The 57,671-nt window shown below is 47.8% G+C and carries 61 protein-coding genes (2 of these 61 running past the window's edge); 43 read left to right on the top strand and 18 right to left on the bottom strand.

Going from position 1 to position 57,671, the window contains the following annotated elements:
• Positions 1–803: the 5' portion of a succinyl-diaminopimelate desuccinylase gene (dapE, locus tag VOA_RS02710; RefSeq protein ID WP_000132402.1), read on the bottom strand. 331 nt of this gene lie to the left of the window's left edge; the window shows 803 of its 1,134 coding nt (coding positions 1–803); its start codon is at positions 801–803; its stop codon lies off the left edge, out of view.
• Between the two features lie 28 nt (positions 804–831).
• A complete protein-coding gene (locus VOA_RS02715) occupies positions 832–1,179 on the bottom strand; it encodes an ArsC family reductase (protein ID WP_000156588.1) in 348 nt (115 codons plus the stop codon).
• Between the two features lie 251 nt (positions 1,180–1,430).
• On the opposite strand from VOA_RS02715, the gene VOA_RS02720 reads away from it, so the two are divergent.
• Positions 1,431–1,718: a winged helix-turn-helix domain-containing protein gene (locus VOA_RS02720; RefSeq protein WP_000423627.1), complete on the top strand. Its 288-nt coding sequence runs from the start codon at positions 1,431–1,433 to the stop codon at positions 1,716–1,718.
• A gap of 61 nt (positions 1,719–1,779) precedes the next feature.
• Here VOA_RS02720 and VOA_RS02725 read toward each other — a convergent pair whose 3' ends face one another.
• Positions 1,780–2,139, bottom strand: a complete 360-nt coding sequence (locus VOA_RS02725) for a DUF2956 domain-containing protein (RefSeq protein ID WP_000798562.1) — start codon at positions 2,137–2,139, stop codon at positions 1,780–1,782.
• Between the two features lie 149 nt (positions 2,140–2,288).
• Between VOA_RS02725 and VOA_RS02730 the strand changes: the two genes are divergently transcribed.
• Positions 2,289–2,753, top strand: coding sequence for a DUF2919 domain-containing protein (locus tag VOA_RS02730; protein ID WP_001270749.1), 465 nt, complete (start codon positions 2,289–2,291; stop codon positions 2,751–2,753).
• 65 nt (positions 2,754–2,818) lie between these two features.
• On the top strand, positions 2,819–3,727 hold the full coding sequence (locus tag VOA_RS02735; protein WP_000477158.1) for a Dyp-type peroxidase: 909 nt from the start codon (positions 2,819–2,821) through the stop codon (positions 3,725–3,727).
• Between the two features lie 138 nt (positions 3,728–3,865).
• Here VOA_RS02735 and VOA_RS02740 read toward each other — a convergent pair whose 3' ends face one another.
• From VOA_RS02740 to VOA_RS02770, 7 genes are all read right to left on the bottom strand, one after another.
• Positions 3,866–4,909, bottom strand: a complete 1,044-nt coding sequence (locus VOA_RS02740) for a lactonase family protein (protein ID WP_001194924.1) — start codon at positions 4,907–4,909, stop codon at positions 3,866–3,868.
• Between the two features lie 66 nt (positions 4,910–4,975).
• Entirely contained in the window at positions 4,976–7,429 is a 2,454-nt protein-coding gene (locus VOA_RS02745) for a beta-N-acetylhexosaminidase (RefSeq protein ID WP_000831209.1), read from the bottom strand.
• A gap of 36 nt (positions 7,430–7,465) precedes the next feature.
• Complete coding sequence (locus VOA_RS02750) at positions 7,466–8,095, bottom strand: bifunctional 4-hydroxy-2-oxoglutarate aldolase/2-dehydro-3-deoxy-phosphogluconate aldolase (protein WP_000206048.1); 630 nt, start codon at positions 8,093–8,095, stop codon at positions 7,466–7,468.
• 21 nt (positions 8,096–8,116) lie between these two features.
• Entirely contained in the window at positions 8,117–9,058 is a 942-nt protein-coding gene (locus tag VOA_RS02755; protein WP_000188673.1) for a sugar kinase, read from the bottom strand.
• Positions 9,059–9,120: 62 nt separating this feature from the next.
• Positions 9,121–10,638, bottom strand: a complete 1,518-nt coding sequence (locus VOA_RS02760) for a sodium:solute symporter family protein (protein ID WP_000099383.1) — start codon at positions 10,636–10,638, stop codon at positions 9,121–9,123.
• A 215-nt stretch (positions 10,639–10,853) separates the two neighbouring features.
• On the bottom strand, positions 10,854–11,246 hold the full coding sequence (locus VOA_RS02765) for a RidA family protein (RefSeq protein WP_000023756.1): 393 nt from the start codon (positions 11,244–11,246) through the stop codon (positions 10,854–10,856).
• A 47-nt stretch (positions 11,247–11,293) separates the two neighbouring features.
• The gene (locus VOA_RS02770) at positions 11,294–12,727 is read right to left on the bottom strand and encodes an N-acyl-D-amino-acid deacylase family protein (protein WP_000895855.1); all 1,434 of its coding nucleotides are present in this window, start codon (positions 12,725–12,727) and stop codon (positions 11,294–11,296) included.
• Between the two features lie 182 nt (positions 12,728–12,909).
• On the opposite strand from VOA_RS02770, the gene VOA_RS02775 reads away from it, so the two are divergent.
• The 27 genes from VOA_RS02775 (at position 12,910) to flhB (ending at position 40,323) form a co-directional block, all read left to right on the top strand.
• Positions 12,910–14,178 (top strand): amino acid deaminase, encoded by a 1,269-nt coding sequence (locus VOA_RS02775; RefSeq protein WP_000171585.1) that lies wholly within the window; start codon positions 12,910–12,912, stop codon positions 14,176–14,178.
• Between the two features lie 115 nt (positions 14,179–14,293).
• Positions 14,294–15,157, top strand: a complete 864-nt coding sequence (locus VOA_RS02780) for a MurR/RpiR family transcriptional regulator (RefSeq protein WP_000050929.1) — start codon at positions 14,294–14,296, stop codon at positions 15,155–15,157.
• Positions 15,158–15,274: 117 nt separating this feature from the next.
• Positions 15,275–16,411, top strand: a complete 1,137-nt coding sequence (locus VOA_RS02785) for a flagellin (protein WP_001251953.1) — start codon at positions 15,275–15,277, stop codon at positions 16,409–16,411.
• Between the two features lie 242 nt (positions 16,412–16,653).
• Positions 16,654–17,787: a flagellin gene (locus VOA_RS02790; RefSeq protein WP_000290376.1), complete on the top strand. Its 1,134-nt coding sequence runs from the start codon at positions 16,654–16,656 to the stop codon at positions 17,785–17,787.
• A gap of 235 nt (positions 17,788–18,022) precedes the next feature.
• A complete protein-coding gene (locus tag VOA_RS02795) occupies positions 18,023–19,153 on the top strand; it encodes a flagellin (RefSeq protein WP_000996998.1) in 1,131 nt (376 codons plus the stop codon).
• Positions 19,154–19,223: 70 nt separating this feature from the next.
• Positions 19,224–19,685: a flagellar protein FlaG gene (gene flaG / locus VOA_RS02800; protein ID WP_000405326.1), complete on the top strand. Its 462-nt coding sequence runs from the start codon at positions 19,224–19,226 to the stop codon at positions 19,683–19,685.
• A gap of 21 nt (positions 19,686–19,706) precedes the next feature.
• On the top strand, positions 19,707–21,707 hold the full coding sequence (fliD, locus tag VOA_RS02805) for a flagellar filament capping protein FliD (RefSeq protein WP_000052028.1): 2,001 nt from the start codon (positions 19,707–19,709) through the stop codon (positions 21,705–21,707).
• A gap of 1 nt (position 21,708) precedes the next feature.
• Complete coding sequence (locus tag VOA_RS02810) at positions 21,709–22,014, top strand: flagellar protein FliT (RefSeq protein ID WP_000387034.1); 306 nt, start codon at positions 21,709–21,711, stop codon at positions 22,012–22,014.
• Between the two features lie 10 nt (positions 22,015–22,024).
• On the top strand, positions 22,025–22,435 hold the full coding sequence (gene fliS, locus VOA_RS02815; RefSeq protein ID WP_001214988.1) for a flagellar export chaperone FliS: 411 nt from the start codon (positions 22,025–22,027) through the stop codon (positions 22,433–22,435).
• A 232-nt stretch (positions 22,436–22,667) separates the two neighbouring features.
• Positions 22,668–24,131 carry a sigma-54 dependent transcriptional regulator gene (locus VOA_RS02820; protein ID WP_001190979.1) on the top strand — a complete coding sequence of 488 codons (1,464 nt, stop codon included), beginning with the start codon at positions 22,668–22,670 and terminating at the stop codon, positions 24,129–24,131.
• Between the two features lie 115 nt (positions 24,132–24,246).
• Positions 24,247–25,296 (top strand): sensor histidine kinase, encoded by a 1,050-nt coding sequence (locus tag VOA_RS02825; RefSeq protein WP_001277174.1) that lies wholly within the window; start codon positions 24,247–24,249, stop codon positions 25,294–25,296.
• 2 nt (positions 25,297–25,298) lie between these two features.
• On the top strand, positions 25,299–26,735 hold the full coding sequence (locus tag VOA_RS02830; RefSeq protein ID WP_000079332.1) for a sigma-54-dependent transcriptional regulator: 1,437 nt from the start codon (positions 25,299–25,301) through the stop codon (positions 26,733–26,735).
• A 75-nt stretch (positions 26,736–26,810) separates the two neighbouring features.
• Positions 26,811–27,122, top strand: coding sequence for a flagellar hook-basal body complex protein FliE (gene fliE, locus VOA_RS02835; RefSeq protein ID WP_032468380.1), 312 nt, complete (start codon positions 26,811–26,813; stop codon positions 27,120–27,122).
• A 15-nt stretch (positions 27,123–27,137) separates the two neighbouring features.
• Positions 27,138–28,880 (top strand): flagellar basal-body MS-ring/collar protein FliF, encoded by a 1,743-nt coding sequence (gene fliF, locus VOA_RS02840; protein WP_000752734.1) that lies wholly within the window; start codon positions 27,138–27,140, stop codon positions 28,878–28,880.
• Positions 28,873–29,919 carry a flagellar motor switch protein FliG gene (gene fliG / locus VOA_RS02845; RefSeq protein ID WP_001029881.1) on the top strand — a complete coding sequence of 349 codons (1,047 nt, stop codon included), beginning with the start codon at positions 28,873–28,875 and terminating at the stop codon, positions 29,917–29,919. The genes fliF and fliG overlap by 8 nt, the downstream gene beginning before the upstream one ends.
• Positions 29,920–30,000: 81 nt before the next feature.
• Positions 30,001–30,801: a flagellar assembly protein FliH gene (gene fliH, locus VOA_RS02850; RefSeq protein ID WP_000012392.1), complete on the top strand. Its 801-nt coding sequence runs from the start codon at positions 30,001–30,003 to the stop codon at positions 30,799–30,801.
• 3 nt (positions 30,802–30,804) lie between these two features.
• Positions 30,805–32,124 carry a flagellar protein export ATPase FliI gene (gene fliI / locus VOA_RS02855; protein ID WP_000880267.1) on the top strand — a complete coding sequence of 440 codons (1,320 nt, stop codon included), beginning with the start codon at positions 30,805–30,807 and terminating at the stop codon, positions 32,122–32,124.
• 14 nt (positions 32,125–32,138) lie between these two features.
• Positions 32,139–32,582: a flagellar export protein FliJ gene (gene fliJ, locus VOA_RS02860; protein ID WP_000367973.1), complete on the top strand. Its 444-nt coding sequence runs from the start codon at positions 32,139–32,141 to the stop codon at positions 32,580–32,582.
• A 193-nt stretch (positions 32,583–32,775) separates the two neighbouring features.
• Positions 32,776–34,761, top strand: a complete 1,986-nt coding sequence (locus tag VOA_RS02865; RefSeq protein ID WP_001102168.1) for a flagellar hook-length control protein FliK — start codon at positions 32,776–32,778, stop codon at positions 34,759–34,761.
• Between the two features lie 34 nt (positions 34,762–34,795).
• Entirely contained in the window at positions 34,796–35,299 is a 504-nt protein-coding gene (fliL, locus tag VOA_RS02870; RefSeq protein ID WP_000796919.1) for a flagellar basal body-associated protein FliL, read from the top strand.
• A gap of 7 nt (positions 35,300–35,306) precedes the next feature.
• Entirely contained in the window at positions 35,307–36,356 is a 1,050-nt protein-coding gene (fliM, locus tag VOA_RS02875; RefSeq protein WP_000130770.1) for a flagellar motor switch protein FliM, read from the top strand.
• A 73-nt stretch (positions 36,357–36,429) separates the two neighbouring features.
• Complete coding sequence (gene fliN, locus VOA_RS02880; protein ID WP_001129787.1) at positions 36,430–36,840, top strand: flagellar motor switch protein FliN; 411 nt, start codon at positions 36,430–36,432, stop codon at positions 36,838–36,840.
• Positions 36,841–36,843: 3 nt separating this feature from the next.
• The gene (gene fliO / locus VOA_RS02885; protein WP_001228187.1) at positions 36,844–37,233 is read left to right on the top strand and encodes a flagellar biosynthetic protein FliO; all 390 of its coding nucleotides are present in this window, start codon (positions 36,844–36,846) and stop codon (positions 37,231–37,233) included.
• Complete coding sequence (gene fliP, locus VOA_RS02890) at positions 37,211–38,110, top strand: flagellar type III secretion system pore protein FliP (RefSeq protein ID WP_000831832.1); 900 nt, start codon at positions 37,211–37,213, stop codon at positions 38,108–38,110. The genes fliO and fliP overlap by 23 nt, the downstream gene beginning before the upstream one ends.
• A gap of 12 nt (positions 38,111–38,122) precedes the next feature.
• The gene (gene fliQ / locus VOA_RS02895; RefSeq protein ID WP_000187049.1) at positions 38,123–38,392 is read left to right on the top strand and encodes a flagellar biosynthesis protein FliQ; all 270 of its coding nucleotides are present in this window, start codon (positions 38,123–38,125) and stop codon (positions 38,390–38,392) included.
• 8 nt (positions 38,393–38,400) lie between these two features.
• Positions 38,401–39,183, top strand: a complete 783-nt coding sequence (gene fliR, locus VOA_RS02900) for a flagellar biosynthetic protein FliR (RefSeq protein ID WP_000456296.1) — start codon at positions 38,401–38,403, stop codon at positions 39,181–39,183.
• Between the two features lie 9 nt (positions 39,184–39,192).
• A complete protein-coding gene (gene flhB / locus VOA_RS02905; protein ID WP_000840981.1) occupies positions 39,193–40,323 on the top strand; it encodes a flagellar biosynthesis protein FlhB in 1,131 nt (376 codons plus the stop codon).
• A 7-nt stretch (positions 40,324–40,330) separates the two neighbouring features.
• Here flhB and smrB read toward each other — a convergent pair whose 3' ends face one another.
• On the bottom strand, positions 40,331–40,891 hold the full coding sequence (smrB, locus tag VOA_RS02910) for an endonuclease SmrB (protein ID WP_000041518.1): 561 nt from the start codon (positions 40,889–40,891) through the stop codon (positions 40,331–40,333).
• A gap of 66 nt (positions 40,892–40,957) precedes the next feature.
• Here smrB and prmB point away from each other — a divergent pair, with 66 nt between their 5' ends.
• Positions 40,958–41,890 carry a 50S ribosomal protein L3 N(5)-glutamine methyltransferase gene (gene prmB, locus VOA_RS02915; RefSeq protein ID WP_000357779.1) on the top strand — a complete coding sequence of 311 codons (933 nt, stop codon included), beginning with the start codon at positions 40,958–40,960 and terminating at the stop codon, positions 41,888–41,890.
• 229 nt (positions 41,891–42,119) lie between these two features.
• Positions 42,120–43,205: a chorismate synthase gene (aroC, locus tag VOA_RS02920; protein ID WP_000918428.1), complete on the top strand. Its 1,086-nt coding sequence runs from the start codon at positions 42,120–42,122 to the stop codon at positions 43,203–43,205.
• Between the two features lie 94 nt (positions 43,206–43,299).
• Here the strand turns inward: aroC and VOA_RS02925 are convergent, their stop codons facing one another.
• Positions 43,300–43,923 (bottom strand): trimeric intracellular cation channel family protein, encoded by a 624-nt coding sequence (locus VOA_RS02925; RefSeq protein WP_000927102.1) that lies wholly within the window; start codon positions 43,921–43,923, stop codon positions 43,300–43,302.
• A 366-nt stretch (positions 43,924–44,289) separates the two neighbouring features.
• Between VOA_RS02925 and VOA_RS02930 the strand changes: the two genes are divergently transcribed.
• From VOA_RS02930 to VOA_RS02940, 3 genes are all read left to right on the top strand, one after another.
• A complete protein-coding gene (locus VOA_RS02930; RefSeq protein WP_001016507.1) occupies positions 44,290–44,820 on the top strand; it encodes an elongation factor P hydroxylase in 531 nt (176 codons plus the stop codon).
• A 39-nt stretch (positions 44,821–44,859) separates the two neighbouring features.
• Positions 44,860–45,123 carry a YfcL family protein gene (locus tag VOA_RS02935; protein ID WP_000582712.1) on the top strand — a complete coding sequence of 88 codons (264 nt, stop codon included), beginning with the start codon at positions 44,860–44,862 and terminating at the stop codon, positions 45,121–45,123.
• Positions 45,124–45,317: 194 nt separating this feature from the next.
• Positions 45,318–45,845: an NADPH-dependent FMN reductase gene (locus VOA_RS02940; RefSeq protein ID WP_000690956.1), complete on the top strand. Its 528-nt coding sequence runs from the start codon at positions 45,318–45,320 to the stop codon at positions 45,843–45,845.
• A gap of 81 nt (positions 45,846–45,926) precedes the next feature.
• Here the strand turns inward: VOA_RS02940 and mnmC are convergent, their stop codons facing one another.
• On the bottom strand, positions 45,927–47,942 hold the full coding sequence (gene mnmC, locus VOA_RS02945; protein WP_000095136.1) for a bifunctional tRNA (5-methylaminomethyl-2-thiouridine)(34)-methyltransferase MnmD/FAD-dependent 5-carboxymethylaminomethyl-2-thiouridine(34) oxidoreductase MnmC: 2,016 nt from the start codon (positions 47,940–47,942) through the stop codon (positions 45,927–45,929).
• Positions 47,943–48,068: 126 nt separating this feature from the next.
• On the opposite strand from mnmC, the gene fabB reads away from it, so the two are divergent.
• From fabB to VOA_RS02960, 3 genes are all read left to right on the top strand, one after another.
• Positions 48,069–49,280: a beta-ketoacyl-ACP synthase I gene (fabB, locus tag VOA_RS02950; protein WP_000832706.1), complete on the top strand. Its 1,212-nt coding sequence runs from the start codon at positions 48,069–48,071 to the stop codon at positions 49,278–49,280.
• Positions 49,281–49,483: 203 nt separating this feature from the next.
• Complete coding sequence (locus VOA_RS02955) at positions 49,484–50,629, top strand: 4-phosphoerythronate dehydrogenase (protein ID WP_000697480.1); 1,146 nt, start codon at positions 49,484–49,486, stop codon at positions 50,627–50,629.
• A complete protein-coding gene (locus VOA_RS02960; RefSeq protein WP_000082621.1) occupies positions 50,613–51,626 on the top strand; it encodes an aspartate-semialdehyde dehydrogenase in 1,014 nt (337 codons plus the stop codon). The genes VOA_RS02955 and VOA_RS02960 overlap by 17 nt, the downstream gene beginning before the upstream one ends.
• 70 nt (positions 51,627–51,696) lie before the next feature.
• Here VOA_RS02960 and fcrX read toward each other — a convergent pair whose 3' ends face one another.
• Positions 51,697–52,149, bottom strand: coding sequence for a ferric iron uptake transcriptional regulator FcrX (gene fcrX, locus VOA_RS02965; protein WP_001282828.1), 453 nt, complete (start codon positions 52,147–52,149; stop codon positions 51,697–51,699).
• A 364-nt stretch (positions 52,150–52,513) separates the two neighbouring features.
• Here fcrX and VOA_RS02970 point away from each other — a divergent pair, with 364 nt between their 5' ends.
• The gene (locus VOA_RS02970; protein WP_001044397.1) at positions 52,514–53,014 is read left to right on the top strand and encodes a DUF4442 domain-containing protein; all 501 of its coding nucleotides are present in this window, start codon (positions 52,514–52,516) and stop codon (positions 53,012–53,014) included.
• 1 nt (position 53,015) lies between these two features.
• Here VOA_RS02970 and VOA_RS02975 read toward each other — a convergent pair whose 3' ends face one another.
• Positions 53,016–53,894, bottom strand: a complete 879-nt coding sequence (locus VOA_RS02975) for a LysR family transcriptional regulator (protein ID WP_000354566.1) — start codon at positions 53,892–53,894, stop codon at positions 53,016–53,018.
• A gap of 114 nt (positions 53,895–54,008) precedes the next feature.
• On the opposite strand from VOA_RS02975, the gene VOA_RS02980 reads away from it, so the two are divergent.
• Both VOA_RS02980 and VOA_RS02985 read left to right on the top strand, forming a co-directional pair.
• Entirely contained in the window at positions 54,009–54,431 is a 423-nt protein-coding gene (locus VOA_RS02980) for a CidA/LrgA family protein (protein ID WP_001191087.1), read from the top strand.
• A gap of 5 nt (positions 54,432–54,436) precedes the next feature.
• Positions 54,437–55,126, top strand: a complete 690-nt coding sequence (locus VOA_RS02985; protein WP_000107907.1) for an LrgB family protein — start codon at positions 54,437–54,439, stop codon at positions 55,124–55,126.
• Between the two features lie 74 nt (positions 55,127–55,200).
• On the opposite strand, the gene fldA is transcribed toward VOA_RS02985, so the two are convergent.
• The 3 genes from fldA to VOA_RS03000 all read right to left on the bottom strand — a co-directional run bounded on the left by fldA (position 55,201) and on the right by VOA_RS03000 (position 56,864).
• Positions 55,201–55,728, bottom strand: coding sequence for a flavodoxin FldA (fldA, locus tag VOA_RS02990; protein ID WP_000179036.1), 528 nt, complete (start codon positions 55,726–55,728; stop codon positions 55,201–55,203).
• Between the two features lie 45 nt (positions 55,729–55,773).
• Positions 55,774–55,995, bottom strand: a complete 222-nt coding sequence (locus VOA_RS02995; protein ID WP_000965049.1) for a DUF2788 domain-containing protein — start codon at positions 55,993–55,995, stop codon at positions 55,774–55,776.
• 80 nt (positions 55,996–56,075) lie between these two features.
• Complete coding sequence (locus VOA_RS03000) at positions 56,076–56,864, bottom strand: alpha/beta fold hydrolase (RefSeq protein WP_001275045.1); 789 nt, start codon at positions 56,862–56,864, stop codon at positions 56,076–56,078.
• A gap of 92 nt (positions 56,865–56,956) precedes the next feature.
• Here VOA_RS03000 and seqA point away from each other — a divergent pair, with 92 nt between their 5' ends.
• The gene (gene seqA, locus VOA_RS03005; RefSeq protein WP_000848404.1) at positions 56,957–57,493 is read left to right on the top strand and encodes a replication initiation negative regulator SeqA; all 537 of its coding nucleotides are present in this window, start codon (positions 56,957–56,959) and stop codon (positions 57,491–57,493) included.
• Between the two features lie 108 nt (positions 57,494–57,601).
• A protein-coding gene (gene pgm, locus VOA_RS03010) for a phosphoglucomutase (alpha-D-glucose-1,6-bisphosphate-dependent) (protein ID WP_001240744.1) crosses the window boundary here: on the top strand, positions 57,602–57,671 show its beginning. 1,577 nt of this gene lie beyond the right edge of the window; only the first 70 of its 1,647 coding nucleotides appear in the window; the start codon lies at positions 57,602–57,604; its stop codon lies off the right edge, out of view.

Genomic DNA, 57,671 nt, shown 5'->3' with positions numbered 1-57,671 from the left:
TCCTCATCAGTCAGTTCGGTGCTAAAGCGGAAGTTGAATTGGACATCAAATTCCCCTGGGATCACGTTAGAGGCGCCAGTACCCGCTTGCAAATTCGGGATCTGAAAGCTGGTGGGGGGGAAATACGCGTTGCCTTCATCCCATTGAGTTGCCGCAAGCTCGGCTAGGGCTGGTAGCGCTTTGTGTACAGGGTTATTGGCCAGATGCGGATAAGCGACATGGCCTTGTGTGCCTTTCACCTTCAAATCACCCGTGATGGAGCCACGACGGCCATTTTTCACCACATCACCGACCGCTAAGGTACTGGATGGTTCACCAACGATGCACATATCGATCATCTCATTACGAGCCATCAGAGTGTCCACTACGCGTACGGTGCCGTTGATGAAAGGACCTTCTTCATCGGAGGTGATCAAAAAGCCGATTGAACCTTGGTGATCGGGATGTTCGGCAATAAAACGTTCCACAGCCACAATCATACAAGCCAGTGAGCCTTTCATATCCGCGGCGCCACGTCCATGCAGGAAATCATCAATCACTGTGGGTTCAAACGGCGGGGTGTGCCACTGCGCTAGAGGGCCAGCAGGCACGACATCGGTGTGTCCTGCAAAGACAAACAGAGGAGATTGTGTGCCGCGGCGAGCCCAAAAATTGGTGGTGTCTTCAAACACCATGCCTTCAATTTCAAATCCAAGCGCTTTTAAGCGTGCAATCATTACATCTTGGCAGCCTGCATCTGCAGGGGTCACTGATTGGCGGCTAATGAGATCTTTTGCCAGAGCCAGTACAGGGCTATCTGTCATCCTTGAAATCCTTGTATTCAGAAAAAGCTTAAGAAAAAAGAGCGCGGTACTGCGCATCGCTAAAGCCAAGATACAGCTCATCTTGACGTTGTAAAATCGGGCGCTTAATCATCGCCGGTTGTTCCACTAAGAACGCCACGGCATTGTCGGCATTCAACGTGGTTTTTTGCTCATCACTGAGCTGACGGAAAGTCGTTCCGCGTTTGTTGAGCACTTGTTCCCAGCCTAATCGGTCACAAAACCCAGTGACGAGCTCCGGTGTGATACCATCTTTGCGGTAGTCGTGAAACTGGTATGAAATACCCTCTTGCTCCAACCACTTACGCGCTTTTTTTATCGTGTCACAGTTGGGAATACCATACAGAGTGATAGTCATGCTTATCCTTACTTTCGTCCTAATTCAAATGCTGAATGGGTTGCTTGGTGAGGTATGCTCAATGCAACCTTTGATTATTGTGCGTTCAATCCTAACAGGAAGGGACTGCTGAGACAAAAGTGTGATGTAGATATTTCACGCAAAGAAAAAATAGCTGGCTAGGGGAAATCGATTGGCAAGTTCTTGATCAAACGCAACACATGGCACAGTAAAACAGAAATAATGGGCACAGCACACTTTAGGAGGTATCAATGGAATTGAGTCCTGTTTTTGCAAGGCGCTTGTATTTAGCTTTGTTAGTGGAAAGCCTTGAGCGGCCGAATGTCCCTAAACTGATTGAAAAGACAGGCTGGCCTCGTCGCACCATTCAAGATGTGATCAAAGCTATGCCAGGTATCGGGATTGAGTTGAGTTTCGTACAAGATGGTCGTCGACATAACGATGGTTATTACCAACTCTCTGATTGGGGGCCGTTTGACAGTCAATGGGTCACTGAACGCAAGAAAGACATTGCGGCAAGTCTAGGATTTTGTGCTTAAAGCCAGCATCGCTGGCTTTTTTCTTGGCATCACTAAGCACTGCTTAGTGCGATTGACTCTCTTATAACTGGTTTTGCCATAGCCAGTATGCAATAAACCCTACCCAACTGATCACCAGTAACCCCCATGCGATTTTGGTTTGGTTAGCTTGTGGTGCGTCAATGAACTCTGATGTGTAGTCTTCTTCCACACAAATTTCCGTTGTCGAAGATAGCTTGGCTTTTAAGGCTTTTTTACGCAGCTTATCCGCTTGTCTGTGCTTCTCTTTTTGCTGCTTCTTGTACAGGGCAATGCCTTTTTCGATCCCTTGTGCGATAAGTTTTGTCTGCTCTTTAGTTTGTGCTGGGCGCTGAGTCGCTTTGGCAATTCTAAGGGCTTCTTGTTGGGTTTGTTCGGAAGGAATAGGCGTACTATTTTTCATGCTCTGCTCATTGTGATAACGCTAGTGTAGTGGGTTAAGACTAACATGCGAGCCTTAGGGAGAAAAATCGGCGTGAGTAGAATTAGCGGTGGCGATTTGGCTCAATTGCGCTAGAGTGGGAAGCCCGTGTTTTATCAATAGAGAAAATCGTGCGTTACTCGCTAGAACAGTATGATAGTCAAGGATTTTTAAAAGCGCCGATATGGCTATGGCTAGGATGGCTGTTTCTTATTCGGGCTTGGGTGATGTTCGTGATGGCGGGAGTGAGCCGTGAACATGGTTCGCGTTTGCTCTCTTTAATCTATCCTGATCATTCGTTGCTTTATGTAGGGTTGGGGATGGGCGTTCCTATTCTCAGCTTAATGTGGTTGATTACATTGCGTAACCCACAACGTGGATGGGTCAATCGAATCGTGGCTCAAGGTCGTGCAATGACTTTGTTGACCGTCATCGGTCAGGCTATTCAAACGGCTTTCCATGTCTATTTACAGCAAGGCGCATTTCACTGGGCTAACGCTTTAACGTTAGTCTTGCTGCTGTGGTTTGGCATTTACCTTGTGCAGAGTCGCCACGTCAAAGACAGTTTACAAACCCCAGTGTTGGAGAAGGCATGATCGCCATCAACACTGTGCTATTACTTTTTATTACACTGAGCAAAACCTAAAAGTGAGGACTCATTATGTTTAAGTCACAGACCGCAATCTTGCCGGAAGCTGGCCCGTTTGCCCTGTACACACTGATTAAAGTTCGCCAGAACCACGCCAATGTTTTGCATGCGCTCAAGGCTTTACCTGCATTAATTGAAGAAATAAATCAAAACCAACCGGGGGCAGAGCTCACGCTATCACTGGCATTTAGCAAAGGTTTTTGGGATCAGCTTGATGTGGCTTTACCGCCAGAGTTGATTGATTTCCCAGAGTTGGGGGAAGGGGATATTCATGCACCAACTACCGATGTTGATGTGTTGATTCACTGCCACTCTACGCGTCACGACTTGCTGTTTTATGCCCTGCGTAAAGGGATCAGTGATATCGCTGAAGATATTGAAGTGGTAGACGAAACCTACGGTTTCCGTTACTTAGATGCACGAGACATGACCGAGTTCATTGATGGCACAGAAAACCCGAAAGCGGAGAAACGTGCGGAAGTGGCTTTAGTCGCTGATGGTGAATTTGCAGGTGGCAGCTACGTGATGGTGCAACGCTTTGTGCATAATTTGCCGGCGTGGAATCGCCTCAACTTAGCGGCACAAGAAAAAGTGATTGGTCGTACTAAGCCAGATTCTGTCGAGCTGGAAAATGTTCCGGCGGCTTCGCATGTAGGTCGAGTGGATATTAAAGAAGAAGGCAAAGGATTAAAGATTGTTCGTCACAGCCTGCCGTATGGCAGCGTGAGCGGTGATCACGGCCTACTGTTTATTGCTTACTGTCATACGCTGCATAATTTTAAAACCATGCTGGAAAGCATGTATGGTGTGACCGATGGAAAAACAGACCAATTGCTGCGCTTTACCAAAGCCGTGACAGGGGCTTATTTCTTTGCGCCATCCCAAGCGATGCTACAAGGCTTGAGCTTAAAAGCTCAGTAAGCGTTGTGCTCTTTTGTATTGCCCGAGGCGGGTTGAGTATGCCTCGGGCAATATGTTTAAACTCATAAGGTTTTAGGAGCGGCCTTAGTGATTTTGAGGTCGATAGAGTAGGGAAAGCCGCGTACGCCTTAATCTTTCTTATCGAGGGTTTTGTTCTAACACACATACTGGGGCATCAACATGACATTGATAGCCGCTTGCTTGTAAGCGACCATCGCTTGGATTGCGTCTAAAACTGGCTAAATTATTTGAATGTTGGTTAGCCACTATCAGCCACTGCTCACAAGACGAGAGAGAAAAGTCTCTAGGAAACCTTCCGCCGCACTCCTGCATACTGTGCCATTGAATATCAGAGCCCTGTATCGCAAAGCAACTGATGGCATTTTGATGCCGGCATGAGACATACACAAAGCGCTCATCGGCAGAGAGCTTGATCGCGCCAGCGGCCGCACCTTTTGCCTGTTGAGGGAGTAAATCGGCTTGGTGCTGCACTTGCCAACCCTCAGCCGTTTTGGTGATCACCACTAGCGTTTCACTCAGTTCACATACCACATAGGCCGTATCTTCCGCACGATTAAAGACTAAGTGTCTTGGCCCTGACCCCGTGGAAAGGGGTAAGACTTGTTGCAGGCGAAACCCTTGCTCATCGTGATGATAGAAACGTATGGCATCGCAGCCTAAATCAACCGTGACCAATCGAGGTTCTGTGCTCTGAAAAAACACTTGATGAGCATGCGGTGTGATCGGCCGTTCGGGCGTTGAGTCTTGCTCCTTCGTTGCTAAGTTGGCTGCTAAGTCTGCGACTACGTGAGTGGGTTTTCCTTGTTGGTCGAGTGCGTAAACACAAACATTGCCTGAGCCATAATTCGCCACGGCAAGGTATTTGGCATCCGGAGAGGCTGCCACATGACATGGATAGTCCCCTGCGATAGGCAAGGTATGAGTCTGTTGGTTGATGATACACACTAACTCTGCACCCTCTTGTTGAGCGACTTCCGAGAAGCTATAGACGGCTTGTGATGATTGCGTCAGGTAGGATGGATTACGCAGAGGTGCGAAATCTTCAAGCCTAGTGAGTTCACCTGTGTGTGGGTTGAGGTGAATCTGCGCAATACCTCGACTGTGGCTAGGTTCATCGGTGTAAGTGCCTACGTAAAATGTTAAGTGTCCACTGGTTTGCATAGCGATGATTTTATCCTTAAACCTTATCAAATGAACGCCGCCAGTTGGATCTGGCGGCTCTGCGTATCAAGACTTCTTCGCTAAAGTGTGGAGTAAGCTTTGAGTCGGCTTGACGATAGCGATGATGGTTTCATCAAAGATGATGGCATGCGCATCAAGAATCGCTTGGTATTCAGTAGCTTCTGCCGTCGGCACGGATTTTCCTTGTTTTGCCCGTTCGAGCAAAATGTTGGCGAGCTGGGCGACTTTTAGGGTCGCATCCGCCACTTTTACCGTCTCAATAGAAGCGATGTTATTGGCGAAAATCGGCTTCGCTTGTTGAGCCGCTAACGCGGCCTTTTGATAGTGCATGGTCAATTTATCTAATGCATCAGTATCACCTTGGGCGAATTGAGTCACCAAGTCATTCATCGCGTAAACCGCCAAACTCTCTACTGGTAAGGCATCGGCAAATCGGTTTAAGCGCTCATACTGGTTGTAGAGATCGCCTTTGTTGGGGGTTGAAATCCATTTTTCCCAATGGCGAGCATAATACTGAGCGGGCTCAATGTATTTTGCTAACGTCTGCAATGCGGCAACATCGGCACCATTGGCTAAGCGCTTTAACATGATGCTCTGATTGGCATGATGGCGAAGCCCTAACGAGATTTCAGACCAAGTATCCATTACTGTCATGCGTTGATACATGCTGCGCTCATCGGTCAGCGTTTGGCTAGACCATAAGCGTTCAGCAATCGCATAACTACGCGGCCACAACCGCTGCTCTATGGTCAGTGAGTCTAGGTTTTCCCCCCAAATGGTGATTTCACCACCTAAAATCAGATCTTTTTCATCGCCTTGCAGCTCGGCTGGGTAGCCTCCCTCCGGCTTGGGAATGACGCTGCCTTTGATTGCTGTCCCAGCCACCTGCTCACCGGTGGTGGGCCATCGAACATTTCCAATCAGCTGATAGCTGCTCTCTTTCAACTTACCCTCAGCAAATTCATAGTTGAATTCGGTGTAAGACATGAAGTTGTCCATATGGCCGCGAAATTTAATGCCAGGTTGGTAGTCGAGAATGTGGACTTCTTGGCGTGATTTGCCGTTGTAGTCAGTAAATGCACGGAAAGTGCCGTCTTTGGCTTCGATAATGGTTAAATTACCATGACGGGGGCCACCCTTATTTCTCGGTTTTACCCAGTTGTAAGTTTCGAACTTTTCGCCACTGTGCAGGGTATCATCCACCGTAATGCCCGTTGGCATGGGGTCGTTGCGATAGTGATAGCTGGTCGGTTGCGGCTGATCGAGATAGTAACCGGTAGACAGAACGCCTCGGTACCCCTGCTTCGCTGCACTGCCAATACTGTCGTGTCCTCGCCAGCTTTGAATAACAATTGATTTAGGCAGATCCTTATGCCAGATCTCATCCCAGCCGGACATCTTCTTACCTCGTTCGGCAAGCATCTGCTCAACCTTGGTATTGAGGTAAGATTGCAGGCCACGTTCACCATCGAGGTGATTGTCTTTAATGAATTGCTGGATCTTCGGATTATCTTTCCATTGTTGGTAGTTCGGCTCATCTCCCCCAATGTGGAAATACTCGTCAGGGAAGAGTGCTACGACTTCATCGAAAACACGGGCAAGCATGGTGTACAGCTCTGGATTGGTTGGATCCATCAGTGGCTCGAAGACCCCCCAAGCCCGTTGCTGAGGGTAAGACTGCTCACCGAGGCCAGACATCAGTTCCGGATAGGCATGAGCTACGGCAGAAGCATGACCAGGTAATGAGATTTCAGGAATCACACGAATACCGAGATTGCGAGCATAGTTGACCACATAGCGAATCTGCTCTTTGGTGTAGTAGTCGCCGTCCGAATTTTTTTCCCAAAGCTTAGGGTAGCTATCCAGTTGGATGCGGATCCCTTGGTCATCCCAAATATGCCAGTGAAAAACGTTCATCTTTGCGGATGCCATCGCGTCCAGTTGGCGCAAAATGACATCGAGTTCGATGAAGTGGCGCGCAGTGTCGTAAGAGACTCCACGCCACTTAAAGCGCGGCGCATCTTGAATTGACACCACTGGAACCGAATATCCCTTGGCATTGGTTTGTACTAGTTGCAGAAAGGTTTCCAGAGCGTGGAATGCACCATATGGACGGGGAGATGAGATATGGATTTGCCCATCGCTTATGGTCAGTTGGTATGACTCATCGCTTTCCAGATTCTGCACTTCCTCTTTAGGACCTTGGCGAATATCAATCACTAATGTCGCCGTCTGTTCAGACTTCGCTTGCCAGTGCAGCATGGGAAGACCAGTTTGGCGGTACAAGCGATCCATCGTACGTTTGGCATTAAACTGCACCCGATCCGAATCGAATCCTTTGATGTAAATGCTGAAGTTTTTATCAATATTGACTGTGCCAACGCCCAATTCCACGCTTTGTGGATAAGGCATGAGGTTTAAAGGTGTGGAGGGAGCCATTGCCATCAGGTTTGTACTTAGTAATCCGGAAATGAATAAAGCAAGCGTTGATCTTTTCATGGGATTTTTCCTTTGATTTTTATACTCAGCTTGCTGTTATGCGACTAACTCAACAGCTTCACGAACTAAACGACCAATTTCATCCCACTGTTCATTCTCAATCAGTTGAGGGGCGACCATCCAAGTTCCGCCACAGCACACCACGCGCTCTAGTGCGAGATAATCATTGATGTTGTTTTTGCCAATGCCACCTGTAGGCATCAGCTGAACATCAACGTACGGTGCGAGCAGGGATTTCACCATTGCGATACCGCCCGATGCTTCCGCAGGGAAGAATTTTAACAAGGTCAGACCGAGCTCAAGCGCTTGTTCTACCTGACTTGGGTTGTTGATCCCCGGTACAATCGGCATCCCTATGTTATGGCAGTAGCGAACGGTATTTGGGTTTAAGCCCGGAGCAACGATAAACTCAGCACCCACGGCTTTGGCTTGCTCCACTTGTTCGGCATTCAGCACGGTTCCAGCCCCAATACACATTTCAGGATAGGCTTCACGCATTGCTTGGATTGATGCTGCCGCCGCTGGTGTCCGAAATGTTACTTCAGCGACAGGTAAACCATTTTCTATCAGTACCTTAGCTAAAGGAATGGCGTGTCCAACGTGGTTGATTTGAATAACAGGAATAATTTTGAACCGCTTAAGTTTGTTGATAATTTCTGTTGTCATTGTTTTATACCCAGTAAAAAATTAGCAAAGAGTGAGGTGGGCCATTTCCGCTTTAGGAATGATCGCCCCTGAAAATTGGATCACAATCGAAGCCAGTTGGTGACCCAACTCCGCTGAAGCTTCGGCACTTTGACCGCTGAGACGTGCCGCTAAATAGCCTGCGGCAAAGGAGTCCCCAGCCGCGCAAGTATCAACGACATTCGTCACCGGCTGCGTGGCGACAAATGCTTGATGTGGCTCACCATTTTGCCGCCAAATGACTTTACAGGGATGGCTGCCACGCTTGATAACGATCTCTTTACAGCCAAATCGCGCACAACGTTGCTCGACACTTTCCTCGTCGCCCCAGATGTGTTGATCATCCTGTTCTGTGATCAGAGCAATATCGACAAGTGGCAGTAGTTGGCTGTACCAAGTGCGAGCGTGCTCCGCACCCCACAATTGGGGGCGGAAATTATTGTCAAAAATGATAGTGCCACCGCTCTGTGAAAAATCACGCAGGGTGTTAATAAGCTGCTGTTTACTAGTGTCATTGAGGATCGCTAAGCTGATACCACTGAGATACACACAATCGATCTCACCACGCTGGATGGCTTGCTCTAATTTGCTTGGCGCTGTAGCGGTGAAATAACTTTTTGCTGCGGCGTTGTCTCGCCAATACATAAAACGGCGCTCGCCTTGCGGATCGGTTTCAACCAGATAGAGTCCTGGCAGCTTATCGCTATATTGCTGCACAAGAGTGGTGTGGATCCCTTCTTCTTGCCAAGCGGTAAGTAGCTGTTCAGAAAGAGGATCTGTACCCAATCCAGTGGCGTAACTCACCGTGATTGGGCGGTTCGCTGTTAGGCGCGCAAGGTAGAGTGCGGTGTTGAGTGTATCGCCGCCAAAGCCTTTTTTGAGAGGAAGGCCACTAAGTTCGATCATGCATTCACCAAAGAATGCGATATGAAATGGAGGTGTCATAGAGAGGCTAACCTTGTCAAAGATGGTGGCTCATCGAGCCACCGTGTTTGGGAACTGAATCATCAAGAATTTTGTGTCACTTTACGGTTTTGCAAAGACAGATCTTCTTCTAGCTGGCCGTTATCGGATAACTCCATTTCCATCAGCGCTCGCTCATCATCAAGGATGGCTCTAGCCATCTCAGGGGTGACTTGGTTAGCAGGGGTTACAAGGCTGACGATAACCCCTAAGGTCAAAGCAAACAGGCAAGAAGGAATGACAGGGTTACCCCAAAAAGCCGTCAAATCAGCGTTGAACATCACAGTGAATGAGGCGGCGGAGGCTCCCACGAGCGTGGCGAGTGCACCTTGCCAATTGTAGCGTTTCCAGAAGCGACCGAGCATTCCGCACACAAACATGCCGGACATGACAGTTGAAATCATCTTAGTGATGTAGCCGATGATGTCATTGGAGGTGAGAGCGAAGAGCAAAGCACAACCGATCACGACGACCAACGCAAGACGAGAGTAATTCAACATGGATTCTTTGTTTGGTACTCGGCCTGTGAACATGACATAGACATCACGCAGTAAAATCGATACCCCAGCAATTGCGTCTGAACTCGCGCTAGACATAGTGGCGGAAAGGCCGGCAATCAAAACAATAAGTCCCACGCCGGCAGGCAGTACGGTGGCGGCAATGTAGGGGAACGAGTAGTTAGGGTTTTCTAATGTAGGATCAATGGCATGCGCCGCCATACCTATGATTGCAGGGATGATGGAGAAGAACAGATACAAGATGCCAGACCCGACAAATGAGCGACGAATCGTCGAGACATCTTTCCCAGAGTATATCCGTTGACGGAAAGAGGGCGTTGCCAGAACACCCACACCAATCACCACAGAAAGTGAGATAGCCGGCAGCAGTCCGAGTTTTTCGATCGCGAGGAAGCTGGTGGCGGCCGGATCCATCGCATTGTAAAGATTGTCTAGGCCACCGATGTGCTGCACTGAAAGCACCGCCATCAAAATAAAGCCCACAAAGAGGATGATGGCTTGGATAGTGTCTGTCCATACCACGGCGGTATAGCCACCGATGACAACATAAATCGTGAACGCTGCAGCAATGATAATTTTCGCGGTACTCAGTTCAATATCAGCAATCCATGCGAGGTACATCCCCCCACCAAGGATATGTGCTCCTAACCAACCAATGGAAGCGATGAAGATGAGTAAACCCACCACATTCTTCACAATACGATGCGCGCCCACGTAATAAGCCAGCTCTTCGCTCATGGTCATGAAATTCAGCTTACGAATCGGGGCAAACCAGAGAGCCAACAGCAAAATGCCTAGTGCGCCCCCAATGCCATAGAGTGCTCCAGCCCAACCATTGGCATAACCAAAACCGACGGCACCCATGCTGGAGCCTGTACCGACCATGGTGGCCACCGTGGTACCTAAAACGAGAAATAATGGCAGACCGCGGCCACCCAATAGGAAATCTTCACCGGATTTTTGGTTGCGGGACACGAACCATCCGAGCCAAATTAAAAAAAGGACATATACACCAAAACCTGTAAGAAAAAATGTGCTACTCATGGAACACCTCGTTAGAATAATCCATATTCAGTTTTTATTTATTGCACCAGAGCATCATTCATTATTTGTGCTAATTTAATTAACCACCATCCAAGAATGTATTTAAATTAACTTGCTGGCTCTGTTGCTTGATTTGTATTTTGTAGGGTAAGAACGTTGAGATAAGATAATTTGTCTTCAGGATTTATCTCAACGTTAGGTAGATTTAAATAATCTTATCGACGATCCTCTCGGTAGCAAGTCACATCGACTTCCACTTTAACGTCCACAACGAGATCACAGACCATGCAAATACGCGCCGGTGGGTGTTCACCAAAGAATTCCTTAAATACTTTATTGAACGATTGGAAATAACGAGAGTCGGTGAGCACTACTTTTACGTGCACCACATCTGCAAGGGTGTAGCCCGCCTCGGTCATAATGTTGACACAGTTTTGGATCGCAAGACGTGATTGCTCAACGATGCCACCCTCAACCACTTCACCATCGATCATCGGTGTTTGGCCAGAAACATACAGAAAACCGCCGGCTTCGGTGGCTCTTGCAAAAGGTAGGTGTTGACCACCGGTACCTGTACCACCTTCTACACCGTAACGTTTAATAGACATATTATTCTCCAGTGTTTAAAACTTATTATTTTAAATTTTTGATTCACTTATTTTCGATAAATAAATGTACCATTTCTTTTTTTACTCACTTCACCTTTAAAATAAGACAAAGCACCATTCACAAAAACATATTCGATCCCCTTAGCCATAGAAATGGGTTTTTCAAAGGTTGCAGTATCTTTAATTGTTTTTGGATTAAATATTACTAGGTCAGCATATGCGCCTATTTTTATTTTCCCTCGTCCTTGCAAGTTATATCGCTTGGCCGACATTCCCGTCATTTTATGAATGGCTTCTGACAGAGAAAATAACTGCTCTTCTCGGCAGTAATGCCCCAGCACCTTGGGGAATGTCCCCCATAAACGAGGGTGCGGCTTAGGATCATTCGGTAAGCCATCAGAGCCGATCATGGTTAATTTGTACTTAAGCACTCGTTTTACATCGTTCTCATCCATGCAGTGGTAAACCGCTCCGGCAGGTTGAAGTGCTTTTGCGGTATCCATTAATGGCATTGCCATTTCTTGGGCAATCTGTTTCAGCATCTTGCCCGCATGTTCTGGATGAGCCTCTGACCAAGTGATGTAAATCTCGATATCATCGGATACTTGTTTGAGGTCGAGCGTGGAAGAACTCGCAGAATAAGGGTAACAGTCGCAAGCCACATCTTGATGCTGAGAGACTTTATCCATCAAGTCCAGCACTTCTACCGTTCTGCCCCAATTGCCGGCACCGGCACATTTGAGGTGGGAAATCACCACGGGGACTTTGGCAAACTGACCGGTTTCAAAGGCTTCTTGCATTGCAGACAGAATTTCTTCGAACTCTGTACGCATGTGGGTAGTATAAATCCCACCGTGATCGCCCAGTATTTGTGCCAAACGCATCACTTCATCGGCACTGGCTTGCTTGGCACTGGCGTAGGCTAAACCAGAGCTGAGTCCAAGAGCTCCCTCTTGCATCGCTTGATCAAGGGCTAAACGCATTTTCTCGATTTCTTCATCGGTGGCTGTGCGCTGTAAATTATCCATCACGTTATTACGTAAAGCGGTATGGCCGACTAAGGCCGCGACATTCACCGCGGGTTGGGCGTCTATTACCGCTTTGGCGTAGCTCGCGAAGGTTGGATATTGAAAATCGCTGCGTTTTCCCAATAAGTTCATTGGGTCGGGGGGATCTCCGGCTAAAACAACGGGGCTAGCACTAATGCCACAGTTACCCACAATAACGGTCGTGACCCCTTGGCTAATCTTTGGCAAACATTCAGGAAAGCGGATCACATTAGTATCATCGTGCGTATGTACATCAATAAAACCTGGGGCGATAGCTAACCCGTCTGCCTTAATCACATGCTTGGCTCGTGCATCATCCAACTGGCCAATTCGTTCAATGCGATCGTGGCGAATGGCAATATCAGCGTGATAAGGCTGGCCGCCGCTGCCATCGAAGACTTTTACACGTTGGATCAGGGTATCGAACAACATGAGTGACCTTTTTCATTTTTCGTTTGTATGGATGCATCTTAATAATCCCCCACTACAAAATCAGTGATAACTCACACATAAACATTCTTATTGTTTGATACTTTCTAACCTTGTGTGTAGTTTTTACAGAGTCAATTGTGATTAATCATAGAGTTAAATCATGTTAGAGAAGGATTTTTATTATGACTTTAGAAAGTTATCGTGATAAAAACTATCATAATGAATGTGTTAACCATCCTGATGTTGGGCAAAAATGCCAAGCCAACTCACGAGAGGTGGCCGAAAAATACAGTCTGATCCATGAAGAGGTCAGTTTGCCCGCGGCGGTCATCCAGCAGTCTAAACTCAACAACAATTTAGATTGGATGCAGCGTTTTGCGCAGCAGCATCAAGTGAAGCTCTGTCCACACGGCAAAACAACCATGATCCCGAGTCTCTTTCGTCAGCAGCTTGAGCATGGCGCGTGGGGGATCACAGTGGCCACTGCTGCGCAAGCTGAGGTGGCCGCTAGCGCAGGTGCAACGCAGATCATCATTGCCAATCAACTGGTCGGCAAGGTGAATATGGCCATCGTGGCTAACCTTATTGAGCAGCGTGGAGTGAACATTTATACCTGCGTTGATTCAACACTCAACGTCAAAGTGTTGGGGGAATATTTTACTCAGCGCCAGATCCCGCTCAATCTGCTTATTGAATATGGTGTGGAAGGCGGTCGCTGTGGTTGTCGTGATCAAAGCCAAGTGTTATCGCTTGCCCGCTTCATTCAACAACAGAGTCATCTCATATTACGTGGTATTGAAGTCTACGAAGGGGTGATTCATGGTGACAATGCGGAGGAAATGATCCGGCAATTCTTGAGCCAAGCCTTGGCGTTAACCCGTGCTTTAAAGCAAGAAGTGTTGATTGCCGATAAACCTATGGTGACCGGGGCAGGTTCAGCATGGTATGACGTGGTTTCTGAATGCTTTTCGAACCTAGACGATGTAGAGGCGATCATTCGCCCCGGTTGTTATGCAATCCATGACACTGGAATTTATTTAGCCGCTCAGAATAAGGTGATGGCTCGCGCAGAAAAAAACCAGGGCGTGGCATGCGATCTGGGGGGCGATCTCCAATCTTCTCTTGAAGTTTGGGCACACGTTCTTTCTCGACCAGAAAGCAACAGACTGGTGGTTGGGTTAGGTAAGCGTGATGTGGCTTTTGATGCAGGATTACCCACACCTGAACGGGCTTATCGTAATGGACAACTTATTTCGGTGGGCAATGCGCAGACCATAGCGGTAATGGATCAGCATGCCTTTATTGAGATTGATTCAGACAATGAACTCAATGTTGGAGACATCATCGCGTTCTCCACATCGCATCCATGCTTAACGATTGATAAGTGGCGTTCCATCGCAATATGTGATGATGACTATCAAGTTACGCATTGGGTTGAGACTTGTTTCTAAACCGAACGCCGTGAGTCCGCTCGCTTTAAGGTATACTCACGGCAAAAATGGGCGCAGAGCATCTCGGGTCGGCACGCCGACCATCGCCCCCTACAGCAAAAAATAGGACACTAGGTTGAGTTTAGACGTCGATATTATTTCTCGGATCACCGAGCGATTCAGTGCGCTACGCGATGCGGAAAAAAAAGTCGCAAAATTGATCATGGACGATATTGAAACCGCTGCGAATGCCAGTATCACGGAACTGGCAGAAAGAGCCGCGGTGAGCGAAGCCACCATTACGCGTTTTGCCAAAGCGGTTGGTTGTAAGAATGTTCGTGATATGAAGATCAAACTAGCTCAAACGCTCACCGTTGGTCAGCGCTTTATTCTTGAGCCTCCCGATCAAAGCGGTTATCAAGGTATCTATGAGTCGATTAAACAGTCGCTGGATATCAACCGAAATTTGATCAATGAAGCGGATATCGCGACCGCCGTCGAGTGGCTGCATGAGGCAAGACAAGTGATTGCGATCGGCATGGGCGGAGGCTCGACCATCGCCTCGCAAGAGATGCAGCACCGCTTATTTCGCTTAGGTTATGCTGTCGTGGCTTATAATGATGGCCTGATGTCACGCATGATCGCATCAACTGCCGATGGTAATGATGTGATTGTGATGCTCTCGGCTACAGGGTACACACCCACCATTATTGAAAGCGCAGAGCTTGCCAAAGAATACGGTGTGAAAGTGATTGCGATTACCCCTAAGGCGACACCTTTAGCAAAAATCGCAGACCTCACTTTGCCAATTGAGCACCAAGAAACCGACTTTATCTATAAACCATCTGCTTCTCGGTATGCCATGTTGGCCTTAGTAGATGTATTGTCTATGGCTTTAGCGGTCAACCACAAACGCCGTTCACGCGATAAACTCCGCCGCTTAAAACTGGCTCTCGACTCGTATCGTGGCGGTTTAGATCGCCAACCGCTTGGCGATTAAATGCCGGTAGCACATTAAAACGTTAACTGGATCGGTTAGCGTTTTTTTTGATTAAAGAAAAAACACCTCGCACCGATAAAAGAACAAGTAAGCAATAGTGTGAGGAGTGCAGCAGCCATGGCCATGACGGTAAACACCAATGTGTCAGCGCTGGTCGCACAGCGACATCTCAATTCCGCTTCCGAGATGCTCAATCAATCTCTTGAGCGCCTCTCTTCCGGCAATCGCATTAACAGTGCGAAGGATGACGCTGCAGGGCTACAAATATCGAACCGTCTGGAAACGCAAATGCGTGGCCTGAGCATTGCCGTGCGTAATGCCAACGATGGCATTTCGATCATGCAGACCGCAGAAGGGGCGATGCAGGAAACCACTCAACTATTGCAACGTATGCGCGATCTCTCTTTGCAATCGGCCAACGGCTCGAACAGCGCCGCTGAAAGAACCGCATTACAAGAAGAAATGGCCGCTTTAAACGATGAATTGAATCGAATTGCTGAAACTACCTCTTTTGCTGGGCGAAAACTGCTCAATGGCCATTTTGAAAAGGCCAGTTTCCAGATTGGAGCCAGCAGTGGTGAGGCGGTACAGCTTTCACTGCGCAATATGCGATCCGACAGCTTGGATATGGGCGGCTTTAGCTACGTTGCCTCCGCAATGGCGGATAAAAAGTGGCAAGTCGCGAAAGGTAAGCAGCAACTCAATATTAACTACGTCAATGCGCAAGGCGAGAATGAGAACATTCAGCTCCAAGCGAAAGAAGGCGATGATATTGAAGAGCTGGCGACTTACATCAATGGCCAAACCGATAAAGTTTCAGCTTCTGTGAATGAAAAAGGGCAGCTTCAACTTTACATCGCGGGTAAAGAGACTGCTGGAACCCTATCGTTCAGTGGCAGTTTAGCCAACGAATTGCAAATAAACTTATTGGGTTATGAAGCGGTGGATAATCTCGATATCAGCAGTGCAGGCGGTGCGCAACGCGCTGTCTCGGTCATTGATACGGCACTAAAGTATGTCGATGGGCATCGATCGGAATTGGGGGCAATGCAAAACCGCTTCCACCATGCGATCAGTAATCTCGATAACGTGCATGAAAACTTGGCCGCTTCTAATAGCCGGATTAAAGATGCTGATTACGCCAAAGAAACCACACAAATGATTAAGCAGCAGATTTTGCAGCAAGTCAGCACCTCGGTGCTGGCACAAGCCAAACGACAGCCCAAATTTGTGCTGTTTCTGCTGCGTAATTAAAAGCAAAGCCCCCAATATCGTCTATGAAAGATAAATCTTGAGTGCCATAGTGCACTTTTTGTGCATTTTAAGAGCCTTGTGCCTAATTTTTAGTCAAACAAACTTTTTTCTTAAAAAATCGAAAATTTTTCCTAAAGGATTTAAAAACGGCGCCGTTATAAAAGGTAACTTTGAGAGAACTACTTTGGTTTTCCGAGACGTCGGAAACCGGATACATCGGAAAATCAATTGGAGAAATCACCATGGCAGTAAATGTAAATACCAACGTGTCAGCAATGACAGCACAACGTTACTTGAACGGTGCAACAAACGCACAACAAACGTCAATGGAGCGTCTATCTTCAGGCTTTAAAATCAACAGCGCTAAAGATGATGCTGCCGGCCTACAAATTTCTAACCGTTTGAATGTACAAAGCCGCGGTCTGGATGTGGCAGTACGCAACGCGAATGATGGTATTTCAATTGCTCAAACCGCAGAAGGCGCGATGAATGAAACCACCAACATTCTGCAACGTATGCGTGACTTGTCACTGCAATCTGCGAACGGCTCGAACTCCAAATCTGAGCGTGTTGCGATCCAAGAAGAGATCACGGCACTGAATGATGAACTGAACCGTGTTGCTGAAACAACCTCATTCGGTGGTAACAAACTACTGAACGGTACTTTCTCAACTAAGTCGTTCCAAATCGGTGCTGACAACGGTGAGGCGGTAATGCTAACCCTGAAAGACATGCGCAGCGATAACCGCATGATGGGTGGTACTAGCTACGTTGCAACTGAAGGCAAAGACAAAGACTGGAAAGTACAAGCGGGCGCAAACGACATCACTTTCACGCTGAAAGATATTGATGGCAACGATCAAACCATCACTGTTAATGCTAAAGAAGGTGATGACATCGAAGAAGTCGCAACTTACATCAACGGTCAAACCGACATGGTGAAAGCGTCTGTCAACGAGAAAGGTCAGCTACAAATCTTTGCTGGTAACAACAAAGTAACCGGTGATGTAGCCTTCTCTGGTGGTCTGGCGGGTGCATTGAACATGCAAGCTGGCAAAGCTGAAACCGTTGATACTATGGATGTAACCTCAGTAGGTGGCGCGCAACAATCGGTTGCGGTTATCGACTCTGCACTGAAATACGTAGATAGTCACCGTGCTGAACTGGGTGCGTTCCAAAACCGCTTCAACCATGCAATCAGCAACTTGGATAACATTAACGAAAACGTTAATGCCTCTAAGAGCCGAATCAAAGACACGGATTTCGCGAAAGAGACAACCGCTCTTACCAAATCGCAAATCCTGTCTCAAGCGTCAAGTTCAATCTTGGCTCAGGCGAAACAAGCGCCAAATGCGGCACTTAGCCTACTGGGTTAATCCCCACACCATAAAAAAATCCAGCTTCGGCTGGATTTTTTATTTGCATCCAGTTTCATTAATTAGTGTCTAACTTCACGAAAGTGAAGGGGATTTTCTTTTTTTTAAAAAAAGCCTGAAATTTCTCTAAAGGATATGTATTTCTCGCCGTTACAAGATACGAGAGAAATGAGGTAAACCGAGGTGAGGTGAGAGACACCGAGGTTTACCAACTTATCGGCCTAAGGAGATCAATATGGCAATTAATGTAAACACGAATGTGTCTGCCATGACCGCACAGCGATATTTGAATGGCGCTGCTGATGGTATGCAGAAATCAATGGAGCGTTTGTCGTCCGGCTACAAAATCAACAGTGCCCGAGACGATGCCGCAGGTCTGCAAATTTCTAACCGTTTAACATCGCAAAGTCGTGGTTTGGATATGGCGGTGAAAAACGCCAACGATGGTATTTCTATCGCCCAAACTGCGGAAGGGGCGATGAACGAAACGACCAACATCTTACAACGGATGCGCGATCTTTCGTTGCAATCCTCCAACGGTTCGAACTCCTCTTCTGAACGCCGAGCGATTCAAGAAGAAGTGTCCGCCCTCAATGATGAGCTGAATCGTATTGCAGAAACTACCTCATTTGGTGGTAACAAGCTGCTTAACGGTTCATTTGGTCATAAATCGTTCCAGATTGGTGCTGATTCGGGAGAAGCTGTCATGCTCAGCATGGGCAGTATGCGCTCGGATACCCAAGCGATGGGCGGTAAAAGCTATCGCGCTCAAGACGGGAAAGCCGCAGACTGGCGTGTAGGCGCTGCAACAGACCTTACCCTGAACTACACTGATAAACAGGGTGAAGCACGTGAAGTGACCATTAATGCCAAACAAGGTGACGACTTAGAAGAGCTTGCGACCTATATCAACGGTCAGACCGATGACGTTAAAGCCTCAGTAGGTGAAGACGGTAAAATGCAACTGTTTGCTTCATCGCAAAAAGTGAATGGTGATGTGACGATTGGCGGTGGACTCGGTGGTGAAATCGGTTTCGATGCAGGTCGCGATGTGACTGTGGCGAATATCGATGTTTCCACTGTAGCGGGTTCACAAGAAGCCGTTTCAGTACTGGATGGTGCATTGAAAGCGGTGGATAGCCAACGTGCTTCATTGGGTGCATTCCAGAACCGTTTTGGTCACGCGATCAGTAACTTGGATAACGTTAACGAGAACGTGAACGCCTCTCGTAGCCGTATCCGTGATACCGATTATGCTCGTGAAACCACGGCGATGACGAAAGCGCAGATATTGCAACAAGCAAGTACCTCGGTGCTGGCGCAAGCGAAGCAGTCACCATCTGCAGCTCTGAGCTTATTGGGGTAACCCTTTGAGCTCACACGAGCTAGTAAGTAACATGCAGTAAATGTTACTTATAAGGTGGAGGGAGATTGTTATGGAAATACCATCCTACGCATCGAACATCCAGCCTTACGGCTCGCAAAGTGGCATTAAAATTGCTTCAGAAAACGATAATGCAAAAAGCGTTTCGCTTTCAGGGGATAACAGCCGCTCGGTTTCGCGTGCAGATAAATTATCTGAACACTTTTCTGAGCAGGCCAGGGCAAAGCAGCAAGAATCGGTTGATACGGCAATGGAGCAAGCTAGACAGCGCCAACGCCTCAACGAGGAGCAGCTTGCCAAAATGGTGGATCAAATGAACGAGTTCGTGAAATCCATCAACAAAGGCCTGTCTTTCAGATTGGATCAAGAATCCGGGCGTGAGGTGGTTACCATTTATGAAGCCTCGACGGGTGATATCATTCGTCAAATCCCCGAGGAAGAAATGCTTGAGGTATTGCGTCGCCTTGCTCGTGAACAGGATCATCGATCCGGTTTACTCATGGCAAAGGTGTAACACGGTTTTTGAGGTGATTGAATGAGTTTAGGCCCGATGGGGATGAATACTGGCTTTGACATCAATGGCATGGTCAGCAAAATTGTCAGTGCGGAGCGCGTACCTAAGCAGCAACGCATTGACAATGAGCGCACCAACATTGACACCAGTATCAGTGCCTATGGTCGGCTCAGAGAGTCGCTGGATACGATGAAAAATCTGATGACCCAGTTTCGTCAGGAGAAGGCTTTTGCAGTACGCAAAGTCGACACCAGTGATGAAAAGGTCGTCTCCGCGACTGCCACCACGGAAGCGATCGCTGGCAACTATTCCGTCGATGTGTTGCAGCTTGCTCAAAGTCATAAAATTGCTTCTGAAGTATTAGATAAAGAGGCAAAGTTTGGCCCGGGCAAGCTGCAAATTTCATTAGGCGATAAGAATTTTACTCTGGATGTACAAGCCAACTCCAAACTGGTCGATATCGTTCGTGGGATCAATGGTGAAAAATCCAACCCAGGCGTGCGTGCTTCCATCATTAACGATGTTGAAGGGCCACGGCTGATTGTCGCCTCTAACGTATCGGGCAAAGACAACAGTGTAAAAATGTCGGCTCAAGCGGAGCCTGGCAATCCACTCAAACAACTTGAATACAAAACATTAGAACAACGGGTACGTGATTTAGAAAAAGCGCGCGCCCAAGCACAGCAATTAATTACCCCTCTGACGCCTGAGCAACAGAAAGTTGCGGCAAAAGTCGCCGAAAAAATTGGTGATGCGGCACGCGTAGTTGATCAAGAAGTAGCGCAAGAGATTCGTAATGCCGCCCAACACGCGCAAGGTGCAGTGGGAGAAGCCAGTAATGCTGGTGAACTCACCGATAGCGCAGTCAAAGCCGCTGCGAGTGCAGCAAGTGAAGCCAAAAAATACCTTAAACCAGAAGACAGAATTCCTGGCTGGAGTGAAACCGCTTCAGGCACCTTACTTGATTCCTACTGGGAACCTGAGGAAGAGCTTGATGCGAAAGGCAGCGAGAAAGCGTCTGATGTGCCTGGTTGGAGCAATACGGCATCTGGCACATTGCTTGACTCTTACGTGACGCCTAAAGAAGCACAGCAAAAACTAGAACAAAAACTGGCTCAAGAAAAGGCAGATATTGAAGCGGCGATTCGCAGCGGAAAAATGACGCCGGAAGAAGCCAAAGCGCAAGCGCGCGCTAAACTCAGCCCCGAAGAGCGCGCCTACATTGAACAAGTAGAAAAAGCACAAGCCGCCTTGAATGCTGCACAGAGTGCGTTTGATGGCTATGGCGGTATGACCGAAGTGCAATCGGCGCAAGATTCGATGGTCGTGTTGGATGGGGTAGCCACCTTATCCAGTAACAACAACATCATCGAAAATGCGATTGAAGGGGTCAATCTTACCTTAAAAGGAAAAACGGATCGCAACCAAACTCCCGCCGAAATCGGTATCGAGTATGATCGCGATCGGGTGCGTACCGACATTGAGCAGTTTGTCGCCGCCTATAACCAGTTTTTCCAAACCAGCAAAGAATTGGCTGGAGTTGATCCCCGTACAGGACAAGCTGGGCCTCTGGCGGGAGACAGCATAGTTCGAAGTGCTGATTCACGTTTAAAAACAGTCTTTTCATCGAGTATTGAACAAGCACCTGACAATTTAAAATCGCTTACCGAGTTTGGTATCACCACTACCCGACAAGGGACGCTCGAAATCAACTATGATATGCTCAATCGCCAATTAAATAGCAACTTCACCAAGTTGGGCGATTTTTTTGGCGGTAATCAAGGTTTTGCCAAACGCGTTGAAGATGCGATTTCGAATATGACTGGAGTAACCGGCTCTATTCGGACACGTGAAAAGAGCTTGAATGAGCAGACTTATCGACTGGATGATGACCAACGTGCGTTGGATCGCCGCATGGATAGCTTGGAGAAACGTACTCACTCGAAATTCAGTGCTATGCAAGATGCCACCAGCAAAATGCAATCTCAACTAGCTGGCATGATGAATGCGTTAGGTGGTTAATGTGGAAGCAGAACTGCAACGATTGAGTGATCTCGATCAACAAATTGCATCTCTTCTTGCCGAAGACGACATTCATGCTGAAGATATTTTGCAGTTGGTCGATAACAGGGAACAGCTATTGCATAGCTTGTTAGGTTATTTAGCTGAGCATCCTGAATTGGCGCAGTCCGATTTATGGCTCAAGGCAATCAGTAATACTCAACAACTCGTTGAACAGATGCAGTTAAAAACGGCGGCGATAGGCCAAACACTTTATAAATATCGCCACGGAAATAAATCGGTTCAACAATACAAAAAGTTTTTATAAGAGGAAGACTATGCGTGGTTCTTTACAGGCGTACAAAAAAGTATCAGTGGATAGCCAGCTAAGTGCGGCCTCACCGCATAAAATCGTCCAGATGTTAATGGCCGGAGCGATCGAGCGCTTGATTCAAGGTAAAGCGGCGATGCAGCAAGGCAATATCCCTGTGAAAGGTGAGCGTTTGGGTAAGGCATTAGACATCATCATCAGTCTGCGCAGTTGCTTATCGATGGACGATGGTGGTGATATTGCCAAAAATCTTGATCAACTGTATGACTTTATGGTTAACCAAATTACTCAAGCCAACCATAAAAATGATCCGCAAATGCTGGATGACGTGATCGAGATAATCCGTGAAATAAAATCGGCTTGGGATCAGATCCCTCCTGAATTTCACAACTTAACGGCAGCCGAAGTCGGTATTTGATTTCCGTCAGGGAAACTCTTAACGGATATCACACCCAGCAAATGCTTGGTTGCCTTATTTGCTGATTTAAATAGAATAGAAGCCACTAACTAGCCAAGTGGCTTTTTTTGTTGCTGATTTCCACAAATTGTCTATCGTTTATTCAGGTTATATATAAAAAATCAATCACCTGAGAATGATCTTCAAAAGGTGCAACCACAACTTCTTATAATAAAGGCAAATAATCTCACCTATGCAAAGTTTAGCGAAACTACTTGTGATTGAGGACGATGCCGCTATCCGGCACAACCTTAGTGTCATTTTAGAATTTGTAGGAGAGCAGTGTGAGGTCATTGAGTCTACTCAGATTGCCCAAGTCAATTGGTCTGCAGTGTGGGCGGGGTGCATTTTAGGTTCGTTATGTGGTCAAACGCTTTCTAAAGAATTAATTCAATCTTTGACCAAGGCAAACCATATTCCGCTATTGATGGCAAATAAACAGCCATATTCCTTAGAAGAATTTCCCAATTATGTGGGTGAATTAGACTTTCCGCTGAATTACCCACAATTGAGTGATGCATTACGTCATTGTAAAGAGTTTCTTGGGCGCAAAGGTTTTCAAGTCCTCGCAACGGCACGCAAAAATACATTATTTCGCAGCCTTGTTGGGCAGAGCATGGGCGTGCAAGAAGTTCGTCATTTGATCGAACAGGTTTCCACTACGGAAGCGAATGTGCTGATTCTAGGGGAATCAGGTACAGGAAAAGAGGTTGTTGCGCGCAATATTCATTACCATTCAGGGCGTCGTAATGGCCCTTTTGTTCCTATTAACTGCGGAGCCATTCCGGCAGAACTGCTGGAAAGCGAACTATTTGGTCACGAGAAAGGGGCGTTTACGGGAGCAATAACTTCACGTAAAGGTCGTTTTGAATTGGCTGATGGTGGCACGCTGTTTTTAGATGAAATCGGTGATATGCCGATGAGTATGCAAGTTAAATTGCTGCGTGTACTGCAAGAACGTTGCTTTGAACGTGTTGGGGGCAATAGCACCATCAAGGCGAACGTGCGTGTGATTGCGGCAACCCACCGTAACTTAGAAGAGATGATCGAGGAACAAAAATTCCGTGAAGATCTCTACTATCGTTTGAACGTATTCCCGATCGAAATGCCTGCGTTGCGTGATCGCAAGGAAGATATTCCGCTATTGCTGCAAGAATTGATGACTCGTATGGAAGCAGAAGGTGCACAACCTATCTGCTTCACGCCTCGTTCAATCAACTCGATGATGGAGCATGATTGGCCGGGTAACGTGCGTGAACTCGCTAACTTAGTTGAGCGTATGGTCATCCTGTATCCAAACAGTTTGGTTGATGTGAATCACTTGCCGACCAAATATCGTTACAGTGATATTCCGGAATTTCAGCCTGAACCTAGCCGTTTTAGCTCGGTTGAAGAGCAAGAGCGTGATGTGCTGGAAGGGATTTTCTCGGAAGACTTTGATTTTGAAGAGCCACATGAGTTTACCGATATTGATGCGCCACAAGCTTTGCCGCCGGAAGGGGTCAATCTGAAAGAGTTACTGGCTGATCTTGAAGTGAATTTGATCAATCAAGCGTTGGAAGCACAAGGTGGTGTGGTCGCCAGAGCGGCAGATATGCTCGGTATGCATCGTACCACCTTGGTTGAAAAAATGCGCAAATACAATATGCAACGCTAAGGAAGACCATAGTCAATATATTGGCATGATTTAACTTGTTGATTTTGAATGATAATGGCTTGGCATGACTCTTGCGTGTCAGGCCATTGTTGCATTTAAATACAGAGAGTGGACGATGAGCGCAGTGCAAGAGCAGCATTCCCATTTGGATTCGTTAGAAGATCAAGTTGAGCGCTATAAACAAGTGCTGGATGTGATGCCTGCTGGCGTCATTTTACTTGATACTCAAGGTATAGTCCGTGAAGCCAACCCAGAGGCGCAGCGTTTGCTGGATGTTCCTTTAGTTGGTGAGAAATGGTACAGCGTCATTCAAATTGCTTTTGCTCCCCGTGAAGATGATGGTCACGAAATCTCTCTGCGTAATGGGCGTAAAGTTCGGTTAGCGATTTCGGCCTCCGCCACAGGACAACTCATCCTCATTACAGATTTAACCGAGACACGCCTATTGCAGTCGCGGATCAGTGATTTGCAACGACTCTCCTCGCTAGGGCGTATGGTCGCATCGTTGGCTCACCAAGTGCGCACACCGCTTTCCAGTGCCATGTTGTATGCCGCAAACCTCGCTGCCCCCAATCTGCCTCCTGCAACGCGAGATCGTTTCCAAAGTAAACTGGTTGATCGATTGCACGATCTAGAAAAACAGGTCAACGATATGCTGCTCTTTGCCAAAGGGGGCGATAATAAAGTGGTTATGCCTTTTTCGATTGGTGAGCTAGCCTCTGAATTTATGCCTATGGTCGAAACCGCACTGAAAAATAACCTGATCGATTATGGGCAAGAAGTCGAAAATGAAGAAACTATGCTATTGGGCAACGCCAATGCTTTAGCCTCTGCGCTCAGTAACTTAGTGATGAATGCAGTACAAATTGCTGGCAAAGGCTCACAAATTGATGTGTTTTTCCGCCCAGTCAATGGCGAACTCAAAATTTCTGTGCAAGATAACGGCCCTGGAGTGCCAGAGGCACTACAACACAAAATTATGGAACCCTTTTTCACCACTCGTTCACAAGGCACAGGTCTTGGTTTGTCGGTGGTACAAATGGTATGTCGCGCCCATGGTGGGCGGTTAGAACTGATATCCCAAGAGGGGGAAGGTGCTTGTTTCACCATGTGCATTCCTCTGGAACGTCAGGCAGATAGCTCAAACTCAGAAACGGGAGAGTGAAGATGGCTCAAAGCAAAGTCTTAATCGTAGAAGATGACGAAGGTCTTCGCGAAGCATTGATCGACACCTTGGCTTTAGCGGGTTATGAGTGGCTGGAAGCCGATTGCGCGGAAGACGCTTTACTCAAACTCAAATCTAACAGTGTGGATATTGTGGTTTCTGATGTGCAAATGGCGGGCATGGGTGGCTTGGCTCTGTTGCGCAGTATAAAGCAACATTGGCCAAACCTGCCTGTCTTGTTGATGACCGCTTATGCCAACATTCAGGATGCCGTATCTGCAATGAAAGATGGTGCCATTGATTACATGGCAAAGCCTTTTGCACCTGAAGTTCTGTTGAATATGGTCAGCCGTTATGCGCCAGTTAAATCGGATGACAATGGTGATGCGGTGGTGGCGGATGCCAAAAGCCTTAAGCTGCTCGCATTAGCTGACAAAGTCGCGAAAACCGATGCCAACGTGATGATTTTAGGACCCAGTGGTTCCGGTAAAGAAGTGATGTCACGCTACATTCACAACGCTTCCCCCCGTAAAGATGGCCCATTTATCGCGATTAACTGTGCGGCGATTCCTGACAACATGCTCGAAGCGACGCTGTTTGGTTATGAAAAAGGCGCGTTTACCGGTGCTGTGCAAGCGTGTCCCGGTAAGTTTGAACAAGCGCAAGGTGGTACCATTTTGCTCGATGAGATCAGCGAGATGGATCTGAACCTGCAAGCTAAGTTACTGCGGGTGTTGCAAGAACGTGAAGTGGAGCGTTTGGGAAGCCGTAAAAGTATCAAGCTCGATGTTCGTGTGCTCGCGACCAGCAACCGTGATTTGAAACAGTACGTGCAAGCGGGCCATTTCCGTGAAGACTTATACTATCGCCTCAACGTGTTCCCATTAACTTGGCCTGCATTGTGTGAGCGTAGAGATGATATTGAGCCTTTGGCGAATCACCTCATTGAACGTCATTGTAAAAAACTGGGCTTGCCAGTACCGAGCATTGAGCCAAATGCGGTGGCTAAACTTCTGAATTACCCATGGCCGGGCAACGTGCGCGAGTTGGATAACGTGGTGCAGCGCGCGCTGATTTTGAGTGAAAACGGCCATATCCAGAGTGAGCACATCCTGCTTGAAGGGGTTGATTGGCACGATGCGAGCAGTTTGCAACAAGTTGTGGCTGGTGAGTCAGTGGTTGCCCCACAGATTAAACCTGTTGCTGAGCCTGAAGTCTTTAAATCGCTAGTACAAGGTGTAGGCGCGCAGACGGCATCAGCATCTGGTTCTGGATTAGGTGGTGAACTACGTGACCAAGAGTTTGCCATTATTCTCGATACTTTGGCCGAATGTCAGGGACGCCGTAAAGAGATGGCGGAAAAACTGGGTATTAGTCCAAGAACCTTGCGTTATAAACTCGCTAAAATGCGTGATGCGGGAATTGATATTCCCGGTTGAGGGCATGGCATATAAATTGCTCTTTAGAGTTAGGAACAGAATTTTTGAGTCAAAGATTTGGCATCAGAGGTAGCAATGAGACTTGACGGTTTAAATAGCGAAATGCAAGCGATGATGTTTGAGGCAATGAACGCTCAACCAGCATCCACAGGTCAGAAAGTTGGCGCAGACTTTGGCGCAATGCTGAATAACGCGATCAATAACGTGAACGGCCTACAAAAAAACTCAAGCGATATGCAAATGCGCTTTGATCGTGGTGATGAAGGTATCTCGCTTTCTGATGTAATGATCGCCCGTAACAAGTCGACAGTGGCTTTTGAAGCCACCATTCAAGTACGTAACAAATTAGTCGAAGCGTACAAAGAACTGATGAACATGCCAGTATAACTTGGGTAGCAAACTGTGGCTGATGATAAACAAACAACCGATCTTGCGTTGAGCAACAGCAGTGGTGAGCATGCTTTAATGGCAAGCTCGGATCTTGACCACGATACGCAAAACCCTGACATCAACGAAAAAAGTAGCAAGATGGACTTTACCGTTGGTGATCTCGATTTATTGCGCCAAGTGGTGCTCGTACTCTCCATTTCGATCTGTGTTGCCCTTATCGTCATGCTGTTCTTTTGGGTTCGTGAACCGGACATGCGTCCACTCGGCGCTTACGAAACCGAAGAACTGATCCCAGTACTGGATTACCTCGACCAACAAAAACAGCAATATAAACTCGATGGCAACACCATTTTAGTGCCAGTCAGTGATTACAACAGTCTCAAGTTGTCCATGGTGCGCGCAGGGTTAAACCAAGAGCGTCAAGCGGGCGACGAAATTTTGATGCAAGACATGGGCTTTGGGGTTTCACAGCGTTTGGAACAAGAGCGCTTGAAACTGAGCCGTGAACGCCAATTGGCGAAAGCCATTGAAGAGATGCGTCAAATCAACAAGGCGCGCGTGCTGCTCGCCTTACCCAAGCAAAGTGTGTTTGTTCGCCAAAACCAAGAGGCTTCCGCTTCTGTTTTCTTAAGTCTGCGCACCGGTGCCAATCTGAAACAAGAAGAAATTGATGCAGTGGTCGATATGGTGGCGAGCGCGGTTCCTGGGATGAAACCAAGTCGAGTCACCGTGACCGATCAGCATGGTCGCTTGCTCAGTTCAGGCTCGCAAGATCCGGTATCAGCAGCGCGTCGTAAAGAGCAAGAGCTGGAAAAACAGCAAGAAGATGTGCTGCGTGACAAAATCGATTCCGTTCTGATCCCGATCCTTGGTCTGGGTAACTATACCGCTCAAGTGGATATTGAACTTGATTTCAGTGCTGTGGAACAAACGCGTAAAGTGTTTGACCCGAATACACCGGCAACACGCAGTGAGTACACATTAGAAGATTACAACAACGGCAATGTTGTTGCTGGCGTACCCGGAGCACTGAGTAACCAACCTCCAGCCGATGCATCGATCCCACAAGATGTGGCTCAGATGAAAGATGGGTCAGTGATGGGGCAAGGTTCAGTGCACAAAGAAGCCACGCGTAACTTTGAGCTCGACACCACCATTAGTCACGAACGTAAACAGTCTGGAGTTGTTAACCGTCAAACCGTTGCAGTGGCTGTAAAAAGTCGTTCTAACGTGAATCCCGATACGGGGGAAATTACGTATACTCCGCTGAGCGAAGCCGATCTGAATTCGATTCGGCAGATCCTGATTGGCACAGTAGGCTATAGTGAAAATCGTGGCGATCTGTTGAATGTGTTGAGCATGCAATTTGCTGAGCCTGAAGCTGAGCAGATTGCCGATATTCCTATTTGGGAAAATCCAAACTTCAATGACTGGATTCGCTGGCTAGCCAGTGCGCTTGTTATCATCATTGTGGTACTGGTATTGGTTCGCCCTGCAATGAAAAAACTTATCAACCCAGCGGCAGACTCGGATGATCAAATGTATGGCCCAGATGGTATGCCTATCGGGGCGGATGGTGAAACCAGCTTAATTGGCAGCGAAATTGACAGTGGTGAACTGTTCGAATTTGGTTCAGGCATTGACTTGCCTAACCTGCACAAGGACGAAGACGTGCTAAAAGCAGTACGTGCTTTGGTGGCAAACGAGCCGGAACTCGCGGCTCAAGTGGTGAAGAACTGGATGCAAAATGGCTAAAGATGATCAAAATGGTGGAGAAGTGGTTGAGTCAACCGTTGATGTCAGTGAAATTCCCGGTGAAGAAAAAGCCGCAATTCTGTTGCTGAGTTTAAATGAAGAAGACGCCGCAGGCATCATTCGCCACCTTGAGCCTAAGCAGGTACAACGTGTGGGTAGCGCAATGGCGCGTGCCAAAGATTTAAGTCAAACCAAAGTGTCAGCGGTGCATCGCGCCTTTTTGGAGGATATTCAGAAATACACCAACATCGGTATGGGCAGTGAGGACTTCCTGCGCAATGCCTTGGTGGCCGCATTGGGTGCCGATAAAGCCAATAACTTGGTGGATCAGATTCTATTAGGCACAGGCTCTAAAGGTCTGGATTCTCTGAAATGGATGGATCCTCGTCAGGTGGCGAGCATTATTGTTAATGAACACCCGCAGATCCAAACCATCGTACTGTCGTACCTCGAACCAGACCAATCGGCCGAAATCTTGGCGCAGTTTGCTGAGCGTGACCGTTTAGATCTGCTGATGCGTATTGCCAACTTGGAAGAAGTGCAGCCTTCTGCATTGGCTGAGTTGAACGAAATTATGGAGAAGCAGTTCGCGGGTCAAGCTGGAGCACAAGCTGCCAAGATTGGCGGCCTGAAAGCAGCGGCGGATATCATGAACTATTTGGACAACAACATCGAAAGCGTGTTGATGGAACAGATGCGCGAACACGACGAAGATTTGGCGACTCAGATCCAAGATCTGATGTTTGTATTCGAGAACTTGGTCGAAGTCGACGATCAAGGGATTCAAAAATTGCTGCGTGATGTTCCGCAAGATGTATTGCAAAAAGCCCTCAAAGGGGCAGACGAAGCACTGCGCGAGAAGATCTTCAAGAACATGTCGAAGCGTGCTGCTGAGATGATGAAAGATGATCTCGAGGCGATGGCACCAATCAAAGTTTCCGATGTGGAAACTGCACAGAAAGAAATTTTGGCGATTGCCCGCCGCATGGCTGATAACGGTGAAATCATGCTAGGCGGTGGTGCTGACGAATTCTTGTAATCGATATGGATCTGTGCGAGCAGATCCGCTTTACATTGATGACGTGATTTACCTGCACTTGTTGCATGATTGAGGAACCCCATGTCTGGTGAAAGAAAGCGCGGTTTTATTCGCCCAGGCGCTGATGATGCGTCTGTCACTCCTCAACGGTGGGGGCTGCCGGATTACGGCGCCGACACACACAAAGCGGCCAAACAGACCGCCTTCAACTACGATCCGGGTTGGGTTCCAAATTTTGAGGAGCCTGAAGCGGAAGTCGAACACGAATTAAGCGAAGAAGAAATTGCACTGATCCGTTCCGCCGCTCAGCAAGAAGGCTTTGAGCTAGGACAAGCGGAAGGCTATCAGCAAGGTTTGGAACAAGGCAAAGCGGAAGGTTTCCAAGCTGGACACCAAGAAGGGCATACACAAGGTTACCAAGACGGGGTTGCTGAGGGACAAGCGCTGATCCAAGAGCATGTCAAAACCTTCATGGCACTCGCTAATCAATTTGCTCAGCCACTGGATTTGCTGAATGCCCAAGTAGAAAAACAGTTGGTGGATATGGTACTCACGCTCACTAAAGAAGTGGTGCATGTTGAAGTACAAACCAATCCTCAAGTGATCCTCGATACCGTTAAAGCCTCAGTCGAAGCTCTGCCGATTGCAGGTCACGCAATCACCTTCAAACTTAATCCAGAAGATATTGAGATCATTCGTCAAGCGTATGGTGAGCAGGAAATCGAAACTCGCAACTGGACTTTGCTCAGTGAACCGGCTTTGAGTCGTGGTGATGTGCAGATTGAAGCGGGGGAATCCAGTGTCAGCTATCGAATGGAAGATCGTATCCGTAGCGTGTTGAAAAGTTTTTGCGGCGTCAATCGTCACCATTCAGGAGAATAACGGATGTTGGCATTAGCGGATCGTCTTGCTCAATACAAAGTGGAAGGGCATACCACCAGACCGATGGCTTCGGGCAAACTGGTGCGTGTCGTTGGCCTTACGCTAGAAGCTACTGGCTGCAAAGCGCCTGTGGGGAGCTTGTGTAAAGTCGAAACCATGACCGGTGAGATGGAAGCAGAAGTGGTGGGTTTTTCTGGCGATAACCTCTTTTTGATGCCTAGCGAACAGATTATCGGCGTTCTTCCCGGTGCGAAAGTGACGCCTATAACTTCTGAATCAGGCTTGCCTGTTGGCATGGAGCTGCTCGGTCGAGTGATTGACGGGGTCGGAAATCCTCTTGATGGTCTTGGGCCTCTCTACACAGATCAACGCGCATCGTTCAATGCTGCGCCAATTAACCCACTTGCCCGTAAACCGATCAGCGAGCCTTTGGATGTTGGTCTCAAAGCCATTAACGGCTTACTGACGGTCGGAAAAGGGCAGCGGATTGGTTTGTTTGCTGGTTCCGGTGTGGGTAAATCGGTCACACTCGGTATGATGACCCGAGGTACTACCGCTCAAGTCGTGGTGGTTGGATTGATTGGTGAACGGGGACGCGAAGTTAAAGAATTTATCGAAGAGATCCTTGGTGTGGATGGCCGCCAGCGTTCAGTGGTGGTCGCCGCCCCAGCTGACTCTTCACCGTTGATGCGTTTAAAAGGTTGCCAAACCGCACTCACCATCGCCGAATATTTTCGCGATCAAGGTTTAGATGTGCTGCTGTTGATGGACTCGTTAACCCGTTTTGCACAGGCACAGCGGGAAATTGCGCTGTCTGTTGGCGAACCTCCAGCCACCAAAGGCTATCCGCCTTCGGTATTTGCTAAACTTCCGGCACTGGTTGAGCGAGCCGGTAACGGTGGACCGCATCAAGGTTCTATCACCGCATTTTTTACCGTATTGACCGAAGGGGATGATTTGCAAGATCCGATTGCGGATGCCTCTCGTGCAATTCTTGATGGTCACATTGTGCTGTCACGGGAAATGGCTGACGCTGGGCACTATCCTGCAATCGACGTTGAAAAATCGGTGAGTCGAGTCATGCCGCAGATCACTACCGATGAGCATTTACTCATGTCAAAAGCGGTAAGACAGATCCTCTCGGTCTGCCGTAAGAACCAAGATCTAGTATCGATTGGTGCTTATAAACCGGGAACCGATAAGGCGATTGATGCAGCCTTTACTCTCAAACCTAAGTTGGATCAGTATTTGCAACAGGCGATGAAAGAAAGTGTTCCTTATGACATGTGCGTCAATATGCTGCGTCATGTGCTCAGTTCGTAACTGCGGAGCTTTAAATGGATAACGCATTAGATTTTCTGCTTGAGCAAGCTCAGGATGGAGAAGACAAAGCCGTGTTAGCACTGAGTAAAGCGCGCAGCGAACTGGATGGTTATTACCACCAGCTACGCCAAATTGAACAGTACCGTTTAGAGTATTGTCAGCAATTGGTGGAGAGAGGTAAATCGGGTTTAACTGCCAGCCAATATGGGCACTTAAACCGTTTCCTGACTCAGCTTGATGAAACATTGGCTAAGCAGAAGAGTGCTGAGCAGCACTTTCTTATGCAAGTGGAAAACTGCGAGCAGCACTGGATGAGCATGCGTCAAAAGCGTAAATCCTATCAATGGTTGCTTGAGAAAAAGCAGACAGAGCGTCAACAGCTTCAAGAGAAACGTGAACAAAAACAGATGGATGAATTTTCCACACTGATGTTTAACCGTCGTCGTATCTCTTCTTAATCTTACCTTTACCACCCAAGCGAAATTTCTTCTTTCCCCCTCTTTTCAGTGATGTAAAACGGCTACTTGGCGTGCTTCTTGCTAGATCTTCTCTAAGCGGGGTTAATAGCCCATGGTTACTGATGAGTTGAATAGCATGGGGTTGCCACTATGGTAGCACCTGAACTCCCATTCCACTGTGCGAGTAGCGAATATGAATGTGAATCTCACACCTCCAATTGAACCGGGTAAAGTGACCACCGTAGGTAAAAACGGTACGGTCGGCGCAGAAGTGGCAGAGGCCGAATCGTCCGGTGGCTTTTTTGCTCAGTTACAAGCCCTTATTTTTGGCAGTAAGACAACGTCGGATGAGACGACTTCGGTCAAGGCTTCCGCCGCCAATGCAGAAGGGGATACGGCCGAAGATGCGCTAATTGATTCTGAGGATGGCTCACTTTCCACCGCTAAAACAACGCAAACTGATGACGTGGCACAAGCGGATCAAGTCTTAGCCAGTGCTGCCGACACCGACCTACTGAGTGAAGCGGAACTGAGCGAGGCCGAGCTGCAAGCGGAGCAGAAAATGCCACCACAGGCGAAAGGTGAAATCACCTCCGCCAAGGTGGCGCAGGAAAGCGAAGCGGATGAAACCTCGACAGCCGCAGTGCCAGCTTCGATTGCAAAATGGGTTGCCAAGCAAGAGCCTGCCAGTGATGAGGCGGTGAACCATGAATTACAACGCAAAACCGCACAGGCAATGAGCGATGGCGATCAATTGCTTGGTCGTTTGCAAGAGGCGAACCAAGCACTCAGCAAATCCAACGGCAAAACTTTGCCTGTTCAGCATGGTCAAGCCTTAGATCAGCACTCGGCTGACTTGGCGGCAACCAAGGGGGAATTGGAACCGACTTTGCCGTTTGATTCTCAACATCAGCTCAGCGCAGAGGCGGCTGTACCCGCTGTCAATCCACAAGATGAAGCCTCAGATGCTGCAAATGAAGGGGATAGCAATCAAGATGAATTAATGGCCGCTGCCTTGTTAGGCGGAGCTATCACCAGTGCGACAGTAGCCCAAGGTGATCCCTCTGCGGCAGCTGTACAAGAGATGGCCGTTGATCCTGCATCCGCTTTGGTTAAGCCCGAAGCGGCTCTTATGAGTGATGAGTTAGCCATGAAAGGCAAACCTGCCCGTTTAGCTCAATCGGCTCAAATCCCGATGAGTGTCTCAGCTCAAGCAATAGGCGATGCACTTAATTCGTCAACGGTGGGGAGTGGTAAAGTGGCCATTCCTTGGGCGACTCAAGTACCGACAGATGCTGAATTAGCTTCATTACCTCCCGAGTTAAAAGAGCTGTTGGCAGAAGGTGGGAAAACCAAGGCTCAGGCGGTGAATCCGCAGGTTCAATCCCTTGCTCAGGGGGTAACACCTGCCCATCTCGCGGCACAACAAGCAGCCACCACCACGGTGCCTATTAATCCAACGGCAGCCACTCCAATTGATATGGCGGCTTTAACACCACAAGCTGTAGCGGTGAATCCTATGGTTAACCCTGCTTCAACCGTCAATCCTGAACTGGCAGCCAGTTCTGCTATGCTTGCTGCACTCAGCGGGCGAGCCTTGGCTGGCGGTGATGAACGCCGTGCAACGAATGATTCCGGACATGAGGGACTGGCTCAGCAAATTGCTGCGGCTGCGGGGCAGGGTGTGGGGCAAAATCAGGCGTTACATCGAGCAGAGTCACAAGCGGTACAGAATAGTGCAACACCGTTACATCTGAACAAAGAGATGGCCGCTGATCAACTTGCTGAACGTATACAGGTGATGATGTCGAAGAATCTGAAAAACATCGATATTCGGCTTGATCCACCGGAAATGGGACGGATGCATATTCGCATGAACATGCAAGGTGATGGTGCAACCGTGCATTTCACCGTGGCGAACCAACACGCACGTGATGCGCTAGAACAAACCATGCCAAGGTTACGTGAAATGTTGGCTCAGCAAGGTGTCCAGTTGGGTGATACTTCAGTACAACAGCAAAGTGCAGGACAACAGCAGCGTTATTCTGGTCAAGAACAGTCGGGTTTTGGTCAAACAGCACGCAACGAAAAGCACAATAGCGAAGAAAACCTTGATACCGACGTCAAACTTGATTTGAATGTGGCAACAAAGCGTGATGGAATCAGTTATTACGCTTAAACTTATACAAAATTAACCACATACAGAGGCAATTATGGCCGAAGAAGAACAAGCTGCAGATGCCCCCAAAGGGAAAAAGAAATTGTTGATCATCATTATCGCTGCCGTGGTATTACTGGCTGGCGGTGGTGGTGCAGCATTTTTTATGATGGGTTCTGGTGATGGAGAGGCAGCCGCTCAAGCTGAGCAAAAAACAGAACAAGCTGCCACTCCTGCTGATCCGGTTTCCTATGTCAACATTGCCCAGCCGTTTGTGTTTAATGTTACTGGCGATGAAAAAGACCGTTTAGTGCAAATCAAAGTGCAATTGATGGTGCGCGGCAGTGAAAACGAGAACTTAGCGCGTTACCACTCCCCTTTAGTGGAAAGTACCTTGTTGGCGACCTTTGCTTCAGCGACTGTTGAGCAACTGCGTACGCCGAACGGCCGTATTGAATTGCGCGATAAAGCCACTGATGACATCAAAGCGGCACTCAACCAAGCCGTGGGCAAACCCATTATTGAAAAAGTGCTGTTTACCGATTTTGTGATGCAATAGGTGAAATGTGACTGATTTATTAAGCCAAGACGAAATTGATGCGCTACTCCATGGGGTGGATAGTGTCGATGAGGAAGAAGAGGAACTCCCCAAATCGGGCCCCAGTGCCACGAATTTCGATTTTTCTTCCCAAGATCGTATCGTCCGGGGCCGAATGCCGACTCTGGAGCTTATCAATGAACGTTTTGCTCGCCACCTACGCATCAGTCTCTTCAACATGTTGCGCAAAACCGCTGAAGTCTCAATCAACGGCGTGCAGATGATGAAGTTTGGTGAATACCAAAACACGTTATATGTTCCCACCAGTTTGAACATGGTGCGCTTTCGTCCTTTAAAAGGCACCGCGTTGGTGACCATGGAAGCGCGTTTGGTGTTTATTTTGGTTGAGAACTTCTTTGGCGGCGATGGACGCTATCATGCACGGATTGAAGGTCGTGAATTTACTCCGACTGAACGACGCGTTATTCAACTGCTGCTCAAAATCGTGTTTGCAGACTACAAAGAAGCGTGGTCTCCGGTTATGGGGGTTGAGTTTGAATACCTCGATTCCGAAGTCAACCCGAGTATGGCGAACATTGTCAGTCCGACCGAAGTGATTGTGGTCAGCTCCTTCCACGTTGAAGTGGATGGTGGCGGGGGCGATTTCCACATGGTGATGCCGTATTCCATGATGGAGCCAATCCGTGAGCTGCTTGATGCAGGTGTGCAGTCGGACAAAATGGAAACCGACGTGCGTTGGAGCACTGCACTGCGTGAAGAGATCATGGATGTCCCCGTCAATTTCCGAGTTAACCTGCTGGAAATGGATATTGCGCTACGTGATTTAATGGAGCTGCAAGTCGGTGATGTTATCCCGATCAAAATGCCTGAACACGCGGTGATGTTTGTTGAAGAATTACCGACTTACCGCGTTAAAATGGGCCGCTCCGGAGAGAAGCTCGCGGTGCAAGTCTCCGAAAAAATCAAACGCCCTGATGTGGTGAAAACGGATCTCGCTTTCCTCGGTAAAGACATAATGGCCGAGTTTGAAAATGCAGAAGACGATGATTTCGAGTAATCCGTTGCACATGATTTAGGGTGAAATTGCTGTTACCCAGCGAATGAAGATCAGAACCAATAGGTAGTTGAAGATGGCAAAAAGCGAAGATGAAAGATTGGCTGAAGAGTGGGCTGCGGCACTAGGTGAAGACCCTAGTGCGCCAGATATTGATGTGGATGAAATTCTGGCCGCCCCACTCGAAGAGTTAAAAAATACTGCGCCAGCGATCAGTGATGACGAACGCCGCAAGCTGGATACCATTATGGATATTCCAGTCACCATTTCAATGGAAGTGGGGCGCTCTAAAATCAGTATCCGTAACCTACTGCAACTGAACCAAGGTTCGGTAGTGGAGTTGGATCGTATTGCCGGTGAATCACTGGATGTGATGGTTAACGGCACGCTGATTGCGCATGGTGAAGTGGTGGTGGTGAACGATAAGTTCGGTATCCGTCTGACCGACGTCATCAGCCAGACTGAACGTATCAAGAAACTGAGATAGCCAATGCGCAAATTGGCCGCTCTGATTCTTCTCCCTGTTCCTGGGTTGGCTTCAACCAGCAGCCAACTGGATTTGGCGACCACTTTCGGGTCGCTTTTGTTCGTTCTTGCCCTGATCTTTTTACTGGCTTGGTTGCTCAAACGGATGCGTGTTCCCGCGTTTGGTCAGCAGAAAGGATTGAGTATTGTCAAACAGTTGCCCGTTGGTACCCGAGAGCGGGTGATGATCATCCAAGTGGGAGAAGAGCAGTATTTGATTGGCGTTACCACTCAGTCGATTCAACTGCTAGCCAAACTCGATCATCCACTCACACAGGAGGAGCTGCCAGCAACGCCTTTTTCCAACCAGTTGATGCAGCTACTGAAAAAAAATGAAACGGACTCAAAGACTTAATTTGACCTCTTGGTTGACAACTGGGTTACTCACTTGGCTGCTCTCCGGCATGCTAGGTTTTGCTTCGCTCGCTTTTGCTGAAGAACCACTCAATACCGGAATTCCATCGACTGCGGCGGGGGCATCTTCTGTCACTGTCACGGCACTTGAAAAAGAACAAGGTAACGCCAAAACCATCGCGTTGGGCAGTAGCAGTGGGGGAAGTGGCATTCCTGCGTTCACCATGACCACCAATCCGGATGGCAGTGAAGATTACTCGATAAATCTACAAATTCTGGCACTGATGACCATGTTGGGCTTCCTGCCTGCCATGGTGATTTTGATGACTTCATTCACTCGTATCGTGGTGGTGATGTCGATCCTGCGGCAAGCCATGGGTTTGCAACAAACGCCTTCCAACCAAGTGATTATTGGTATTGCGCTGTTTTTAACGTTTTTTATTATGGCTCCGGTGTTTAACCAGATTAATGAGCAAGCGGTGCAGCCTTATCTCAATGAGCAGATCTCTGCACGGCAAGCGTTCGATTTAGCACAAGAGCCAATGAAGGCCTTCATGCTCAAGCAGACCCGAGTCAAAGATCTGGAAACCTTCGTTGAAATGTCGGGCGCTCAAGTGACTGCTCCGGAGCAAGTCTCCATGGCGGTGCTCATTCCTGCTTTTATCACCTCGGAACTGAAAACCGCGTTCCAGATTGGTTTTATGCTGTTTTTGCCGTTTTTGATTATCGACTTGGTCGTGGCTTCAGTGCTGATGGCGATGGGTATGATGATGCTCTCGCCAATGATTGTTTCCTTACCTTTTAAATTGATGTTGTTCGTGTTGGTGGATGGCTGGAACTTGATCCTGTCGACCTTGGCGGGCAGTTTTGCCTTGTAGTGGGGGAGCCACATGACACCAGAGATATTTGTCGAACTGTTCAAAGATTCACTCTGGCTAGTGTTGATTATGGTGTGTGCCATCATCATCCCTAGCTTGCTGATTGGTCTTGTGGTCGCCATTTTTCAGGCAGCCACTTCGATTAACGAGCAGACGCTGAGCTTTTTACCGCGTTTGATCATCACCTTATTAGCGCTGATGTTCTTTGGGCATTGGATGACGCAAATGCTGATGGACTTTTTCTACAGCATGATTGAGCGCTTGCCACAGGTTCTGTACTAGGAGCACTTATGGAGTATCCAGCCAGTGTCGTCCTCGATTTCATCGCTAACTATTTTTGGCCGTACACGCGTATTGCGGCCATGTTGATGGTGATGACGGTTACTGGTGCGCGCTTTGTGCCTGCGCGTGTGCGTCTTTATTTGGGGTTGGCCCTGACTTTTGCGGTGATGCCGGCGATTCCTGCGGTGCCTTCCGATATTGCCTTGCTCTCACTGCAAGGATTCATGATCACCTTTGAACAAATTGTAATTGGCATGGCAATGGGCATGGTGACTCAGTTTTTGGTGCAAATCTTTGTCATGCTTGGCCAAATCCTCGGTATGCAATCGAGCTTGGGTTTTGCCTCCATGGTTGACCCTGCCAACGGACAAAATACACCGTTACTGGGTCAGATGTTTATGCTGTTGGCCACGCTGTTTTTCCTCTCCAGTGATGGCCATTTAAAAATGATCCAACTGGTGGTGTTCAGCTTTAAAAGCTTGCCGATTGGCAGCGGTTCACTCACTACGGTCGATTATCGCGAGTTAGCCTTGTGGCTTGGCATTATGTTTAAAGCCTCACTTGCGGTATCGCTTTCCGGCATTATTGCGCTGCTCACCGTGAACCTCTCATTTGGGGTGATGACTCGTGCTGCGCCGCAGCTCAACATCTTTTCGCTCGGCTTCTCGTTTGCGCTTCTCGTTGGTCTGTTACTGTGTTGGTACATACTCAGCGGCCTGTACACTCATTACGAAATCTACTGGCAAGAGACGGAAGAGCAGATCTGTCGTCTCATTCGCTTGAATTGTTAGGAGGCTGATTTGGCAGAATCCGACGGCCAAGAAAGGACCGAAGAAGCCACCCCCCGAAGGTTGCAGCAGGCCAAGGAAAAAGGCCAAGTTGCACGTTCGAAGGAGTTGGCTTCTGTCTCTGTATTAGTAGTAGGTGCGGTTTCCTTGATGTGGTTTGGCGAAGCCTTAGCCCAAGGTCTATTCACGGCTATGCAGCGGCTGTTTTCGCTCAGCCGAGAAGAAATCTTCGATGTCGGGAAACTGTTCGATATCATAGGTGGGGCGCTGGTTAATTTGCTGCTACCTCTGCTGATGATTTTGATTACCTTGTTTACCGCGGCATTGATTGGTGCAGCAGGGATCGGGGGAATTAATTTTTCCGCAGAAGCGGCAATGCCCAAACTGTCCAAAATGAATCCACTGAGTGGGTTTAAGCGGATGTTTGGTATGCAAAGCTGGGTTGAACTGCTCAAGTCGATTCTAAAAGTCATGTTGGTGGCGGGGGTAGCTTTCTATCTCATCGAAGCCTCACAAAAAGATCTATTCCAACTCAGTTTAGATGTCTACCCGCAAAACATCTTCCATGCGCTCGATATCCTGCTCAACTTTGTATTGCTGATCAGTTGTTCATTACTGGTGGTGGTGGCGATTGATATTCCGTTTCAGATTTGGCAACACGCTAACCAACTGAAAATGACCAAGCAGGAAGTGAAAGACGAATACAAAGACACCGAAGGTAAACCTGAGGTGAAAGGGCGTATTCGTATGCTGCAACGTGAAGCGGCGCAGCGGCGGATGATGGCTGCACTGCCACAGGCGGACGTGATCATCACCAACCCGGAGCACTTCTCGGTCGCGCTACGTTATAAGCAAAATACCGATAAAGCGCCCGTAGTGATTGCCAAGGGCGTGGATCATATGGCATTAAAAATCCGTGAAATTGCGCGGGAATACGACATTGCGATTGTTCCTGCTCCGCCTTTGGCACGAGCGTTATACCACACCACTGAGCTTGAGCAGCAAATTCCAGATGGCTTGTTCGTAGCGGTCGCACAAGTGCTGGCGTTCGTGTTCCAGCTAAAACAGTATCGCCGTAAAGGTGGTCAGCGGCCGAAGCTCAATGAAGAGAATATGCCGATCCCACCGGATATGCGTTACTAAAGATTCTCTATTTTTCGGGAATCGACAGCAGCACCAGCAGTGCGCCATCACCACCAAACTCAAGTGGCGCTTGGTGGAATGCCAGCACATCGGGGTGCTGCGCCAACCATAGTGGAACGTTCTGTTTTAAGATGTGCTTGCCAATGCCATGCTGCACGCAAGCACAATGCACATTCTCTTTTAAGCAGTAGGCAATCATCGCCCCCAATTCACGCTTCGCTTCTTGTTGGGTCATGCCATGCATGTCCAAAAACACATCGGGCACATACACGCCACGGCGTAGCCGTTTCACTTCATATTTGGAGACATCACCACGCGCGTAACGCGTTGGGCCTTCATCACTCAGATGGGGCATAAACTCATCTGAGAAATAGAAATCGTTGTCGGAAGCTTCACGCTCGGTACGGCGGATTTCTTTTTGCTTGGGATTTCTGTTTGGTGCGTGGAGTATGGTATCCTGACGCAACTTTTTTACGCCCTTTACTTCGTCACGAAACAGTGAGAAATCGTCGTCAAGATTATCTTTATCATTCTTGTTATGGGTAATTCGGTGATCGTTTTTGCTCATTAGGGTGACGTGTTTTTGTTACTGTAAATGGATGACGCGGTATTGTAGCGCTTTTTGGAGGCAATTTTGGATAAGATTTTCGTTGAGGAAGCGGTTTCTGAACTGCATACCTTGCAAGATATGATTCGTTGGACTGTGAGTCGATTTAACGCTGCTAACCTGTTTTATGGTCAAGGCACGGACAACGCTTGGGATGAAGCGGTACAACTCATTCTGCCAACGCTCTATCTGCCGATTGATGTGCCTCCGCATGTATTGAGTTCGCGCTTGACCAGCAGCGAGCGCCTGCGTGTGGTAGAACGCGTGATCAAACGCATTAACGATCGTACTCCGGTCGCGTACCTGACCAACAAAGCGTGGTTCTGTGGCCTTGAATTCTTTGTTGACCAACGTGTATTGGTACCACGTTCGCCGATCGGTGAATTGATCCAAAACCGTTTTGAACCTTGGTTGATTGAAGAGCCAACGCGCATCATGGATTTGTGTACCGGCAGCGGCTGTATTGCGATTGCTTGTGCCAATGCTTTCCCTGAAGCCGAAGTGGATGCGATTGATATCTCAGTGGATGCGCTGCAAGTGGCAGAGCAAAACATTCAAGACCATGGTCTAGAGCAGCAAGTTTTCCCAATCCGTTCCGATCTGTTCCGCGATCTGCCGCAAGAGCAGTATGACTTGATCGTGACCAATCCACCTTATGTGGATCAAGAAGACATGGATAGCCTGCCAAGTGAGTTCCGTCATGAACCTGAACTTGGCCTTGCAGCGGGTAGTGATGGTTTGAAACTGGCACGCCGTATTCTGGCCAATGCGCCACTTTACCTGAAAGAGAACGGGATTCTGGTGTGTGAAGTGGGCAACTCGATGGTGCACATGATGGAGCAGTATCCACACATTCCATTTACTTGGTTAGAGTTTGAAAATGGCGGTCACGGCGTATTTTTGCTGACTCGTGAGCAACTTATCGATTGTGCTGCGGATTTCGCGCTGTACAAAGATTAATGATGACACGCTGAACTTATTCCAACGCCGACCTTTGAGTCGGCGTTTTTCATAGTGCACAGTTAGCCGAAAAACCTTGGCTAAGGTGGTGAATAACACCATTAGCCCGTGAAAATGGTCGAATCTGGTCATTTTTAGGACTTTACATCACAAAGTATTAACGCCACTATGAAGCCACGAAGAACAGTTAATCAGTGAAACTCGAGTTTCACTGTGCATTGAGGAAGTCATGGCAGGAAACAGTATCGGACAACATTTCCGAGTCACCACATTCGGAGAAAGTCACGGTATCGCACTGGGATGTATTGTGGATGGTTGCCCACCGGGGCTGGCTATCTGCGAAGCGGATTTACAAGTGGATCTCGACCGTCGTCGCCCTGGCACATCACGCTATACCACTCAGCGTCGTGAGCCGGACGAAGTCAAAATTCTCTCAGGCGTGTTTGAAGGCAAAACCACAGGCACATCGATTGGGCTTTTGATCGAGAACACCGACCAACGCTCCAAAGATTATTCAGATATCAAAGATAAGTTCCGTCCCGGACACGCGGACTACACCTATCATCAAAAATACGGTGTGCGTGATTATCGCGGTGGTGGCCGTTCATCGGCGCGTGAAACCGCCATGCGTGTTGCGGCGGGAGCGATTGCCAAAAAATACCTACAGCAAGAATTTGGCATTGAAGTGCGTGCTTACTTGTCGCAAATGGGTGATGTCGCGATTGATAAAGTGGACTGGAATGAGATTGAAAACAACGATTTCTTCTGCCCTGATGTTGATAAAGTGGCCGCCTTTGATGAGCTGATCCGTGAGCTGAAAAAAGAAGGCGATTCGATTGGCGCGAAAATCCAAGTGGTTGCGACAGGCGTTCCGGTTGGATTGGGTGAACCTGTGTTTGATCGTCTGGATGCGGATATTGCCCATGCGTTGATGAGCATCAACGCAGTGAAAGGGGTAGAGATTGGTGATGGCTTTGATGTTGTGCGCCAAAAAGGCAGCCAACATCGTGATCCTCTCACTCCGCAAGGTTTCCGTTCTAACCATGCGGGTGGCATTTTAGGTGGCATTTCTAGCGGGCAGGATATCGTAGCCAATATCGCCCTGAAGCCGACTTCCAGCATTACCGTGCCGGGTGAGACGATTGATGTTAACGGTGAGCCAACCGAGCTTATCACCAAAGGTCGCCATGACCCTTGTGTCGGCATTCGCGCAGTACCCATCGCAGAAGCCATGTTGGCAATTGTGCTGATGGATCATCTGCTGCGTCATCGTGGTCAGAACCACGGTGTCATGACAGCAACACCGAAAATCTAGCTTTATCTTTAGCGTTCATAGCTTTGAATGCAATAATGCCCTCAATTGAGGGCGTTATCATATCCACGACTTATCGAATATAGATAAGGAATGGTTAGTGAATCGAGTTCTCGGCTTCCAAATGGAAAGAGGGCAGACGCCATTTAAAACGCACTGCTGCCATACGCAGAGTGTAACCCACCACGAGAGTCACCACGGTGCTCACTACGTCACTAACACCAAACTCAAGTAGGGTCAGATACAGTCCCGATGCCAATAGAGCAATCGACGCATACAATTCTTCATGCAATACCAAGGGTGGCTGACGGCAGATCAAATCGCGTAGCAAACCACCAAACACACCAGTCACAACCGCAGAAACCAAACAGATGCCTGGGTGCAAGCCCATGCGCATTGCCACTTGCGTGCCGATGATTGAAAACACAATCAAGCCTAGCGCATCAAGACGAATAAATAAGCCTTTAAGTTTGATCACCCACTTGTATACCCAAGTGGTCAGTACGCCAGCCACACAAGTAATTGCAAGATACTCAGGATTTTTTACCCAACCTAAAGGGTAGTGACCAAGCAAAATATCGCGCACTGTGCCACCACCAATCGCGGTTGCGCTGGCGACTAGCATTACGCCAAACCAGTCCATTTTGCGACGGCCTGCACTCAACGCTCCGGTCATGGCTTCCGCCGTGATCCCAATGACATACAAAATACTCAGCAGCATGTATCACCTCATTCAACAGCAGAGGATATACTCTTCCTACTTGAAGTTGCAGCGGTGTTGGCTGCGTTCACTCCCTCTAATCACATAGCTTATCTATGCTCATAGGGATGAGTTCACTTGCCGCCTACCTGCAACTCCAAGTAGTTTGGTATAGAAAAATTAAGGCGAAATTTTAGAGTTTATCTTAGAGAATAAACAATGATTTTTTATAAGGTGAAGGTGATTTGAATTAGTAAAACTAATGAATGTATTATTGGTCTCACTCAAACGTTTTCCTAATAGCCATCTTCTGTGTGAGGCTTAGCTCTTTACCCGATGAGAAAAAGCCTCCAGAATGCATGCCGTCACCAACATTTACCATGTACTATGAACCATCAATACCAAGACTTAATTGAAATTTTCAACCAGACTTTTTACCGCGACTACGACACCAAATTAGTGTTGGGCGGCGATGAGCCGATCTACTTACCGGCCGATGAGCAAGTGAGTTATCACCGGATCATTTTTGCACGTGGCTTTTATGCCTCTGCCTTGCACGAGATTGCCCACTGGTGTGTTGCAGGGCCGCAGCGACGTCTGTTGGAAGATTTTGGTTACTGGTATGAGCCGGATGGCCGTACCGCGCAAGTGCAGGCGGAGTTTGAAAAAGTGGAAATCCGCCCGCAAGCGTATGAATGGATTCTAGCGATGAGCGCAGGCTTCCCCTTTACTGTGAGTTGTGACAACCTCAACGGAGATTTTGAGCCAGACCGTCTCGCATTTATGACCAAAGTCCACCGCGAAGTGCTCAATATTCTTGAACAAGGGTTGCCGCTACGAGTGAAAATGCTGTCGGATGCGTTACGCGCCTTTTACCACACTCCGGTCTTGTCGCCAGAGCACTTTACGGTTAAATGACCGTTTGTGAAAAACCGTTTACGAAATAACGAGAACCTGATGATTATTGAATTTGAAGAAAAACTTCTGGAACTGATTGATGCTCAAGTAGAAAACGCGTCTACTGACGAACTGTTTGCGGGTGGATACTTACGTGGGCACATTTCACTTTCTGCTGCGCAGTGTGAAGAGGAAGGCGTGACTGAGCTTGATACATTTAAGCAGCGTATTGAAGAAAGTTTAGAAGCGGCACGCTCTGAATTGAGCCCAGCTGATCGTGCCATTGTAGCCCAACTTTGGCAGCAGCTTGCCGCACAAGCTTAACTGAACCATTAGGCTTTATGGCTAAAGCCGCCGCCTGTAAAGCGGTGGCTTGATAGATTTCCCCAAGTTTTTTCTCACACATCGATAGCCTGAAAGTTGTTCAAACTTTCTGAACAACTAAGTACAAAAATCAGGCTTGTTGCATATCTGTTTCCCGATTAATCTTTGCTTAACATTAGTCAGGGGGAAACACCATGAAAATCATTGCCTTCGGTGCTAGCACCAGCTCAACCTCTATCAATAAAGCACTTGCTACCTTTACGGCTAACCTTGTTGATGGCGCACAAGTCCAAGTGCTCAACATCAACGATTACTCCGTACCTATGTTTAACGAAGATCTGGAAAAAGAGATCGGCCAAGCAGAAGGTGCTCAAGGTTTCTTGCGCGATCTGGCTCAAGCCGATGCATACGTTATCTCTTTTGCTGAGCATAACGGCCATTACCCAGCGGCGTACAAAAACTTGTTCGACTGGGCAAGCCGTATCAATCGCGCGATGTTTGGTGATAAACCAGCGGTGTACCTGTCTACTTCTCCAGGCCCAGGTGGTGCAAAGTCTGTTCTTGCCGCGGCAACCGCTTCAGCGCCTTTCTTTGGTGGTAACGTGAAAGCTTCAGTTTCTGTTCCTAGCTTCTATGACAACTTTGATTTAGAACAAGGTGCGGTGACTAACCCTGAAATCGTGGCTGAACTCAAAGCGGCGGTGGCTAAGCTGTCAGCTTAAGCAAAAAAAAGTATTAAGTCCTAAATGAACAAAGCCTCGCAGTGCGAGGCTTTGTTTTTGAGTAGATTGAAGGGGGCTAGATTAAGCTTTCTGAGTCAGAGCCTTTCCTTTGCGCAGCTTTCGAACCCACATGCGGCAAGGATGCAACTGTTCCAACAAATCGACGCCCAATGGCAGAGGATCACCACACATTTGTGAAGCGAGAAGTTCGGCCATGAGTGGTGCGCTACTTAAACCGCGCGAGCCGAGCCCGACAGACGCATAAAGTTGCGGATAGAGTGGAATAGGCTCAGGTTCTGCTTGCTGAGCTAAATCTCGGTATTGCTCAGTAATTTTGGTAAATTGGCCGACATTGCCGACAAAAGGCAGATGATCGCGGCTGACACAGCGTACGCCTTGGCGTGACTGATTGCCGCTGACATCCACTTCTAATGGCCAGGTTTGCTCCGGCAGGCAGTGAATCAGCTTTTGCGCATTTTCGCGTTGTGCTTGCGGATCAAAAGTCGCATCAAGGTGCTGGCGATCATAACTTGCCCCAATACAGTGATGTCCATTTTGTTGGCTGACCGGAGTCATATAGCCATCGTAACAGAGCACGCTATTGATTTTGCTGAGTGTGTCGGTGGTCGGAATATGGCTGACCTGACCTTTCACCTTACCCAGTGGCAAGTGAGCGGTTTGTGACAGGCTGTCAAACTGATGGCCACTGGCAATCACTACGCACTGATGCTGCATTACCTTATCGCCGCAGTGTAACTGCCACTGCTGTGTTTCTGGCTGCCAAGTCAGGGCATCAATCGAAGTGGAATAATGCGCGGTGAGCTTGCCTTGCAGCGCTAAAAGATGGATTAATCCTTGAGTCAGTTCTGCAGGGCAGAGCCAGCCGCCGAGCGGATAATGCACACTGGCTTGATCCACTGGCACGCCGACTTTCTGGTTGGTTTGCTCTGCGGATAAACCATGTACTAATTGTTCTGGGAAATTGCCCTCAAGCATGCTAGTGAGCTTTTGGCTGGCCTTTTCATCCCACATTAATTGGGTAACACCGCACCAATCGTGGTCAAAGGTTATCTGCTCCGTCGCTTGTTCAATAAATTGACGCGCGAACAGAAAGGCTGGAGCAAACACTCGTGATACAGCGTTGTGATCGCCACTGAGTAGTGGATAGACCGCGCCTTGTCGGTTACCGGATGCACCTTGCGCTGGTTTTTGATCTGCGCAATAAAGAGTTACTGCGATACCACGTTTGGCTAGTGTTGTCGCGAGGGTGGCACTAGCGACTCCACCACCAATAATTGCTACATCTCGTAGGTCGTGAGTGGCTTCAACACGAAATTCGGGCGCAATATTGGTGTACGGAACCTTCTCATTCAGACTGCCGGCAATCATTTCGCGCTTAGTGCCAAAACCTTTGACTTTTTTCATCGTAAAGCCAGCGTCAATCAAGCCGCGGCGTACAAAAACAGCCGAAGTAAAGGTAGCGCAGGTACAGCCATTTTTCGCCAGTTTGGCCATACCTGCAAACAGGTTTGGGTTCCACATTTCTGGGTTTTTGCTGGGAGCAAAGCCATCGAGGAACCATGCATCGACTAAACCTTGCTCCTGTGTCGCCACTTTCGGCAGGCAGTCTTTGATATCCCCAAACCAGAGATCGAGCGTGATGAGTCCATCATCCAACACAATCCGCTGGCATTCTGGAATCGCTAACGGGTAGTGCTTATGCAGTTTTTGCGCGAATTCTGCCAGTTCCGGCCACGCCTGATGCGCTTGGATTAAATCGTGTTTACTGAGCGGATATTTTTCAAAGCTAATGAAATGCAGCTCTTTGAGTTTGGCATCTGGGTTGGCTTGGCGAAACTCCACAAAGGCTTGCCAAACCGCCAGAAAATTCAGGCCAGTACCGAAGCCTGTTTCTGCAATCACGAATCGCCTTTGGTCATCGTTGTGCCATCTTTGTGGGAGATGATTTTGCTCAAGGAACACATAACGTGTCTCGGCTAGACCATTGACGTTAGAGAAATAGACATCGTCAAATTGATCGGAGACGGGAGTTCCTGCTTCGTTCCAGCCGAGCTGGGCGTGAGAAATGGATGACATAATGAACAAACTCTATGAAATCAGGCTGAATATGGGTCGAGATTGTACGAATTTATGGGAAAGCTGACCACTTCTGTTATTCTTCTTCGATATCATCTAGCCAAATTTACATAATAGGAATGTTACATGAAACGAGTCGTCATCACCGGTATGGGTATTATTTCGAGTATCGGTAACAACGTCGAAGAAGTTTTGGCCTCACTAAAAGCTGGCAAGTCAGGCATCACCGCCTCTGAACAGTTTAAAGAGCATGGTTTGCGTTCACAGGTTTGGGGTGATTTAAAAATCAACCCGGAAGAACATATCGATCGTAAGCAAATGCGCTTTATGGGTGATGCGGCTGCGTATGCATACCTATCTCTTGAGCAAGCGATTGCTGATTCGGGTCTCACTCCTGAGCAAGTGTCTAACGACCGTACGGGTATCGTTGCCGGTTCTGGTGGCGCGTCTTCTGAAAACCAAGTTATCGCGGTGGATACCCAGCGTGAAAAAGGCGTGAAGCGCGTTGGCCCTTACATGGTGCCACGTACCATGTCTTCAACTGTTTCTGCGTGTTTGGCAACCCCATTTAAAATTCGTGGCGTAAACTACTCAATCAGTTCTGCGTGTGCCACTTCTGCACACTGTATTGGTAACGCGCTGGAACTTATCCAACTGGGTAAACAAGACATCGTGTTTGCCGGTGGTGGTGAAGAGCTGTACTGGTCACAAACCATGATGTTTGATGCGATGGGCGCACTATCAACCAAATACAACGAAACACCAGAAAAAGCGTCACGTACTTACGATGCGGATCGTGATGGTTTCGTGATCTCTGGCGGCGGCGGTATGGTTGTGGTTGAAGAACTGGAACACGCACTGGCTCGCGGCGCAAAAATTTACGGTGAAATTGTTGGTTACGGCGCGACATCGGATGGCTACGACATGGTTGCTCCATCGGGTGAAGGCGCAGTACGTTGTATGAAAATGGCAATGCAAGGCGTTGATAAGATTGACTACATCAACACGCACGGCACTTCAACCCCAGTGGGTGATGTGAAAGAGCTTGGCGCAATCCAAGAAGTGTTTGCGGGCAACAGCCCTGCGATTTCTGCAACCAAAGCGATGACTGGTCACGCACTGGGCGCAGCTGGCGTACATGAAGCGATTTACTCAACACTGATGCTGCACCACGGCTTTATTGCTCCAAGCATTAACGTTGAAACGTTAGATGAAGCGGCGCATGGTTTGGATATCGTAACGGAAATGCGTGAGCAAGAGCTGACTACAGTAATGTCTAACAGCTTTGGTTTTGGTGGCACAAACGCAACTTTGGTTATCAAAAAATACCAAGGTTAAGCGCACTAGATCCATCATAGTTTCCAGAACAGATTAGTATCGCTAATCGAACAGACGCAGACTCTGTCCCATGGAGAGCGGGATAGGATCCTTTTGTTCTGGATGTTTGCCCGGCGGCTTAGGTCGTCGGGTATTTTTATTCTCGACAGCCTCCGCGCTTTTCTGCACAATGCCTGCAACTTTGATTGCCGCAAATTCCCACTATGAAAATTCTGATTGATGAAAACATGCCTTACGCACAAGCGCTGTTTAGTCAGCTTGGCGAAGTGATCTTAAAACCTGGCCGTACTTTAACCGCTGATGATCTAATTGATATTGATGCCTTAATGATTCGTTCGGTAACGAAAGTGAATGAGGCTCTGCTCGCTAAAGCGAATCGCTTGAAGTTTGTTGGTACCGCAACGGCGGGGATGGATCATGTTGACCAAACGCTGTTGGCTGAACGTGGCATCTTCTTCACGGCTGCACCAGGCTGTAACAAAGTGGGGGTCGCGGAATACGTGTTCAGCGTGCTGATGGTACTGGCGCAGCAGCAAGGCTTCTCGGTTTTCGATAAAACGGTAGGCATCATCGGCGCAGGTCAAGTCGGCAGCTATCTCGCGCAATGCCTCTCTGGCATCGGAATTAAAGTGCTGATCAATGATCCCCCTAAGCAAATACAAAGTGATGAGCGAACATTTACCGAGCTGGAAACCTTACTTAAAGAGTCGGATGTGATCACTTTGCACACGCCCATCACACGCGAAGGTGAGTGGCCGACTCATCATTTGATTGATGCAGCGATTCTTGAGCAATTACGCAGTGACCAAATTTTAATTAATGCGGCACGAGGCCCTGTGGTTGATAACGCGGCGCTTAAAGCGCGTTTACAAAAAGGCGATGGTTTTACCGCCGTGTTAGACGTGTTTGAGTTTGAACCGCAAGTGGATATGGAATTGCTGCCGCTACTGGCCTTTGCCACTCCACACATTGCTGGTTATGGTCTTGAAGGTAAGGCGCGTGGCACGACGATGATTTTTAACAGCTACTGCGAGTTTCTCGGTAATGCACATTGTGCAAACCCTGCAAGTCTATTGCCTAAAGCCCCCGTGCCTAGGGTTTACTTAGACCGGGCATGGGATGAAGAAACGCTGCATACGCTGACCCAAATTATTTACGATGTGCGTAAAGATGACGCACTGTTTCGCCGTGAAATTCACCACCCCGGAGCGTTTGATTTAATGCGCAAACACTATTGGGACAGACGTGAATATAGCGCGGTGACACTAGCTGGAGGCGCCGACTGTCATTTGGCACCTTTGGCTAAACTCGGTTTTCAAGTAGAGGTATGTGATGAGCCAACAATTTAATGTTGCCATTTTTGGCGCAACGGGCGCAGTAGGCGAAACCATGTTGGAAGTGCTGCAGGAGCGTGAGTTTCCTGTGGATGAGCTTTTCTTGCTTGCGAGTGAGCGCAGTGAGGGTAAAACCTATCGTTTCAACGGTAAGACGGTGCGTGTACAAAATGTCGAAGAGTTTGACTGGTCACAAGCTCATATCGCGTTGTTTTCAGCGGGTGGTGAGCTTTCGGCGCATTGGGCTCCAATCGCTGCTGAAGCGGGTGTGGTGGTGATCGACAATACCTCGCATTTCCGTTACGACTACGATATTCCACTGGTGATTCCTGAAGTGAACCCTGAGGCAATTGCTGAGTTTCGTAATCGCAACATCATTGCTAACCCTAACTGCTCAACCATCCAGATGCTGGTGGCACTGAAGCCGATTTACGATGCGGTGGGTATTGAGCGTATCAATGTGACGACTTACCAATCAGTCTCTGGTGCGGGTAAAGCGGGGATTGATGAGCTAGCAGGTCAAACGGCTAAACTACTCAATGGCTACCCAGCGGAAACCAATACCTTTAGTCAGCAAATCGCTTTTAACTGTATTCCACAAATCGATCAGTTTATGGACAACGGTTACACCAAAGAAGAAATGAAGATGGTGTGGGAAACCCAGAAAATCTTCAATGATCCTTCCATCATGGTCAACCCAACTTGCGTACGTGTGCCTGTATTCTATGGTCATGCGGAAGCCGTACATGTGGAAACTCGTGCTCCGATCGATGCTGAGCAAGTGATGGACATGCTGGATCAAACCGATGGTATTGAGCTGTTCCGCGGCGCAGATTTCCCAACTCAAGTGCGTGATGCTGGTGGTAAAGACCATGTATTGGTTGGTCGTGTGCGTAATGATATCAGCCATCACAGCGGTGTGAACCTATGGGTAGTGGCAGATAACGTGCGTAAAGGTGCAGCAACCAACGCGGTACAAATTGCAGAGCTGTTAGTGCGTGACTATTTCTAAGTAGCGCGGTCCATGGCATAAGCAATAAAAAACCCACCGCTTGGTGGGTTTTTTATTGCTTAATAAGCGATTATTTCTTTGGCTTATGAGCGTTAGGATTGTCTTTACAATTGCCTTCGCTACCACATTTTCCATACAGATACAGACTGTGGTTAGTCAGTTGTACATTGTATTTTTCAGCAATCTCTTTTTGACGTTGCTCGATAACATCGTCAGAAAACTCGATCACTTCACCACAGTCAAGACACACTAGGTGGTCGTGATGGTGTTGCGTTGAAAGTTCAAAAACTGACTTGCCGCCTTCAAAGTGGTGGCGCGTCACAATACCTGCATCATCAAATTGGTTGAGAACTCGGTACACTGTGGCAAGACCAATCTCTTCGCCGAGATCAATCAACTTTTTGTACAGCTCTTCAGCACTAATATGTTGGCACTCTGGCTGTTGTAAAACTTCTAAAATCTTAAGCCGTGGGAGGGTAACTTTAAGACCAGCATCCTTTAGCGCTTGGTTATTGTCTGACATATACTTTCCTGTTGATGTTCTGCAGTGATACATCCGTTCTACTTGAGGTTGCCATCGCATTGGCTGTGTTGCTAAACCCACTTTACGAGCTTCGTCAGTGAGTGTCACTCACTTGCCGTTTACCTGCATCTCAATTCGTTTGGGTATAACAGAAGTCAATGTTGCTCTGCATTATAGGTGAGTCACCGCGAACAATAAACCACGAACTTCAAGAGGTTAATGGGAAACCTGCAAAGTCGAGTCAAATCACTGAACAAAGTGCTCTTACCAGTTACAATTATTTAACAATGATGATATGAATATACGGCAGCACTGGCTATCCATGCCAGCGACTGTCTCAACCGAAGTCTAGGGCACTCAGGGTATGAATAAAACACTCTCTAAGCTTTATCAACCGAATATTGTGAAGTGGGCACTAAACTTTTGGCCTCCTTTTTGGGGGGCAGGAATCCATATTGACGCGATCAGTGCCGATTTTCGTGAAGTGACCATTCGTTTGAAATTGCGTTGGTGGAATAAAAACGCCAACCGGACTCAATACGGCGGCAGTATTTTTTCACTGACCGATCCGGTTTATGCCTTGATGCTGATGGGAATATTGGGTGAGCGTTATTACGTGTGGGATAAAGAGGCGAGCATTAACTTTATTAAACCGGGCGATACCGATTTATTCGCAGAATTTCGCATAACTCAAGAGATGTTAGATTGGATTCTGGCTTCAACGGCAGAAGGTGATAAATGCTTTCCAGAGTTCATTGTACATGTCAAAAATGCCCAGGGAGAAGTTGTGTCTGAAGTGCAGCGTAAACTGTATGTACGCAAAAAACCGCAATACCGCGAGAGTTCTATCGAGTGTATTGAGTGAGTTAGAGACTCTGACGGCGGCATAAGGCAATCCAAGCTTCTGCCGTTTTTGAAACATAACGTTCACGATGCCAAACCACGCCCAAACGCCAATCTATGATGGGAGTAATAGGGTAGATTAAAACTCCATCCCCTTGAATTCTTTGGCAAAGTGGTGCAGGAATAAAGCACACGCCAACCCCGCTTTTGACTAATGCGACCAAAAAATCCCACTGGCTACTGCGTGCGGCGACTTGTGGCGTATAGCCCGCAGCTTGGCAACAGGTATCAATGTGGTCACTTAGAGTAAATTCATGGGTAAACAGATAGAACGGCTCTTGGCTGAGTTGCGTCCAACGAAGCGTATTTTGTTCACGCCAACGGGGAATATCTGGCACCACAGCAAAAATGGGGTAATGATCGAGAGCAATGGTGTTGAGATCGGGATGTTGATTAGGAGAAAGCATGGTCACTGCTACGTCAATCTCGCCATCCAGTATCGCTTGCTCTATTTTGCGTCCACCATATTCGACCACGGTTAATTCTACGTTGGGGTAAGTTTGGCGGTATTGGCGGAAAAGCCGTGCGTAAACATGCCCAACCATGGGCGGGATCCCCAGACGTAAATGCCCGCGCTGTAACTGATTAAGGTCTGTCAGTTCCGCTTCTAATTGCTGCATTTGAGTCAAAATCTGTTGTGCTCTTTGATAGACGATTTCCCCCGCTTCAGTCAGCCAAAAACGTCGGCCTTCTCGATGCAATAGCGGCTGTTCTAACTCCTGCTCCAAATTACGGATCATCTTACTGATGGTAGGTTGGGTCACAAACAGGCGTTCAGACGCTTTGGTAAAACTTTGTTGATTGATTAATTCAACGAAGTAGCGCAGAGCCCGGATATCCATGTGTTACCTCTTGTATGCCTAAATGGCATGAATTCGATAAATTTAAGTCATTTTATGCCGGTATTGCTCAAGAATACAATGTGACTTAGTTCTCATTGTTTTAAGGCAATTTCCATGCAATCGCTCAAGCATAGCCTGTTGATCATTATTCAAGTAGCACTCCTATCACTGATTTGGTTTTTCTCCGATTGGTTGGTCACTCAGTTTCATTTGCCTTTACCAGCGAATCTAACGGGTATGCTGCTTTTGCTACTTCTTGTTGTGATTAAAGTGGTGAATGTGGAATGGTTTCGCCGTGGAGCTAGTTGGCTATTGGCAGAAATGCTGCTGTTTTTTGTGCCTGCCGTAGTGGCGGTGGTGAATTACCAAGATTTGATGCGACAAGAAGGGATGAAAATAGGTGTGGTGCTCGTGGTGAGTACCATCTTGGTGATCGCTAGTACGGCTTGGGTTGTTGATAAAATGCATCGAGTTGAGCTGGTTTTAGCCAAACGTAAACGTCGTCAAATGGCTCTGGCTCGCAGCGTGGAGAAATAAAATTCATGTCGACTTCCTTGCTCAGCCTATTTTGTTTTTTGTTAACGCTGTTGTTTTACTACGCGAGTAAGTTTCTCTATCGGCGTAAACGCAGTTTATTCCTCATGCCATTGTTACTGGCTCCACTTCTATTAGTTGCCGTAGTGATGTTTTTCCACATTCCATACCAAGCGTATATGGCGGATGCACACTGGCTTTTATGGTTACTTGGTCCCGCCACGGTGGCTTTTGCGGTTCCGGTTTACGATAACCGAAGTTTATTGCGCCAGCACTGGCTATCCTTGTCCGTAGGGGTCATGGTGTCTGTTTTTATGGCGATCTCGAGTACGGTATTATTGGCGCGTTGGCTTCATCTTCCTGAGTTGTTACAGCGCAGTCTCGCTATGCGTTCGATCACGACTCCTTTTGCGGTGGAAGCAACAAAATCGATTGGTGGGCAAAGTGATCTAACCGCACTGTTTGTGGTACTGACAGGGGTAATCGGCATGGCCGTGGGTGAGGTAATCCTCACGGTACTTTCTATTCGCTCTCGCTTGGGGAAAGGGGCTAGCTTGGGGGCTTCAGCACATGGCGCTGGCACTGCAAAAGCTTATCAAATTGGTAATTCAGAAGGTGTGGTGTCAAGCGTTGTGATGATGCTGGCGGGCATGGTGACTGTGGTGATTGCCCCTTGGGTGGGACACTGGTTCTGGTAATTTTTGGGATTGGGCGAATTCACAGATAAAAAATCCCCTGTAGGTCAGGGGATTTTTTAGTTTAATACTGAAAATTAGTCTTCAAGTTCAGCGAGACACATCTCTTCATAAACTTGGTTAACCCATTTGGTTACGCGTTGCTCAGTCAGTTCAGGTTGGCGATCTTCATCGATACACAGACCGACAAAGTGGTTTTCATCAACCAGAGCTTTAGATGCTTCGAAATCGTAGCCTTCTGTTGGCCAGTGACCGACAATCGTCGCACCCTTAGCTTGAATGATGTCACGAACAGTGCCCATCGCATCACAGAAGTACTCTGCGTAATCTTCTTGGTCGCCACAACCAAAAATAGCCACAAGCTTAGTTGAGAAATCAATGGCTTCCAGCTCAGGGAAAAAATCGTCCCAGTCACACTGTGCTTCACCGTAGTACCAAGTTGGGATGCCCAACAACAGCAGGTCGAAGTTATTGATGTCTTCTTTACTGCTTTTGGCAATATCTTGTACGTGAACGAGTTTTTTACCGAGTTGTTTTTGAATCATCTTTGCAATTGCTTCGGTGTTGCCGGTGTCGCTGCCAAAGAAGATACCTACACTTGCCATAGAGTCATTACCTTTAGATTGTTATGTTGCGAAGCCTTGTTGAGCTTAACCTAGCCCACTGCCTTCCCAAGTCAATTGAATTATGCCTTTGGCGACAAAGCCTGCGCACCCTAAAAAGAGAACTAACCACACAATACGACGCCCGAAAGCCGGAACATTGCCTTGTTTCAACACATCTTTAATTGCCATGCCGATCAGGAAAAAGATCGAAGCAAACAGCAGATCGAGTCCCACCGACTCCAACATGTTCATATAGTCGTAAAGCATGATATTCCTTTATGCCAAATTGCTTGCGCGCACTATACCACTGTTATCCGACAAAGTTAATGCGCCGAATGTTTCTCAATTCACACTTGTTTGTCGGGTACGGGAACATCAATAAACTTGCGTATGGCACGCAGCACTTCAGCTGGTTTCTCTGCATGTAACCAGTGACCTGTGTTGGCAATCACATGGGCTTTAACTTGGCTAAATTGGGACTGAACCATAGGCTGATGTTGAGTAGTCAGATAATCGGAATCCGCACCTTTGATAAATAGGGTGGGAATTTGGCATTTGGCGATAATGTCCCATCCGAGAATTTCCGCATAATGTGCTTTCAAAGCTGCAACATTGAAACGCCATGTCATCACGTTCTGATCCGACATCAAAGATTTGCCGAGAAACTGGCGTACACCTTCCATTTCTATATGTTGAGCAAGAATTGACATCACTTCACTGCGCGACGTTGGTTTCTGCGCTAACACGGCATCCAGTCCGGCAAACACATTATCGTGACGACGTTGGGTATAAGCGACGGGCGACATGTCTAAAACCACCAATTGGCGAATTTTCGGTGCCGCGATATCGGCTAATTTCATTGCCACTTTACCGCCCATCGAGTGGCCAATCACAATGACAGAATTGAGGTTAAGGTGCTCAAGTAACTGATTCACATCTTGTGCCATCAGCGCATAGTGGTGTTCATCACTGTGGAAGGAGAGCCCGTGGTTACGAAGATCCAGACTCAGTACCTGATGATCGTTTTTTAGATCGCGCGCAAGCAAGCCCAGATTATCTAAGCTGCCGAATAGACCGTGGATCAGAACAACAGTCTGTCCATTGCCCTCTAGTTTGTAATTTAGAAGTGCTGACATTTTATCTTATTAGTGATTGGTTTAACGTAGAGTCTCAGTAAAGATCTCGCTATAATCCCCGAAAGTTTAAACATAGAGATTGTGAAAAGCGAATGAAAACAATTGAGGTTGATGAGGATCTATACCGTTACATTGCGAGCCAGACTCTGCATATTGGTGAAAGTGCCTCCGATATTTTGCGTCGTCTTCTCAATGTGGATGGTAGTGAGTTAGCCACTGCTACACCTGTTGTTGAGCCTAAAGGCATTGTGGTGAGCAAAGACGCAGCGTTAGATACCAAAATTGATGGTGTGAAAGAGATGCGTTCACTGCTGATTTCCGATGAATTTGCAGGCCTGAAGAATGCGATCGACCGTTTTATGCTGGTGCTGTCTACTCTTCATCGCATCGACTCTGCGAGCTTTTCTGAAGCGACTATGGTGAAAGGTCGTAAGCGTGTTTATTTTGCAGATAATGAACAGACTTTGTTAGCCAGTGGGCAAACCACCAAACCGAAAGCGATTCCTAATACACCGTTTTGGGTGATCACCAATAACAATACCAGCCGCAAGCAACAAATGGTGGAACAGGTAATGGTGCGTATGGGTTTCCCGAGCGACATTATTGAGAAAGTTACCCATTCTATTTGATTTTTGCTGATTACAGCCCAAAACTCTGATTCAAGCCTCATAATGTGCAGCGTTACGCCGCTATTATGAGGTTTTATTTTATGTGAAATTTAAAGAAAGGATGTCACTATGGCTATGCACCCTCGTGCAGGACAAAAGGCGCGACAAGAGGATCTCTACAATATCCCTGCGCTAGTTG

The organism is Vibrio sp. RC586, assembly GCF_000176715.1.
In the GTDB taxonomy this organism is placed as follows: Bacteria; Pseudomonadota; Gammaproteobacteria; order Enterobacterales; family Vibrionaceae; genus Vibrio.
This window is presented reverse-complemented; position numbering and strand designations above follow the sequence as displayed.

Coding starts and splice junctions, on each gene's coding strand:
- VOA_RS02715 (WP_000156588.1), bottom strand. CDS start 1,179: ATGACTATCACTCTGTATGGTATTCCCAACTGTGACACGATAAAAAAA.
- VOA_RS02720 (WP_000423627.1), top strand. CDS start 1,431: ATGGAATTGAGTCCTGTTTTTGCAAGGCGCTTGTATTTAGCTTTGTTA.
- VOA_RS02725 (WP_000798562.1), bottom strand. CDS start 2,139: ATGAAAAATAGTACGCCTATTCCTTCCGAACAAACCCAACAAGAAGCC.
- VOA_RS02735 (WP_000477158.1), top strand. CDS start 2,819: ATGTTTAAGTCACAGACCGCAATCTTGCCGGAAGCTGGCCCGTTTGCC.
- VOA_RS02740 (WP_001194924.1), bottom strand. CDS start 4,909: ATGCAAACCAGTGGACACTTAACATTTTACGTAGGCACTTACACCGAT.
- VOA_RS02745 (WP_000831209.1), bottom strand. CDS start 7,429: ATGAAAAGATCAACGCTTGCTTTATTCATTTCCGGATTACTAAGTACA.
- VOA_RS02750 (WP_000206048.1), bottom strand. CDS start 8,095: ATGACAACAGAAATTATCAACAAACTTAAGCGGTTCAAAATTATTCCT.
- VOA_RS02755 (WP_000188673.1), bottom strand. CDS start 9,058: ATGACACCTCCATTTCATATCGCATTCTTTGGTGAATGCATGATCGAA.
- VOA_RS02760 (WP_000099383.1), bottom strand. CDS start 10,638: ATGAGTAGCACATTTTTTCTTACAGGTTTTGGTGTATATGTCCTTTTT.
- VOA_RS02765 (WP_000023756.1), bottom strand. CDS start 11,246: ATGTCTATTAAACGTTACGGTGTAGAAGGTGGTACAGGTACCGGTGGT.
- VOA_RS02770 (WP_000895855.1), bottom strand. CDS start 12,727: ATGTTGTTCGATACCCTGATCCAACGTGTAAAAGTCTTCGATGGCAGC.
- VOA_RS02775 (WP_000171585.1), top strand. CDS start 12,910: ATGACTTTAGAAAGTTATCGTGATAAAAACTATCATAATGAATGTGTT.
- VOA_RS02785 (WP_001251953.1), top strand. CDS start 15,275: ATGGCCATGACGGTAAACACCAATGTGTCAGCGCTGGTCGCACAGCGA.
- VOA_RS02790 (WP_000290376.1), top strand. CDS start 16,654: ATGGCAGTAAATGTAAATACCAACGTGTCAGCAATGACAGCACAACGT.
- VOA_RS02795 (WP_000996998.1), top strand. CDS start 18,023: ATGGCAATTAATGTAAACACGAATGTGTCTGCCATGACCGCACAGCGA.
- flaG (WP_000405326.1), top strand. CDS start 19,224: ATGGAAATACCATCCTACGCATCGAACATCCAGCCTTACGGCTCGCAA.
- fliD (WP_000052028.1), top strand. CDS start 19,707: ATGAGTTTAGGCCCGATGGGGATGAATACTGGCTTTGACATCAATGGC.
- fliS (WP_001214988.1), top strand. CDS start 22,025: ATGCGTGGTTCTTTACAGGCGTACAAAAAAGTATCAGTGGATAGCCAG.
- VOA_RS02820 (WP_001190979.1), top strand. CDS start 22,668: ATGCAAAGTTTAGCGAAACTACTTGTGATTGAGGACGATGCCGCTATC.
- VOA_RS02825 (WP_001277174.1), top strand. CDS start 24,247: ATGAGCGCAGTGCAAGAGCAGCATTCCCATTTGGATTCGTTAGAAGAT.
- VOA_RS02830 (WP_000079332.1), top strand. CDS start 25,299: ATGGCTCAAAGCAAAGTCTTAATCGTAGAAGATGACGAAGGTCTTCGC.
- fliE (WP_032468380.1), top strand. CDS start 26,811: ATGAGACTTGACGGTTTAAATAGCGAAATGCAAGCGATGATGTTTGAG.
- fliG (WP_001029881.1), top strand. CDS start 28,873: ATGGCTAAAGATGATCAAAATGGTGGAGAAGTGGTTGAGTCAACCGTT.
- fliH (WP_000012392.1), top strand. CDS start 30,001: ATGTCTGGTGAAAGAAAGCGCGGTTTTATTCGCCCAGGCGCTGATGAT.
- fliI (WP_000880267.1), top strand. CDS start 30,805: ATGTTGGCATTAGCGGATCGTCTTGCTCAATACAAAGTGGAAGGGCAT.
- fliJ (WP_000367973.1), top strand. CDS start 32,139: ATGGATAACGCATTAGATTTTCTGCTTGAGCAAGCTCAGGATGGAGAA.
- VOA_RS02865 (WP_001102168.1), top strand. CDS start 32,776: ATGAATGTGAATCTCACACCTCCAATTGAACCGGGTAAAGTGACCACC.
- fliL (WP_000796919.1), top strand. CDS start 34,796: ATGGCCGAAGAAGAACAAGCTGCAGATGCCCCCAAAGGGAAAAAGAAA.
- fliN (WP_001129787.1), top strand. CDS start 36,430: ATGGCAAAAAGCGAAGATGAAAGATTGGCTGAAGAGTGGGCTGCGGCA.
- fliO (WP_001228187.1), top strand. CDS start 36,844: ATGCGCAAATTGGCCGCTCTGATTCTTCTCCCTGTTCCTGGGTTGGCT.
- fliP (WP_000831832.1), top strand. CDS start 37,211: ATGAAACGGACTCAAAGACTTAATTTGACCTCTTGGTTGACAACTGGG.
- fliQ (WP_000187049.1), top strand. CDS start 38,123: ATGACACCAGAGATATTTGTCGAACTGTTCAAAGATTCACTCTGGCTA.
- fliR (WP_000456296.1), top strand. CDS start 38,401: ATGGAGTATCCAGCCAGTGTCGTCCTCGATTTCATCGCTAACTATTTT.
- smrB (WP_000041518.1), bottom strand. CDS start 40,891: ATGAGCAAAAACGATCACCGAATTACCCATAACAAGAATGATAAAGAT.
- aroC (WP_000918428.1), top strand. CDS start 42,120: ATGGCAGGAAACAGTATCGGACAACATTTCCGAGTCACCACATTCGGA.
- VOA_RS02925 (WP_000927102.1), bottom strand. CDS start 43,923: ATGCTGCTGAGTATTTTGTATGTCATTGGGATCACGGCGGAAGCCATG.
- VOA_RS02930 (WP_001016507.1), top strand. CDS start 44,290: ATGAACCATCAATACCAAGACTTAATTGAAATTTTCAACCAGACTTTT.
- VOA_RS02935 (WP_000582712.1), top strand. CDS start 44,860: ATGATTATTGAATTTGAAGAAAAACTTCTGGAACTGATTGATGCTCAA.
- VOA_RS02940 (WP_000690956.1), top strand. CDS start 45,318: ATGAAAATCATTGCCTTCGGTGCTAGCACCAGCTCAACCTCTATCAAT.
- mnmC (WP_000095136.1), bottom strand. CDS start 47,942: ATGTCATCCATTTCTCACGCCCAGCTCGGCTGGAACGAAGCAGGAACT.
- fabB (WP_000832706.1), top strand. CDS start 48,069: ATGAAACGAGTCGTCATCACCGGTATGGGTATTATTTCGAGTATCGGT.
- VOA_RS02955 (WP_000697480.1), top strand. CDS start 49,484: ATGAAAATTCTGATTGATGAAAACATGCCTTACGCACAAGCGCTGTTT.
- VOA_RS02960 (WP_000082621.1), top strand. CDS start 50,613: ATGAGCCAACAATTTAATGTTGCCATTTTTGGCGCAACGGGCGCAGTA.
- fcrX (WP_001282828.1), bottom strand. CDS start 52,149: ATGTCAGACAATAACCAAGCGCTAAAGGATGCTGGTCTTAAAGTTACC.
- VOA_RS02970 (WP_001044397.1), top strand. CDS start 52,514: ATGAATAAAACACTCTCTAAGCTTTATCAACCGAATATTGTGAAGTGG.
- VOA_RS02975 (WP_000354566.1), bottom strand. CDS start 53,894: ATGGATATCCGGGCTCTGCGCTACTTCGTTGAATTAATCAATCAACAA.
- VOA_RS02980 (WP_001191087.1), top strand. CDS start 54,009: ATGCAATCGCTCAAGCATAGCCTGTTGATCATTATTCAAGTAGCACTC.
- VOA_RS02985 (WP_000107907.1), top strand. CDS start 54,437: ATGTCGACTTCCTTGCTCAGCCTATTTTGTTTTTTGTTAACGCTGTTG.
- fldA (WP_000179036.1), bottom strand. CDS start 55,728: ATGGCAAGTGTAGGTATCTTCTTTGGCAGCGACACCGGCAACACCGAA.
- VOA_RS02995 (WP_000965049.1), bottom strand. CDS start 55,995: ATGCTTTACGACTATATGAACATGTTGGAGTCGGTGGGACTCGATCTG.
- VOA_RS03000 (WP_001275045.1), bottom strand. CDS start 56,864: ATGTCAGCACTTCTAAATTACAAACTAGAGGGCAATGGACAGACTGTT.
- seqA (WP_000848404.1), top strand. CDS start 56,957: ATGAAAACAATTGAGGTTGATGAGGATCTATACCGTTACATTGCGAGC.